The sequence below is a fragment of the Nocardiopsis chromatogenes YIM 90109 genome, assembly GCF_000341185.1.
GTDB lineage: Bacteria > Actinomycetota > Actinomycetes > Streptosporangiales > Streptosporangiaceae > Nocardiopsis_A > Nocardiopsis_A chromatogenes.
This window is the reverse complement of sequence record NZ_ANBH01000118.1, coordinates 4,016-60,108: the sequence shown is the minus strand read 5'-3', so window position 1 is coordinate 60,108 and position 56,093 is coordinate 4,016. Positions and strand designations below refer to the sequence as shown.

51 protein-coding genes, 3 tRNA genes and 1 pseudogene (1 of these 55 cut by a window edge) are annotated in these 56,093 nt (G+C 74.0%); 26 read left to right on the top strand and 29 right to left on the bottom strand.

The genetic code is table 11. The annotated features are described in order from the left end of the window. Window positions 1-398: 398 nt before the first annotated feature. The 6 genes from D476_RS0112350 to D476_RS0112325 form a co-directional block, all read right to left on the bottom strand. Window positions 399-1,652, bottom strand: coding sequence for a styrene monooxygenase/indole monooxygenase family protein (locus D476_RS0112350; RefSeq protein ID WP_017624250.1), 1,254 nt, complete (start codon window positions 1,650-1,652; stop codon window positions 399-401). A gap of 41 nt (window positions 1,653-1,693) precedes the next feature. Beyond that, window positions 1,694-2,251, bottom strand: coding sequence for a GTP-binding protein (locus D476_RS0112345; protein ID WP_017624249.1), 558 nt, complete (start codon window positions 2,249-2,251; stop codon window positions 1,694-1,696). A gap of 13 nt (window positions 2,252-2,264) precedes the next feature. Then, window positions 2,265-2,627, bottom strand: a complete 363-nt coding sequence (locus D476_RS33085; RefSeq protein ID WP_017624248.1) for a DUF742 domain-containing protein — start codon at window positions 2,625-2,627, stop codon at window positions 2,265-2,267. Between the two features lie 45 nt (window positions 2,628-2,672). Then, on the bottom strand, window positions 2,673-3,098 hold the full coding sequence (locus D476_RS0112335; RefSeq protein ID WP_017624247.1) for a roadblock/LC7 domain-containing protein: 426 nt from the start codon (window positions 3,096-3,098) through the stop codon (window positions 2,673-2,675). A 76-nt stretch (window positions 3,099-3,174) separates the two neighbouring features. Further along, complete coding sequence (locus tag D476_RS33080; protein ID WP_051061727.1) at window positions 3,175-4,713, bottom strand: sensor histidine kinase; 1,539 nt, start codon at window positions 4,711-4,713, stop codon at window positions 3,175-3,177. Between the two features lie 581 nt (window positions 4,714-5,294). Then, window positions 5,295-6,797 carry a choice-of-anchor A family protein gene (locus D476_RS0112325; RefSeq protein ID WP_239648686.1) on the bottom strand — a complete coding sequence of 501 codons (1,503 nt, stop codon included), beginning with the start codon at window positions 6,795-6,797 and terminating at the stop codon, window positions 5,295-5,297. A 14-nt stretch (window positions 6,798-6,811) separates the two neighbouring features. Here D476_RS0112325 and D476_RS40090 point away from each other — a divergent pair, with 14 nt between their 5' ends. From D476_RS40090 to D476_RS0112305, 4 genes are all read left to right on the top strand, one after another. After that, window positions 6,812-7,306, top strand: coding sequence for an ATP-binding cassette domain-containing protein (locus tag D476_RS40090; protein WP_394296932.1), 495 nt, complete (start codon window positions 6,812-6,814; stop codon window positions 7,304-7,306). After that, window positions 7,291-7,518 (top strand): hypothetical protein, encoded by a 228-nt coding sequence (locus D476_RS38490; protein ID WP_026123443.1) that lies wholly within the window; start codon window positions 7,291-7,293, stop codon window positions 7,516-7,518. Before D476_RS40090 ends, D476_RS38490 begins: the two co-directional genes overlap by 16 nt. A gap of 159 nt (window positions 7,519-7,677) precedes the next feature. Next, window positions 7,678-8,319: a hypothetical protein gene (locus tag D476_RS0112310; protein ID WP_026123442.1), complete on the top strand. Its 642-nt coding sequence runs from the start codon at window positions 7,678-7,680 to the stop codon at window positions 8,317-8,319. 67 nt (window positions 8,320-8,386) lie between these two features. Continuing rightward, window positions 8,387-9,652, top strand: a complete 1,266-nt coding sequence (locus D476_RS0112305; RefSeq protein WP_017624245.1) for a hypothetical protein — start codon at window positions 8,387-8,389, stop codon at window positions 9,650-9,652. Here the strand turns inward: D476_RS0112305 and D476_RS0112300 are convergent. The 3 genes from D476_RS0112300 to D476_RS0112280 form a co-directional block, all read right to left on the bottom strand. Next, window positions 9,580-10,065, bottom strand: a complete 486-nt coding sequence (locus D476_RS0112300; protein ID WP_152529330.1) for a hypothetical protein — start codon at window positions 10,063-10,065, stop codon at window positions 9,580-9,582. The two genes, D476_RS0112305 and D476_RS0112300, sit on opposite strands and share 73 nt — an antisense overlap. Before the next feature lie 692 nt (window positions 10,066-10,757). Beyond that, window positions 10,758-11,507, bottom strand: coding sequence for an LPXTG cell wall anchor domain-containing protein (locus tag D476_RS35625; protein ID WP_051061724.1), 750 nt, complete (start codon window positions 11,505-11,507; stop codon window positions 10,758-10,760). Between the two features lie 614 nt (window positions 11,508-12,121). Further along, on the bottom strand, window positions 12,122-12,787 hold the full coding sequence (locus D476_RS0112280) for a TetR/AcrR family transcriptional regulator (protein ID WP_017624244.1): 666 nt from the start codon (window positions 12,785-12,787) through the stop codon (window positions 12,122-12,124). Between the two features lie 206 nt (window positions 12,788-12,993). Here D476_RS0112280 and D476_RS0112275 point away from each other — a divergent pair, with 206 nt between their 5' ends. Next, the gene (locus D476_RS0112275) at window positions 12,994-14,169 is read left to right on the top strand and encodes an acyl-CoA dehydrogenase family protein (RefSeq protein WP_017624243.1); all 1,176 of its coding nucleotides are present in this window, start codon (window positions 12,994-12,996) and stop codon (window positions 14,167-14,169) included. Between the two features lie 64 nt (window positions 14,170-14,233). Here the strand turns inward: D476_RS0112275 and D476_RS33070 are convergent. Continuing rightward, a pseudogene (locus D476_RS33070) lies at window positions 14,234-14,604 on the bottom strand (FKBP-type peptidyl-prolyl cis-trans isomerase). Window positions 14,605-14,894: 290 nt separating this feature from the next. Here D476_RS33070 and D476_RS0112265 point away from each other — a divergent pair. From D476_RS0112265 to D476_RS0112245, 5 genes are all read left to right on the top strand, one after another. Beyond that, complete coding sequence (locus D476_RS0112265) at window positions 14,895-16,118, top strand: hypothetical protein (RefSeq protein ID WP_017624242.1); 1,224 nt, start codon at window positions 14,895-14,897, stop codon at window positions 16,116-16,118. A gap of 201 nt (window positions 16,119-16,319) precedes the next feature. Further along, window positions 16,320-17,492: a toxic anion resistance protein gene (locus D476_RS0112260; RefSeq protein WP_017624241.1), complete on the top strand. Its 1,173-nt coding sequence runs from the start codon at window positions 16,320-16,322 to the stop codon at window positions 17,490-17,492. Next, on the top strand, window positions 17,492-19,105 hold the full coding sequence (locus D476_RS0112255) for a VWA domain-containing protein (RefSeq protein WP_017624240.1): 1,614 nt from the start codon (window positions 17,492-17,494) through the stop codon (window positions 19,103-19,105). Before D476_RS0112260 ends, D476_RS0112255 begins: the two co-directional genes overlap by 1 nt. Beyond that, window positions 19,092-19,784 (top strand): hypothetical protein, encoded by a 693-nt coding sequence (locus D476_RS37015; RefSeq protein ID WP_239648684.1) that lies wholly within the window; start codon window positions 19,092-19,094, stop codon window positions 19,782-19,784. The genes D476_RS0112255 and D476_RS37015 overlap by 14 nt, the downstream gene beginning before the upstream one ends. A 142-nt stretch (window positions 19,785-19,926) precedes the next feature. Further along, entirely contained in the window at window positions 19,927-21,312 is a 1,386-nt protein-coding gene (locus tag D476_RS0112245; protein ID WP_017624238.1) for an HNH endonuclease signature motif containing protein, read from the top strand. A gap of 346 nt (window positions 21,313-21,658) precedes the next feature. On the opposite strand, the gene manA is transcribed toward D476_RS0112245, so the two are convergent. Beyond that, complete coding sequence (gene manA, locus D476_RS0112240) at window positions 21,659-22,837, bottom strand: mannose-6-phosphate isomerase, class I (RefSeq protein ID WP_017624237.1); 1,179 nt, start codon at window positions 22,835-22,837, stop codon at window positions 21,659-21,661. 656 nt (window positions 22,838-23,493) lie between these two features. On the opposite strand from manA, the gene D476_RS0112235 reads away from it, so the two are divergent. After that, window positions 23,494-24,915 carry a GntP family permease gene (locus D476_RS0112235; RefSeq protein WP_017624236.1) on the top strand — a complete coding sequence of 474 codons (1,422 nt, stop codon included), beginning with the start codon at window positions 23,494-23,496 and terminating at the stop codon, window positions 24,913-24,915. On the opposite strand, the gene D476_RS0112230 is transcribed toward D476_RS0112235, so the two are convergent. Next, on the bottom strand, window positions 24,899-25,684 hold the full coding sequence (locus D476_RS0112230) for a FadR/GntR family transcriptional regulator (RefSeq protein ID WP_017624235.1): 786 nt from the start codon (window positions 25,682-25,684) through the stop codon (window positions 24,899-24,901). The two genes, D476_RS0112235 and D476_RS0112230, sit on opposite strands and share 17 nt — an antisense overlap. 155 nt (window positions 25,685-25,839) lie before the next feature. Here D476_RS0112230 and D476_RS0112225 point away from each other — a divergent pair, with 155 nt between their 5' ends. After that, complete coding sequence (locus D476_RS0112225; RefSeq protein WP_017624234.1) at window positions 25,840-26,376, top strand: gluconokinase; 537 nt, start codon at window positions 25,840-25,842, stop codon at window positions 26,374-26,376. Between the two features lie 415 nt (window positions 26,377-26,791). Here the strand turns inward: D476_RS0112225 and D476_RS0112215 are convergent, their stop codons facing one another. The 8 genes from D476_RS0112215 to D476_RS0112180 all read right to left on the bottom strand — a co-directional run bounded on the left by D476_RS0112215 (window position 26,792) and on the right by D476_RS0112180 (window position 37,082). Then, window positions 26,792-27,544: an IclR family transcriptional regulator gene (locus tag D476_RS0112215; protein WP_017624232.1), complete on the bottom strand. Its 753-nt coding sequence runs from the start codon at window positions 27,542-27,544 to the stop codon at window positions 26,792-26,794. 284 nt (window positions 27,545-27,828) lie between these two features. Further along, window positions 27,829-28,452: a sarcosine oxidase subunit gamma gene (locus D476_RS0112210; protein WP_017624231.1), complete on the bottom strand. Its 624-nt coding sequence runs from the start codon at window positions 28,450-28,452 to the stop codon at window positions 27,829-27,831. Beyond that, window positions 28,445-31,381 (bottom strand): glycine cleavage T C-terminal barrel domain-containing protein, encoded by a 2,937-nt coding sequence (locus tag D476_RS0112205; protein WP_017624230.1) that lies wholly within the window; start codon window positions 31,379-31,381, stop codon window positions 28,445-28,447. Before D476_RS0112205 ends, D476_RS0112210 begins: the two co-directional genes overlap by 8 nt. Beyond that, window positions 31,378-31,587, bottom strand: a complete 210-nt coding sequence (locus D476_RS0112200) for a hypothetical protein (RefSeq protein ID WP_017624229.1) — start codon at window positions 31,585-31,587, stop codon at window positions 31,378-31,380. Before D476_RS0112200 ends, D476_RS0112205 begins: the two co-directional genes overlap by 4 nt. Beyond that, a complete protein-coding gene (locus tag D476_RS0112195) occupies window positions 31,584-31,928 on the bottom strand; it encodes a sarcosine oxidase subunit delta (protein WP_017624228.1) in 345 nt (114 codons plus the stop codon). Before D476_RS0112195 ends, D476_RS0112200 begins: the two co-directional genes overlap by 4 nt. Window positions 31,929-31,971: 43 nt before the next feature. Continuing rightward, window positions 31,972-33,207: a sarcosine oxidase subunit beta family protein gene (locus tag D476_RS0112190; protein WP_017624227.1), complete on the bottom strand. Its 1,236-nt coding sequence runs from the start codon at window positions 33,205-33,207 to the stop codon at window positions 31,972-31,974. Beyond that, window positions 33,207-35,702 (bottom strand): GcvT family protein, encoded by a 2,496-nt coding sequence (locus tag D476_RS0112185; RefSeq protein ID WP_017624226.1) that lies wholly within the window; start codon window positions 35,700-35,702, stop codon window positions 33,207-33,209. Before D476_RS0112185 ends, D476_RS0112190 begins: the two co-directional genes overlap by 1 nt. A gap of 168 nt (window positions 35,703-35,870) precedes the next feature. Further along, window positions 35,871-37,082, bottom strand: a complete 1,212-nt coding sequence (locus D476_RS0112180; protein ID WP_017624225.1) for a glycine cleavage T C-terminal barrel domain-containing protein — start codon at window positions 37,080-37,082, stop codon at window positions 35,871-35,873. Between the two features lie 292 nt (window positions 37,083-37,374). Here D476_RS0112180 and D476_RS0112175 point away from each other — a divergent pair, with 292 nt between their 5' ends. The 4 genes from D476_RS0112175 (at window position 37,375) to D476_RS33065 (ending at window position 39,731) form a co-directional block, all read left to right on the top strand. Next, window positions 37,375-37,797, top strand: a complete 423-nt coding sequence (locus tag D476_RS0112175; protein WP_017624224.1) for a methylenetetrahydrofolate reductase C-terminal domain-containing protein — start codon at window positions 37,375-37,377, stop codon at window positions 37,795-37,797. Further along, entirely contained in the window at window positions 37,794-38,729 is a 936-nt protein-coding gene (locus tag D476_RS0112170) for a methylenetetrahydrofolate reductase (RefSeq protein ID WP_017624223.1), read from the top strand. Before D476_RS0112175 ends, D476_RS0112170 begins: the two co-directional genes overlap by 4 nt. Before the next feature lie 59 nt (window positions 38,730-38,788). Continuing rightward, complete coding sequence (locus tag D476_RS0112165; protein ID WP_017624222.1) at window positions 38,789-39,190, top strand: hypothetical protein; 402 nt, start codon at window positions 38,789-38,791, stop codon at window positions 39,188-39,190. Between the two features lie 88 nt (window positions 39,191-39,278). Continuing rightward, complete coding sequence (locus tag D476_RS33065; RefSeq protein ID WP_204366986.1) at window positions 39,279-39,731, top strand: PPOX class F420-dependent oxidoreductase; 453 nt, start codon at window positions 39,279-39,281, stop codon at window positions 39,729-39,731. Here the strand turns inward: D476_RS33065 and D476_RS0112155 are convergent. Then, complete coding sequence (locus tag D476_RS0112155) at window positions 39,716-40,783, bottom strand: type II CAAX endopeptidase family protein (protein ID WP_017624220.1); 1,068 nt, start codon at window positions 40,781-40,783, stop codon at window positions 39,716-39,718. The genes D476_RS33065 and D476_RS0112155 overlap by 16 nt on opposite strands. A gap of 170 nt (window positions 40,784-40,953) precedes the next feature. Between D476_RS0112155 and D476_RS0112150 the strand changes: the two genes are divergently transcribed. From D476_RS0112150 to D476_RS0112140, 3 genes are read left to right on the top strand one after another with little or no spacing between them, the layout of a single operon-like run. Beyond that, window positions 40,954-42,285 (top strand): sensor histidine kinase, encoded by a 1,332-nt coding sequence (locus D476_RS0112150; protein ID WP_017624219.1) that lies wholly within the window; start codon window positions 40,954-40,956, stop codon window positions 42,283-42,285. 56 nt (window positions 42,286-42,341) lie between these two features. Beyond that, on the top strand, window positions 42,342-43,001 hold the full coding sequence (locus D476_RS0112145) for a response regulator (protein ID WP_051061729.1): 660 nt from the start codon (window positions 42,342-42,344) through the stop codon (window positions 42,999-43,001). 54 nt (window positions 43,002-43,055) lie between these two features. Next, window positions 43,056-43,283 (top strand): hypothetical protein, encoded by a 228-nt coding sequence (locus D476_RS0112140; RefSeq protein WP_152529328.1) that lies wholly within the window; start codon window positions 43,056-43,058, stop codon window positions 43,281-43,283. Between the two features lie 262 nt (window positions 43,284-43,545). Here the strand turns inward: D476_RS0112140 and D476_RS0112135 are convergent, their stop codons facing one another. Both D476_RS0112135 and D476_RS33060 read right to left on the bottom strand, forming a co-directional pair. After that, window positions 43,546-44,037 carry a nitroreductase/quinone reductase family protein gene (locus D476_RS0112135; protein ID WP_017624216.1) on the bottom strand — a complete coding sequence of 164 codons (492 nt, stop codon included), beginning with the start codon at window positions 44,035-44,037 and terminating at the stop codon, window positions 43,546-43,548. Between the two features lie 119 nt (window positions 44,038-44,156). After that, window positions 44,157-44,750, bottom strand: a complete 594-nt coding sequence (locus D476_RS33060) for a TetR/AcrR family transcriptional regulator (protein WP_017624215.1) — start codon at window positions 44,748-44,750, stop codon at window positions 44,157-44,159. Window positions 44,751-44,976: 226 nt separating this feature from the next. On the opposite strand from D476_RS33060, the gene D476_RS0112120 reads away from it, so the two are divergent. Then, window positions 44,977-46,569, top strand: coding sequence for an MFS transporter (locus D476_RS0112120; RefSeq protein ID WP_017624214.1), 1,593 nt, complete (start codon window positions 44,977-44,979; stop codon window positions 46,567-46,569). Here the strand turns inward: D476_RS0112120 and D476_RS0112115 are convergent. The 3 genes from D476_RS0112115 to D476_RS0112105 all read right to left on the bottom strand — a co-directional run bounded on the left by D476_RS0112115 (window position 46,491) and on the right by D476_RS0112105 (window position 50,545). Continuing rightward, entirely contained in the window at window positions 46,491-47,549 is a 1,059-nt protein-coding gene (locus D476_RS0112115; protein ID WP_017624213.1) for a LysR family transcriptional regulator, read from the bottom strand. The two genes, D476_RS0112120 and D476_RS0112115, sit on opposite strands and share 79 nt — an antisense overlap. Before the next feature lie 863 nt (window positions 47,550-48,412). Next, complete coding sequence (locus tag D476_RS0112110) at window positions 48,413-49,126, bottom strand: GntR family transcriptional regulator (protein ID WP_017624212.1); 714 nt, start codon at window positions 49,124-49,126, stop codon at window positions 48,413-48,415. A 162-nt stretch (window positions 49,127-49,288) separates the two neighbouring features. Next, the gene (locus D476_RS0112105; protein ID WP_152529327.1) at window positions 49,289-50,545 is read right to left on the bottom strand and encodes a molybdopterin molybdotransferase MoeA; all 1,257 of its coding nucleotides are present in this window, start codon (window positions 50,543-50,545) and stop codon (window positions 49,289-49,291) included. A 336-nt stretch (window positions 50,546-50,881) separates the two neighbouring features. Here D476_RS0112105 and D476_RS0112100 point away from each other — a divergent pair. The 3 genes from D476_RS0112100 to D476_RS0112090 all read left to right on the top strand — a co-directional run bounded on the left by D476_RS0112100 (window position 50,882) and on the right by D476_RS0112090 (window position 51,149). Continuing rightward, window positions 50,882-50,954, top strand: a tRNA-Gly gene (locus D476_RS0112100). 35 nt (window positions 50,955-50,989) lie between these two features. Then, window positions 50,990-51,060 (top strand) — tRNA-Cys (locus D476_RS0112095). Between the two features lie 15 nt (window positions 51,061-51,075). Continuing rightward, window positions 51,076-51,149 (top strand) — tRNA-Val (locus tag D476_RS0112090). A 99-nt stretch (window positions 51,150-51,248) separates the two neighbouring features. Here the strand turns inward: D476_RS0112090 and D476_RS37930 are convergent. From D476_RS37930 to D476_RS33055, 3 genes are all read right to left on the bottom strand, one after another. Beyond that, window positions 51,249-51,395, bottom strand: a complete 147-nt coding sequence (locus D476_RS37930; RefSeq protein ID WP_017624210.1) for a hypothetical protein — start codon at window positions 51,393-51,395, stop codon at window positions 51,249-51,251. A gap of 107 nt (window positions 51,396-51,502) precedes the next feature. Continuing rightward, window positions 51,503-53,179, bottom strand: a complete 1,677-nt coding sequence (locus D476_RS0112080; RefSeq protein ID WP_017624209.1) for a sodium:solute symporter family protein — start codon at window positions 53,177-53,179, stop codon at window positions 51,503-51,505. Then, window positions 53,176-53,511, bottom strand: a complete 336-nt coding sequence (locus D476_RS33055) for a DUF4212 domain-containing protein (RefSeq protein WP_051061722.1) — start codon at window positions 53,509-53,511, stop codon at window positions 53,176-53,178. Before D476_RS33055 ends, D476_RS0112080 begins: the two co-directional genes overlap by 4 nt. A 233-nt stretch (window positions 53,512-53,744) precedes the next feature. On the opposite strand from D476_RS33055, the gene D476_RS0112070 reads away from it, so the two are divergent. The 3 genes in view from D476_RS0112070 to D476_RS38485 are tightly spaced (at most 3 nt apart) and all read left to right on the top strand, a layout consistent with a single transcriptional unit that may run on beyond the window. Beyond that, window positions 53,745-54,161 carry a hypothetical protein gene (locus D476_RS0112070; protein ID WP_017624207.1) on the top strand — a complete coding sequence of 139 codons (417 nt, stop codon included), beginning with the start codon at window positions 53,745-53,747 and terminating at the stop codon, window positions 54,159-54,161. A gap of 3 nt (window positions 54,162-54,164) precedes the next feature. Further along, window positions 54,165-54,509, top strand: coding sequence for a hypothetical protein (locus D476_RS0112065; protein WP_017624206.1), 345 nt, complete (start codon window positions 54,165-54,167; stop codon window positions 54,507-54,509). Continuing rightward, window positions 54,509-56,093: the 5' portion of a sodium:solute symporter family transporter gene (locus D476_RS38485; RefSeq protein WP_017624205.1), read on the top strand. Its footprint extends 1,391 nt past the window's final position; 1,585 of the gene's 2,976 nt are visible here — the first part of the coding sequence; it begins with the start codon at window positions 54,509-54,511; the stop codon falls past the right edge of the window. The genes D476_RS0112065 and D476_RS38485 overlap by 1 nt, the downstream gene beginning before the upstream one ends.

Here is a 56,093-nt window from a genome sequence, read left to right as displayed (position 1 = left end):
GTCGAAGCGGCGCGGCTCTCTCCCAGGGGGCGGCGGCCGAAGTGCGGAGCTCGTACCGGGCCATGGCGATCCTCACGGTTGAGCGGCCGGGCGGACAAGCGTCTTCGGGAACGACCCGAAAACCGTCAAAATATGCGTTCCCCACAGACGGGCATAGGTGTCCCCTTCTCCTGACAATGGGGTGATCATAACTCCCGTGCATAAGCACGGCAATATGCAAGCTCATTTCGGACATGGGGCTCAGGAGGCGGAGATGCCCTCCGAACAGAGGGGACGAAAGTGGCACATGTGCCACAAGCGACAAAAAGCCCGGACGCCGATCTCATCGGCGTCCGGGCCCTGTTCCGCTCCCGGCGGCCCCGCCCGCGGCACCCGCCGCACCACGGGGCAGCCCGGCTCTACATCCGTGCGCGCATCGCGCGGATCTCCTCCAGCCATTTGCGGCCGCCCCGCTCGTCGTAGAGCCAGGTGAAGAAGTCCGGCGGGTAGTTCCACCCTTTGAGCAGCCTGTCGCCCACCCCGGGCACCTCCGCCATCGCACCGAAGATCTCCTGTACCCAGTCGGGCAGGTCCTGGTCCCACATCGTCGACACCCATTCGGACCAGTGCTGGGCGGTGTGCCCGTACTCCCAGAACGTCTCGAACGTCTGCTCCAGGAACGGCCGGTCGAACGGCTTGTCACCGTGCGCGATGATGCTGTCCAGATAGCTCTTGGCACACCGGGCCGAATGGTTCCAGCCCTGCAGCACGTATGGGTCCATGGAGATGACCACGTCGGATATGCCCAGAACCAGGCCGCCGGAGGGCAGCACCCCCACGGGGTTGCGCACCTGCGGGCGGATGACCCCCGCGGTGGTGCTGTTGCCGTCGATCAGCTCGGCGTCGCGGACCCGCTCGTAGTACGGGGCCGCGTGCATGCGCAGGTTCTCCTTCATCCACGCCAGCTGCTCGTGCGGGCGGGGGCGCACCGGCCACTGGCTGCCCCCCTCACTGGGGCGCTCGCTCATGAACAGCGCGTGGCAGTGCCCCTCCCGGGTGAGGAAGGGCACCAGGAAGAAGCAGCCCAGCGCGGGCGCGGTCCCGGCCCAGCCGATGCTCTCCTTCTCCCCCTGCTCGGGTTCGACGTCGTAGAGCAGCGCCTGGGCCGTGCCCCGCTTGCGGGCCCCGCTGAACCGGGAGGAGTCGTGGTCGAACAGCGCCCCCAGCTCACCGTGGCCCACCGCGACCACGATCAGGTCGAACATGCGGGAGAAGTAGTCGAGGTCGCTCACGGTGACCCCGTGGATGACCACCTTCCCGCCGCAGTCCTCGAAGTACTCCAGCCAGTCGGCGATCTTGACCCGCCGGTCCACCGCGATGGCGTAGCCCTGCTCGAAGTGGCTGGGCATGACCGTCGGCGGCGCCCCCGGCGGGAAGAGGCCGATGTTGAACTTGTCGATCTGGGGGGACTGCGCGCTCCAGAAGTCCAGGTGCAGCTCGCGCTCCAGTTCGAGCGCGGTCGGCATGGTCAGCTGCGTGATCGCCGGCCGCCCGGTGCGGATCTCGATCGAGGTCTGCCCGGTGATCACGGTGACGTCGTAGCCGTTGTTCAGCAGCCCGTGGGCGAGCTGGAGACCCGAGTGCCCCGCCCCCACGATGAGGATCTTGCGCATTGACGTGTTTCCTTCTCCACGAGAGGCGGCCTGCCGGAGGGTCAGCCGACCGGCTCCGCCGCGGGGTTGGACTGCAGCGCGTACCGGAGCAGGGTCTTGAGCACCGCGCCTCCGGAGGTGCGGTCCCGGGCGTCGAAGTCGACGATGGGCACGTCCGGGCTCACCTCCAGCGCCTCGCGCACCTGGTCGGCGCTGAAGTCGAGGCGGCCGTCGAACTTGTTCAGCGCCACGATGTAGGGGATGCGCCGGTTGGTCTCGAAGTAGTCGACGGCGTCGAAGCTGTCGGCGAGCCTGCGGCAGTCCACCACCACGACCGCACCCACCGCGCCGCGGATCAGGTCGTCCCACATGAACCAGAACCGGGACTGGCCGGGCGTGCCGAACATGTACATGATGAGTTGCTGGTCGACGGTGATCCGGCCGAAGTCCATCGCGACGGTGGTGGTGACCTTGGTCGGCGTCGCGGACAGGTCGTCGTGGTCGACGCTGGCCTCGGTCATGACCGCCTCGGTGGTCACCGGCGGGATCTCGCTGACGGAGCCGACGAGCGTGGTCTTTCCGGCGCCGAATCCCCCGGCGACCACGATCTTCGTCGACATCTTCGTCCGGGCGTCACTGGAAAAGTCGTTCGAGACCACGGAGAGCCCTCTCGAGAACCTGGTTTTCCGACGGGCTGGAGCCCGTGATGGTGGGGTGGATGTACACGAGGCCCAGCTCGGCGAGGTCGCTGAGCAGAACCTGGGCGACCCCCAGCGGGATCTTCAGCTCGGCCGACACCTCGGCGACCGACCGCGTCTCCCGGCAGAGCAGGTAGATCTCCTGGGACTCGGGCATCAGGTTCTCGGGCGGGTCGTGGCCCGGGTCGCCGGTGGACACGAGCGTCTGCACCATGAGCGGATGCCGCGACCGGGTCCGCCCACCGGTGAAGGTGTAGGAGCGGATCCGTGTGCCGCCCCCGCGCCTGCGGTTGCTCATAACAGTGGCATCCTCTTCATTCTCCGTGCCGTCCGTGCCACCGGGTCACTTCCCGACGACCTCGCGCAGCTCCGTGCGGAGCTGCGGGGTGAGCACGTGCGCGACGCGCTCGACCAGGCGTGTCATCTCGTAGGCGACGACGTTCATCTGCGCGCGCCGGTCGCTCAGCACGGCCAGGCAGGACCCGTCGCTGATGGCCATCACGATCAGGTGCCCCTCGCGCATCCGCACGATGAGCGACTGGCACTCGCCCTTGTCGAAGAGCTTGGATCCGCCCAGGGCCAGGCTCTGCAGGCCGCTGGCGATGGCGGCGAGCTGCTCGGCGTGCTCCCCGGGGAAGTCCCGGGAGGCGGTCAGCAGCAGGCCGTCCGAGGAGACGACGATCGCGTGCTCGGCGCCGTGGGTGTCGCGGACGAAGTTGGAGACGAGGAAGGAGAAATCCTCGGCGCTCACGGTCAACTGCTCGTTCATGGGTGTATCCGCCTCTTGTCAGCAGTGGTCTGGGGTCCGTGCGGCGCGGGGCCGCCGTCGGCGGCCGGGTGCCCGTTCACTCCTTCTCCCGGAACGCCGCCTGCTCGCCCTCCAGGAAGCCGCCGAGCTCGTCGCGGATCCGGGCGGCGCGGTCCTCGACCGACCCCTCCTCGGAGCGGCCGTGGTGCCGTCCGCCGGGGGCGGCGCCGTCCTCGGCCGCCAGGTCCTGGGCGATCTGCTGGAGCATCGCGGCCTTGGCCGGGTCGCGGTGGGCGCTGCGCCGGGGCAGGCCCGCCTCGGTGACCGCGGACTGCGGCGCCTCGCCGGGCGGCGGCGCCGGGCGCGCCGGGGGGTACTGCGGCGGGCGGGGCGGCAGCGACGGGGTGTTGCGGCTGGCCGTCATGCCCTTGCCGCGCTCGGGGCGGGGCCCCTTGTCGGTGAGCAGGCTCGCCGGGACGACCGCGTAGGCGCTGACGCCGCGGAAGGCGCGCGCCTCCAGCTGGACGGTGAGGCCGTGCCGGTAGGCGATGCGGCTGGCGACGTACAGGCCCATGTGGCGCAGGGCGCGCTGGTCGAGCCGGGGCGGGCCGGTGAGCCGGGAGTTGAGGTCGGCGACCTCCTCGCGCGGCAGGCCGACGCCCTCGTCCTCGACGATGTAGAGCAGGCCGCCGTCGGCCATGGGCTGGGCGCTGATCACGACCTGGGCGTGCTCGGGCGAGTGCTGGGTGGCGTTGTCCAGCAGCTCGGCCAGCAGGTGGCTGATGTCGTCGGCGGCGGTGCCCACCACGTACCCGTTGGGCAGGCGGCCCACCTGGACCCGCGGGTAGTCCTTGATCTCGGAGATGGCGGCGCGGGCGACGTCCAGGACCGAGACCGGCTCCTCGTCGGGCTCGACGGTGGTCTGGTCGGTCAGCAGCAGCAGGTTCTCGCTGTGCCGCCGCATCCGGGTGGCGAGGTTGTCGATCTCGAACAGCCGGTCCATCAGGCTGGGGTCGTCGGCGGTGTCCTCCAGCTCCTCGACCGTGGCCAGCAGCGCGTCGACCAGGTTGAGGTCGCGCATCGCCATCCCGGCCATGAAGTCGGTCATGCGCACCGTGTCCTGGCGCACCGCCGTGGCCGTCCCCCCTCCGTTGAACGTGCTCCCGTGGAGGTGGCCGCCGGGGGCGCTGCCGCCGAAGGCGGCACCGGGCGGGGGGCCCTGCGCGGCGGGGACGTTGCGCCCCTGCGAGGGGCGGAGGCCGCCGCCGGGGGGCGTCTGCGGGCGCGCGTAGCCGCCGGTCCCCGGGGCGGAGCCCATGAAGGGCTGCCCTCCGGGCGGTCCACCGGCCGGGGGGTGCGCCTGCGGCGCCGGGTCGGGGACCGCGTAGGGCGAGGGCGCGGCCGGCCGCTGCGCGGGGTCGGCGGGACGGTCGCTCGGGGGGACGGCCGGGTACTCGGCCGTCCCGTCGGAGGGATAGGGGGCGGGACGCTCGGCGGCGTCGGCCCCGGTCCGCTCGGCGGCGGGGGCGGCGGAATCGGCCACCGGGTCCGGATCCCTGCGGGCCAGGCCCATGCGGGCCATGAGCCGGCGGAACCGCCCGGGCTGCCTGTGGCGTGCGTTGTCGTTCGTCATCATGTGCGCTAACGGGTTGCCATCGCGACCTGGCGGTGACGGCGCGTGTGCCACAACACGTCTCCTCTAACAGGTGGGGCGAGCTAGGGCCGCGGGACCGCCCGCCGCGCTCAACGGGGCGGGCGCCGCGGCTCCACGGGTGGAACCGTCGGGGGTGGGAATGGGGGTGTCGGCCATTCCGCCCCGCTGGGAAAGCGGCCTCCGATCACAGGGAATATTTCGCACACCGAAGTCGGGGTTTCGGTCGAACCGTCGGTGTTCGACCGAGTTCGATGGCCAACGATAGCAAGCACGACACGCCCGCAGCAGGAAAACGAAGAGAATCCCGAGAACTCGCAAACCCCCAGGCCACAGGGGATCCGAACGCAAACCGGGACCCCGTCGCCCCACTTCACACCTTTCACCGGGAACGCCCCCCTTGCATTCCCCTCAATCCCGCCTTCTACTAAGCGAATTAGCAATTCACAGACCGGTCGCACGACACGAAACCGCCATCATCCGGACAGAAAAACCCGCCCCGACCGGAGATTCCGGTCAGGGCGGGCGGTGCGATCACAGACGGGGCGTCGGCCCCTTTCGACGTTCTAGCCGGCCCACTCCTCCCCGGCCCGCCTCTTCCAGGACGCGTAGACGGCCAGCCCGCCGAGGGCGAGCAGGACCAGCGCCGCCGCGACGAGCCCGGCGAGCGCGGGCCCGGTCAGCGGAAGCCCGCCGCGATCCGGGGCCCGGGCGTCGTCGCCACCGCCACCGTCGTAGCCGCCCCCGTCGTAGCCGTCCCCGTCCGGCTCGGGACCGGGCCCGGGGTCGTCAGAGCTCGTCGGCTCCGGGGTCGGCGTCGGCTCGGGAGTGGGGTCATCCGGGTCCGTCGGACTCGGAGACGGTTCCGGTTCCGGCGTCGGTTCCGGAGAAGGTGTCGGCTCCGGGCTCGGAGACGGTTCCGGAGAAGGTGTCGGAGACGGCGTCGGCTCCGGTGTCGGCGTCGGTTCCGGAGACGGCTCCGGACTCGGATCCGGAGAGGGACTGACGCTAGGACTCGGGCTCGGAGACGGACTGGGCTCCGCACACTCCGGCAAGTCGCCGTTGAACGGATAGGCGTGCAGCTCCTGCCCGCCGCCGCCCCCGTCGGACTCGTGCACGAGCGTCCCCGTCGTGAAGAAGCGGCCGTTGGTCCCCGGCATGGACAGGTGCGTCGTACTGGCCGGGTCGCCGACGAGCACACTGCCCTGGAACTGGTCGGTCCCCTTCATGTTCACCGTGGTGGCGTCGGGGAAGTTCCACAGGAGCCGTTCCCGGAGGCCGTCGGGGACGAAGCTCTGGTTGATGTTCAGGGTCGGCTCGTCACCGATGACATTGATCAGGACGGTGGCGTCGTCCGGGATTCCGGCGAACGAGACGGCCTGCATGCCGCCGCCGGTATTGGCCAGGTCGAAGTCGACGTTGAACACCTGCAACGCCGAGGACCCGTCCCCGGTGAACACGGTGGTATGCCCCTGGTTGTCGGCCGTGCCCGTGGCCTCCCTCAGCTCACCTTCGGGGTAGGCGTAGCAGTTGCTCGCCTCCTCCAGTTGCGAACGGAGGTCGGTGTACGGTGCCGCTGCGTCGGGGTCCTGCACCTCGGTCGGCCTGACCGTGCCCCCGCCCTGGCGGTCGCCGCCGTAGCGCACGACCCCGTGGACACTGCCCTCCTCGGCCAGGAGGCGCTGGCCGTCGGCCACGGAGAGGTCTCCGCCGACCGTGAGGAAGTCGGTCCCGTCGTCGGGCGGCACGCGTGATCCGACGCCGACGACGCCGACGTTGTAGACGCTCGACGCCCCCGCGCTCTTGTCCTGGTCGAAGCCGCCGAGAACGACGACCTTCCCCTCAGCCTCGGCGGCACCCTCCCGGACGAGCATGTCGCCGCCGACGAAGATGTTGATCGCGTTGTCCCGGCCTTCGATGGGCCCGGAGTGCGGATCGGGGTACTCGTCGGGGCAGTCACCCGGCAGGCACGGCCCGAGCCCGCCGGGCAGGGTGGCGGCGACACTGGTGAGCGCGAGGGCCCCCGCCAGCACCGCCGCCCCGGCGACCCCCGCCCCCAGGATCCCCACGGCCCGCCACCTCGTTGACCGCCGATGCTGGTCACTCTCGACGTCGACGTTGGTTCCCATACTTTAAGCGTCACATCAAACACGAAGAGTGGTCACGATCCACGGGGTGGTACGGAGTAAATACTTCCCCATCACTCAGACGGGCCTCACCCCAGGACGAACCACGCGACCAGAGCACCGAGGGCCTGATGCGCCAGCTCGCTCTGGTGTTTCAGGACGTTTACCTGTTCGACGACACTCTCAGGGCCAACGTCGTCCTCGGCCGGCCCGACGCGGATGAGGAGGACGTCGTCCGGGCGGCCGAGGCCGCGGGGGTCACCGAGATCGTCGACCGGCTGCCGGAGGGCTGGCACACACGCGTGGGGGAAGGGGGCGCCGCCCTGTCCGGAGGGGAACGCCAGCGCGTGGCCCTGGCACGGGCATTGCTCAAACAGGCCCCGGTACTCCTGCTCGACGAGGCGACGGCCCCCTGGACCCCGAGAACGAGCGGCGCGTGTCCGCGAGCCTGAACGCGTTGCGCGGGCGCACCACGATCCTGGTGATCGCCCACTGTCTGCACACCACCCTCGACGCCGACCACGTGGTCCTGCTGTCCTCCGACGGCCGCGTCGTCGACCAGGGCCCGTACTCGGAACTGATCGGCCGCTGCCCGGCCTACCGGGAGTTCTGGAACAGCCGCAGGAAGGCCGAGAACTGGCGCCGGCCCTCCACGGCCGTGTAGCGGCGGAGGAGGGAGGGGCGGGAGGACGGTCGGCGGGTTCGGGGCCAGCGGGCTCGGGGGTCGGGAGCCGTCGTTTCTGACCTGGCCCACTTCCCGGCTCGGAGCGGTGGGGCGGTGGCCCTGTGGTCCGGGTGCGGTGAAGCTGGGAGGATTCCGGGCATGACGCGAACCCCTGTCATAGGCGACGATGTCGAACGGGCGGTGCGCCTCGCCGTGGAGGCGTTGCGGGCGGCACCGGCCCACATGTGGGACCGGCAGGCCGGTCCCATGGACGAGAGCTGCTGGGACGCGCTCGACCACCTGAACACCGCCCTCTTCTCGTATGCGGTGCGGCTCGCCCCCGCCCATCCCTCCCCCGATCGTGTGCCCCGCGTCCAGTACGAGCGGCAGGGCGTCGACGGCCCGATGAAGGCGATCAGCTCCGAGCGCGCGCACGGTCCCGGCGCGCGGCTGGACCTGCTCGACGCCATGGGCGGGCTCGTCGCCGCGACCGTGCGGACGAAACCGGATACGGTGCGCGCCTCGCACGTGTGGGGTGTGGCGGACCCGGAAGGCTTCGCGGCGATGGGGGTGGTCGAAACGGTCGTCCACGCCTCCGACATCGCCGAAGGGCTGGGCGTGGAGTGGGATCCGCCGGCCGACCTGGTCGCGCCCGCGCTGGCGCGGCTGTTCCCCGAGGCGCCGACCGGCACCGCCCCCTGGCCGACCCTCCTGTGGGCCACCGGCAGAGGCGCCCTGGACGGCCGCGAACGGCGCGGCCCGGACTGGAGCTGGCACTCCGCGCCGCTCGGGAGCGGCTGACCGGCCGACCGCCCCCTCCCCGCCACCGCCCTTCCCCGCTACCGTCCCTCCACCTTGTTGAGGCCCGATGGTCGACGAGGATCCCCCCTCCCACCGCAACGAGGCGCACGGCGTCAAGGGGACCGTGCTCCAGTTCAGGGACGCCTTCGGGCCGATCACCGTGGTCCAGCGTCCCGGGCGCTGGGCGGCCGTCGTGGCCGCGCTGGTGCTCGGCGCCACGCTCGTCCACGGGATCGTGCTCGCGCGTTATGCCGAGTTCTACCGGACGCTCGGCGTCGGGCTCGGTGAGGTGCCGGTCGGGTACGGCGAATACGTCGCCGCCACGGCGGAGACCGTGGTCGTGGCGGCGACCGTGGTGGTCGTGCTCGTCGCCGCCTACGCCGCCGGGGCGGCGCTCATCGCCCCGGCCCCCTCGTCCGCGCTCGTGGCACCGACGGCGGCCCTGACAACGCTGGTCTACCTGATCGGCATGGTCGCCATCGTCTACGGCGCCGCCTATGCCGCACTGCTCACCCGGCTCCCCCAAGGGGCGGTCGACCTGGCGGCGACGCTCGCGGCCGCGGTGCTCGGGCTGGGGTGGTTGGGCAGCGCGGCCCGGCTGATCAGCCGGGACAGCACCTATGCGTACCTGTCCGGATGCGCGATCGGGGGCTCCGCGGCGGTCGGTGCGGCCGCCCCCGCGGTGGCGCTGCGCGTGTGGCTCCTCCCCCAGCCGTGGCCGCTGCTGCTGTTCTTCGCCGGGGCCGCCGCGGCCTTCGCCGTCGTACGCCGGTGGGGCCGCCACAGGGGTGCCGTGGAGTCGGGCGGGGACGACGGCTCCGCGACGGCCCGCCCACGCGACCTGCTGACGCGCCTGCTGCACGACCTGGTCCCCTTCTCCGATCCGCGGGACCTGACGTCGCGCGTCCCCGGGGCCCAGGCGCGCCGGACGGTCGTCGCGCTCCTGGTCGGCGTGGGGCTGCTGGGGGTCCTCGGCCTCGGCGGGTACATCCTGGCGGCCGGGAGCGCGGTCAGCGCGGGGATGGCGGTGCGCGAGTACGGCTACCTGCCGCCGGAGCGGTCGGCCTTGGCTCTGCCCCGGACCCTCCGGCCGGTCCAGGTGTCCCCCGTCGGGGCGGGCACCGACCCGGCGGGGATCTGCGCGGCGCCCGAGCGGGCGGCGACCCTGCTCGGCCGTGAGGACGGCGCCGCGTGGCTACTGCTGCGCCCGGTGGAGGACGACACGTTCCCGCCCGAGGTGGTGCCGGTGTCCACGGCCGACTACGTGATCCGCCTGCACCCGGACAGCGGGCTCGGCTCCGACCCGTGGACGGAACCGGTCTGCGGGGCGTAGCGGAACACGTCGGGCGGACTCCTGGGGCGGGGGCCGAGCGTCGGCCTTCGGCTCCGGATGCCGTCCCGTGCCGTGCCTCCGCCGCTCCCCGCCACGGGCGCGATGGGCCTCTCGGTCGGTGCCGGCCGCCCTTCCCTGCTGTCGGGGTCGTACGCCTCCGGGTGGGCCGGACTCTCCTGCTCCTCGTTGGAGAAGCGGCCCGTGACGCCCGTATCGACCGAGTTCAGCGGGCTCGCCCCCGCCTCCGGCACCATGGTCGCCTCCATGAAGGCCACCGGGTGGATGCGGGTGACCCGGTTCCCGTCCCTCGCGAACGCGTCCGCGACGGCGAAGGTGTGGGCCACGAGGGACCACTTGCTGTGCGGGTGCGCCTCCCTGCCCTCGTATCCCCTGGTGAGCTGCGGGTCGTCCATATCGGGGCTCTGGCCGGAAGGCCCGACGTTCAGCACCTGGGCCCCGCCGCGGCACGGAGCGGCGCCCGCGGTTTCCTCGTCGGCACAACCGGCGCGAGGTCGCCGTGAGGTCGGCGCGAGGTCGGCGAGGTCGTACGGCGAGTCGCAGCTCGTAGCCGTCCTCGCCGAGCTCATGCCGGGTGCGATCGGCGCCGAACCCGACACCGGCGTAGTTCACGAGGAGCCCGGGGGCGGATGGTCCGAGGCGACTTTCCGGCCGAGTTCGCCGTTCGGCCACCTGCCGCAGGGAGGCCAGGTCGACGAGGTACGGAGCGGCGGAGCCTCCCGCCGCGCGCCGCTCTGCCGCGACCTTGATGCAGCGTTCCTCGTCCCTCGTCGCATCCGTGCGCGAGTACGGTTCACCCGGGCTCCGCGAGCACACGGGCGGGAGAGCGCTCCATCCTTGAGACGGCCCCGGCGACCAGGGCCGGGCGCGCGTGAGGAGCCGTGTTCCCACTCGTCATCGACGGGCCCCTCCGGAGTGGTCCGGTTCAGGCGCGGCGGCGCCGTCCCGCCTCGTCCTCTGAACGGCCGACACACCGTCCGATCGTGGGCAAGGCACTGCCCCCTCACCGACATGGACCCGCCCCGGCCGGGAGAACCGGCCGGGGCGGGTGCAGCCTCACATCGGATCCCTATCGCAGCGACGAGCGTTAGTCCGTCGCCTCCGGGCGCCGCCGCGAAACGTAGATCGCAGCGCCACCGATACCGGCCAGGAGCAGCCCCGCCGCCGTGAAGAGGCCGGTTTCGGGCCCCGTCACAGGCAGACTCTCGGCCCCAGCGGCGTCGCCGTCACCGTCATCGGCACCGTTGCCGTCGTCAGCGCCGTCCTCACCATCGCAGTCGTCGGCACCGTCGTCGCCATTGGCAGCGCCGTCGTCGGCATCGCAGTCGTCAGCACCGTTATCGCCGTCGTCGCCGTTATCGCCGTCGTCGCCGTTGCCGCCGTCGTCGCCGTTATCGCCGTCGTCGCCGTTATCGCCGTCGTCGCCGTTATCGCCGTCGTCGCCGTAGCCGCTATCACCGTTATTACCGGACCCGCCGCCGTCAGACCCGCCGCCGTCAGACCCGCCGCCGTCAGACCCGCCGCCGTCAGACCCGCCGCCGTCGGAGCCACCATCGTCGGACCCGCCGCCGTTGGAGCCGCCGCCGTCGTAGTCGTAATCGCTCGACTGCGGAGCCTGCTTCGCCGCCGACGCCTCGGGTGCACTCTGGACGTCGGGCACCGGCATGGAGGGCACCGCCACCTGCGGAACCTGCGGCTCCGGAAGCCGGACCCCCTCCGGCAGGACGTCCTCGACCTGCTCCGGGACCGGCGACCGGGCCGACGCCTGCCGATCATCCACGGCAGGGGCGTCCGCTCCGACGGTCGACGCCTCGCTCGGCATGGCCAGAGCCGTCATCAGGATGGCCGCCCCGGCGGCCCCCGTCCCTCTGGCGAGGGCCAGACGCCATACGGATCGCTCGTTGGGAATATTCGCACCGTCACCATTCCTGGACATAGCGTAAGCATTGCATCAGTCAACGGACATAGACGGGCACTGACCAGGCGTTGCGCGGTAAACATTTCGTCAGATTCGCCTCCCGAAGCACGCCCCGGATGCGCTCGCCCGTCGCTCCCACCGCACCCGCGGTGCAGATGACGGCGCCTTCCCGGAAGCCGTCGACCGCCCGTCTCAGCGCGCCCGCCTTCGGCCACTCCACCACCTGGCCGCAGACCCGTCGTCGACCGGTCCGGCTCGGTCGAGGGTCCTCCACAGGTCGGCCACGGGGCGGCCCCATGTCCCCCTCGTTTCCCCACCGAAGTACAGGACTCCGGTGTCAGTGGTCGGACACAGCGCTGAGACCTCCGCCCACCAGAGGAGAGGCCCCATCCCACCGCCACCCCGGGGGCCGAACCCATCGCCGGGCAGCACCCCCGGGAACACGGCGGCCGCCCACTCGAACCTCAGCACTCCGATGACGGCGCCGACCAGGGGAGCGGTGCAGCCCCCACCCCATGGGCCCGTCAAGGGCCTCAGGCCCGGGGGCCGCGGTCCTCGCCGGACGCGGTCGGCACCCTCACCTTCTCGTACAGCCCTTCCAGCCCCGCCAGGAACGCCTCCAGGGCCAGCTCGAAGCTGTCCTCGTCGATCTCGGCGGCGTGCTCGGCCAGCTTGTGGGCCTGGAACAGGTTGGGGTACCGGTCCCGGTAGACCTGGACGTCGTCGTCGAACCCGCGCGCGAAGGAGTTGATCGCGCCGCCCACCACCAGGTATTTCGTCGAGGCGCCGATCATCGTGGCGTGCCGGGGCGGCCACCCGGCCGCCACCAGGCCGCCGTGGATCGCGTCCGCGCGGCGCAGGGCCTCCTCCCGGCGGCCCGGCCCCACGGCGATCACCGGGACCAGGTTGGGGTGGGCCGCCAGGGCCCGGCGGTAGGTGCGGGCCCACACCGTCAGCCCGTGCCGCCAGTCGCCGCCGTCGAAGCCGGACACGTCGACGCCCGCCATGATGCCGTTGGCGATGTCGGCGAGCAGCTCGTCCTTGGTCCGGTAGTGGCTGTAGAGGGAGGCCGCCTGCACGTCGAGCTCCTGGGCCAGCTTGCGCATGGACAGCCCTTCGAGGCCGTCGCGGTCCACCAGCCCGAGAGCGGCGTCCCGGATGCCCTGTCGGGTCAGCAGCGGGGTCTTCGGGCGGGCCACTCCTCGTCCTCTCGGTCGCCGCGCGGGTCCGCGCCCGCGGTGTTCGGGTACCGCACGATCCTGCCATGTCCGGAGCCGTCCCGGTGGACGGCTCCGCCGGTGGGCCCCTCGACGGGACCGTCCGGCCCTCCCCCCCTTGCGGTGCGCGGGGAGGAGGTCTACGGTCAAGTAACCGAACAGTGTTAGGTTCAGAAGGGAGCACGGGCATGGTGGACTTCGCCCTGACCGACGAGCAGAAGGGCGTCCGCGACTGGGTCCGCACCTTCGTCGAGCGCGAGCTCATCCCCCGGGAGAACGAGGTGCTGCGCCGGGAGCGGGCCGGGGCCGCCCCCGGGCTCACCGCCGACGAGTCCGACGAGCTGCGCGCGCTGGCCCGCAAGTCCGACTTCTGGGGCGTGCAGACCCCCGTGGAGTACGGCGGCATGGGCCTGGACGCCGTCAGCGCCGCGATCATCGAGTGCGAACTCGGCCGCACCTTCCTGACCTTCAAGTTCGGGGGCGAGGCCGACAACATCCTCTTCCACGCCAACCCGCTGCAGCGCGAGCGCTACCTGCTGCCCACCATCGAGGGCGAGCGCAGGTCCTGCTTCGCCATCACCGAGCCGGGCGCCGGGTCCGACGCCAAGGCCATCCGCACGCGCGCGGTGCGCGACGGCGACTCCTGGGTGATCAACGGCGAGAAGACCTTCATCACCGGCGGCCACGAGGCCGACTTCGCGCTCGTCTTCGCGGTCACCGACCCCGACAAGGGCGCCGACGGCGGCGTCACCTGCTTCATCGTCGACCGCGACATGGGCTGGACGTCCGAGCCGATCGACACCATGGGCGAGCGCCGCCCCGCCTCCCTCGTCTTCGACGACGTGCGCGTCCCGCACGCCAACATCCTCGGCGAGGAGGGCAACGGGTTCCGCCTGGCCATGCAGTGGATCGGCAAGGGGCGCTACCTGCTGCCCGCGCGTGCGGTCGGGGCCTGCGAGCGCCTGCTGGGGATGGCGCTGCGCTACGCCAAGGAGCGCTCCACCTTCGGCGCCCCCATCTCCGACCGGCAGGCGATCCAGTGGATGATCGCCGACTCCCAGGTGGAGACCGAGGCGCTGCGCCTGCTGGTCCTGCAGGCCGCCTGGCAGGTCGATGCGGGCGCCGACTCCCGGCACGCCCAGTCCATCGCCAAGCTGTACGGCGGCCAGAAGGCCAATGAGATCGTCGACCGGGTCATGCAGATCCACGGCGGCATGGGCTACACGCGCGAGCTGCCCATCGAGCGCTGGTACCGCGACCTGCGGCTGCTGCGGATCTACGAGGGCACCGACGAGATCCAGCGCCGCACCATCGCCCGCGACCTGCTCACGGGCCGCGTGAAGGTCGGCTCCTCACTGGGGTGAGGCGGCCCGTGCACGGCGGAGGGGGCCCCTCGTCCGAGGGGCCCCCTCCGCGCACGCTCGCCGACTAGCCGACCTCGACCAGGTCGATCACGAAGACCAGGGTCTCGTTCGGCTTGATGACGCNCCGCCGCGCCTGCCGTAGGCCAGGTGCGGCGGGATGACCAGCTTGCGGCGGCCGCCGACCCGCATGCCCAGCACGCCCTGGTCCCAGCCGGGGATGACCTGCCCGGCGCCGAGGGTGAAGCGCAGCGGCTCCCCGCGGTTCCAGGAGGCGTCGAACTCCTCCCCGCTGGAGTGGGAGACGCCCACGTAGTGCATGGCGAGCTTGGAGCCGTGGCCGGCCTGCGCCCCCTCGCCGATGGTGACGTCCTCCACCTGCAGGTCGGCGGGCGGCGGGCCGTCGATGAAGTCGATCTCGGGACGCTCCAGCGCCATGGTTCCTCCCCCTGTGTTCCGGGCAACGGACCCCCAGCGTAGTGGCGGTGGGGAACACGATGCGCCAGGGGCGCCGGGGAGCGCCCGCCCCGGCCCCGGGACGGGCGGGGCGGACCCGCGGATCCCCGGCGCAGCCCCGCCTCTCGGGCGTTTGGACACGCCCCCGTCACCGCCGCGCCAACGGGGCGCCATCCCCGTGACAGGGCCCGGTCCCAGACTCGGCGTACGGGGAGCGCGGGTCCCCCGGGCCGCCGGGGCGGCGGCCCACGCGCCCCCTCGACGGGAGGGGCATGCGCCGGATCACCGCACTCGTGGTGTCGGGCCTGCTCGTGGCAGGCGTCCTCGCCGCGGTCGCGTGGAACCTCGCCGGGCCCGGGCCCCAGCGCGTCACCGGCGTCATCGGCTCGGAGAAGGCCCCCTACTTCGCCGACCCCGAGGTCGTGGACCGCCTGGCCGACCTCGGGTACGAGGTGGAGGTGCGCACCCGCGGGTCGCGCTCCATCGCCCGCGCCGACCTCGACGGCGCCGACTTCGGGTTCCCCGGCAGCGACCCGTCCGCCGAGGCCTTCCAGCGCGAGCACGGCACCGAGCGCGAGTACCGCCCCTTCTACTCGCCCATGGTCGTGCTCAGCCACCGCCCCGTCGCCGAGGCCCTGCGCGGGGCCGGTCTCGCCGCCGAGGAGGACGACGGCACCTGGACCCTCGACATGGCCGCCTACCTCGACCTCACCGCCGACCGCACCCGCTGGCGCGACCTGCCCGGCGGCGGCTACGAGGGCGCCGGGCGCAGCGAGGTCCTGGTCCGCACCACCGACCCGCGCACCTCCAACTCCGCGGCCATGTACCTGTCCGTCGTCGCCTACCTCCTCAACGGCGAACAGGTGCCGCAGGAGGCGCCCGACGCGGAGGACGCCGAGCGCATCGCGCGCCTCTTCCTGGCCCAGGGCGCCCCGCCGGAGAGCTCCAAGCAGCCCTTCGACCAGTACGCCGCCCTGGGAGCGGGCCACACCCCGCTGCTGTGGGCCTACGAGGCCCAGTACGCCGGGACCCGCGGGTCGGGCACCGGCCTGCCCGAGGGCGCCGTCGTCATGTACCCCGCGCCCACGACCGTCTCCAACCACACGCTGCTGCCGCTGACCGACGCCGGGGACGAGGTCGGCCGCCTGCTCACCGAGGCCCCCGAGCTGCAGCGGCTCGCCGCCGAGCACGGGTTCCGCACCGCCGACGCCGAGCTGTTCGCCACCGCCGCCGAGGAGGCCGACCGCCCCGTGCGCGCCCAGGTGTCCGACGTGGTGAACGCGCCCGCCTACGAAGTGGTCGAGGCCGTGCTCTCCGGGCTGGAGGACGCCTACGCCGACGGCGGCATGCCCGCGCCCGCCGAGGAGGCGTCGGACACCGGCGGGGACGGGGCCGACGGCCGCGACACCGGCAACCCGCGCGACGGGTCGGCCGCCCCCGCCCGCCCGCCGGGCGCGCCCCCGTCGCGCCCCGCCCCGAGTACGGAGCCCGCTTGACCTCTCCCCCAGTTCACACGGAGGGGTCCCCCCTCGCCGGTCGACCTTCCCTGTCTCCCAGCCCCTCGCCGCCCCGGACGAACGGCGCGGGACGGCGGTGGGCCCGGCCGGAGCCCGGTTCTCGCACCGGCCGGACGCATCGACGGCACAGAGCCCTCCACGCCCCCACGTCAACGCGGGAGTCTCCGCAAAGGTGAACCAATGAACGAGGAACCCACCACCCCCCTCACCCCGCCCGAGCCGGTCGAGCCCGTGCGCCCCGAGCGCGCCGGGGCGCTGGTACCCGTCGACGACGCCAAGCGCGCCGAGCTGCGTGACCGCGCCGAGGCCTACGTCAGCGGCCTGGCCGGGCTCGACCCCCGCTCCCCCGAGTTCGCCTCCCGCGCCTCCGACATCGCCGCCCTCGGCGAGGACGAGCTGCGCTCGTCGGCGCAGGCCGCCAACCGCATGCTCAAGCGCTCGGTGACCGCGCTGGCCGACGCCAAGGGCGAGGGCGCCGACGCGCAGAAACGGGTCGGACGCGGTCTTCTGGAGCTGCGCCGGACCGTGGAGGACCTCGACCCCAAGGACGCGGCGCGGCCCACCGGCCGGAGACTGCTGTCGTTCCTGCCGTTCGGCTCGCCGGTGCGCGACTTCGTCAACAAGTACAAGAGCGCCGACACGCACATCAACCGCATCGTCACGGCCTTGCGGTCCGGCCAGGACGAGCTGCGCAGGGACAACGCCGCCCTGCAGAACGAGCGGCAGCGGCTCTGGGAGACGATGGGGCGCCTGCAGGAGTACGCGGTGCTGGCCGAGGCGTTGGACGAGGCCGCGTCCGCGCGCATCGAGGAGGCCGCGGCGGCCGATCCCGACGCCGCCTCCCGGCTCCGCTCCGACGTGCTGTTCCCCATCCGGCAGCGCCACCAGGACCTGCTCACCCAGCTCGCCGTGTGCGTGCAGGGGTACCTGGCCCTGGACACGGTCCGGCGCGGCAACGACGAGCTCATCAAGGGCGTGGACCGGGCGGCGAACACCACCGTCTCCGCGCTGCGGGTGGCCGTCACCGCGGCACAGGCGCTCTCGGCGCAGAAGCGGGTCGTCGAGCAGGTGGACGCGCTGCGCGGCACCACCGAGGACATCATCGCCGCCAACGCCGAGATGCTGTCCGCGCAGAGCCAGGACATCCAGCGCATCGCCGCCGACCCGGCGGTCGGGGTGGAGACGCTGCGCTCGTCGTTCCGCAGCATCTACGCCTCCATCGACAGCATCGACACGTTCAAGGAGCGGGCGGTGGAGAACATGGCCGCCACCGTCGACGCGCTGCGAGGGGAACTGGAGCACGCCGCCGGGTACGTGGAGCGCTCGCGCACGCGCGAGGGGGGTGAGGGCTGATGGCCGCGGNGCGGCCCGCCGTCGTGCTGGCCGCCGCCGGGTGCTGGAACGGCGGGGGCACGGGCGGCTCCGGCGAGCTGCGGGTCCTGGCCGGGAGCGAGCTGGCCGACATGGAGCCGCTGCTGGAGCGGGCAGCCGAGGAGACCGGCGTGACCGTGACCATGGAGTACACCGGCACCCTCGACGGGGTCGAGCAGGTGGTCGGCGGCGAGACGGACGGGCGCTACGACGCGGTCTGGTTCTCCTCCAACCGCTACCTGAACCTGTACCCGGAGGGGCGCGACGCGCTCCGCCAGGAGACGCCGGTCATGGCCTCGCCGGTCGTGCTCGGCGTGGGCGCGGACAAGGCCGGGGAGCTGGGCTGGGAGGTGTCGGACGGCGCCGTCACGGGCGTGTCCTGGTCCGACATCGCCGCGGCCGTGGACGAGGGGGACCTCGACTACGCCATGACCGGCCCCGCCGCCTCCAACTCCGGCTTCTCCGCCCTGGTCGGGGTGGCGGCGGCGCTCGCCGACACGGGAGCGGCGCTGGAGCCCTCCGACATCGACGGCGTGACCGGGGAGCTGCGGGGGTTCTTCGCCGGGCAGACCCTCACCGCCGGGTCCTCGGGGTGGCTGGCCGAGGAGTACGCGGACCGGGTGCGCGACCCGGGCGACCGCCCCGCCCCGGACGCGATGATCAACTACGAGTCGGTGCTGATGTCGCTGGAGGACGACGGGGTCCCCGGCGGCCTGCTGCCGGTCCACCCCGCCGACGGCGCGGTCACCGCCGACTACCCGCTGTCCCTGCTGGAGTCCGCCTCCGACGGGGCGGCCGCGGACTACGACGCCCTGGTGGAACACCTGCTGTCGCCGCAGGTGCAGCGGGAGATCGCGGCCGACACCCACCGCAGGCCCATGGAGCGCGACGCCCTGCCCGAGGACGCGCGCGGCGCCTTCCCCGAGCTGCCGGAGCTGCCCTTCCCGGCCACCGCCGAATCCGCGGACGCGCTGATCGCCGCCTACTACGACCGCATCCGCAAGCCCGCACGCACCGTGTACGTACTGGACGTGTCGTCGTCGATGGCCGGGGAGCGCATCGAGGGCCTGCGGTCGGCCGTGCACACCCTGACCGGCGGCGACGCCGACTCGATCTCCGGGCGCTTCCAGCGGTTCTACGGACGTGAGCGGGTGACGGTGCTGCCGTTCTCCTCGTCGGTCCACGACCCGGAATCATTCGAGGTGCCGGAGGAGGAGCCGGACGGCGTGCTCACGTCGATCCGCGACCACGTCGACGGCCTGCGCCCGGAGGGCGGGACGGCCGGGTACAACGCCCTCGCCGACGCCTACGCGCTGCTGGAGGACGAGGACGCGGAGGACGGCTTCACCTCGATCGTCCTGTTGACCGACGGGGAGATCAACTCGGGCATGTCCTATGAAGGCTTCGCCGAGGCCCACGCCGGCCTGCCCGGCCGGCTGCGGGGCGTGCCGGTCTTCCCGGTGGTGTTCGGCGAGTCCGACCCCCAGGAGATGGAGGACCTGGCCGCCCTCACCGGCGGTCGGGCCTTCGACGCCCACGGGGACGACGAGGCCTCTCTCGACGAGGCCTTCCGGGAGATCCGTGGGTACCAGTGACGTGCGCGGCGCCGGGGAGGGCGGCCGCCCGCCGGGCCGTGTGACGGACTACCTGGCGTCGACGCGGAACCTGGTCGGCGCGGGGGCCGGGCTCGTCGGCGTGGCGCTGGCGTTCACCGGGGTGCTCGGCCCGTTCTGGCCGCTCGCGGTGGTGGCGCTGTACGTGGCGGGGGCGCTGGCCGCGCCGCCGGAGCGGGTGCGCCTGGCCGCCGAGGCCGTCGGCCGCACGCCCCGGGAACTGCGCCGGGACCTGGAGGGGCTGGCGCAGAAGGTGGGGCGGAGCCGGGCACGCCTGCCCAGAGACGCGGCCGAGGCCTTCGAGCGCCTGCAGAGCAGGCTCGCGGACCTGCTGGAGCTGGAATCCGACGTGGAGGCCGACCCGGAGACCGCCTACGAGCTGGAGCGCGTGGTGTGCACGGACCTGCCGGAAGCGGTGGAGGCGTACCTGAACCTGCCGTGGTGGTTCGACGCGGGCCGCAGGGCGGGAGGAGGCAGCGGTGCCGCCGAGGAGCTGCGGGCGCAGCTGGCGCTGCTGGAGGCCTCCGTCGACACGGCGGCCGAACGCCTGCTGGAGGCGCGCACCCGCCGCCAGCGCGATCACACGACCTACCTGCGCGAACGGGAGCGGTCGATATCGTCGGACGAGCCGGGTGGGTCGGGTGGCGACCCGCCCCCTTGAGGCCCGCCCCTCCCCCGTCGGGCTCCTGCCCGACCCCCGCCCCAAAAACGATCTTGACGCCTCTGACCTGGGGTTACACAGTTTTCCCACAGGCTCCAGATCCGCCTCCGTTCTGTCGTACCCCTGTTCTAATGTTGGTGGTATGGCAAGCCAGCAGCACACCAGCGGGCCTCCGCCCGGATCGCGCGCCGCGCGCATCCAGGCCGGGCTCACCGGCGTGCTCGCCGACGCCCGAGAGGGCCTTGCCGAGGACTTCCCCGCAGGTGCCCAGCACCTGCTCTGCGACCTGCTCGCCGTCCTGGCCGCCGGGCTCGGGGCACTCGACCTGGCCCTGGCACGCCTGGCCGCGCGCATCCGCGCCACCGGCGCCCTGGCCGGGTCCGGGCACACCACCGTGGCGGGCCTGCTGCGCGAGCACGGCCGCTCGGCCTCCCAGGCCGCCGCGATCATGACGGTCGCCGACCACCTCGAGGACTACCCCGGCGCCGTCGCGGCGGCCGAGGAGGGGCGGATCGGCTTCGCCCAGCTCGCCCTGACCATGGAGATGACGGAGAAGGCCGTCGCAGGGCGGTGCACAGAGCGCCACCCCGACGCGGCCGACTACCGGTCCAAGGCCGAGCACATCATGGTCACCGCCGCCGAGAAGGGGGTGGCCGACCGCGCCCTCAAGCGCATCGGCAACCAGCTCCCCCAACGCATCGACCCCCGGGAGCACGAGCAGCGCCACCAGGACGCCTACGCCGACCGGGGCGCCGAGTTCACCACCAACACCTTCGGATTCACCCTCCAGGCCTGGGGCGATGCGGCCTCCGAGGAGATCATCCGCACCGCCCTCGACCACCACACGGCCCCTCCCGGCGACGGGCGCACCACCAAGCAGCGCCGCTTCGACGCCCTGGTCCAGCTCTGCGAGAACCGCCTGGTCGCCGAAGGCCTGCCCGTCCCCGCACCCGCGGAGGGCTCGGACGCGGCCGCGGCCCTGGCCGCACCCCGCCCCGACGAGGGGGAGGCCGTTGGGAAGCGGCGGCGGGGGCTGTCCCGCCCCCAGGTGAACCTGGTGGTCCCCCTGGAGGCGCTGCTGCTGCAGGACGGGGCCGAGCCCGCCACCACCGACCGGGGCCGCCTGCTGCCCCCGTCGGCCGCCCGCGCCTTCACCTCGGACTGCGTGCTGCGCCGGGTGGTCACCGACCCGGTCAAAGGGCTGGTGGACATCGGCCGGGCGCGGCGCACCTTCCCCGCCCCGCTCCTGCAGGCCCTCGGCGCCACCGCCGGAACCTGCCAGTGGGAGGGCGGGTGCTCGGTTCCGGCCCGCTGGTGCCAGGGCGACCACCGCACCGAATGGTGGGAAGGCGGCACCACCACCCCCGCCAACGCCCAGCTCCTCTGCGGGCGGCACAACCGCGAGAAGCACATGCGCCGCCTGGAGGCCCACTACCGGGCCCGCCGCCACCAGGCCCGCACCGGCAAGGCCCCGGACGAGGGCTCGGGCGGGGACGACGGAGACGCCTCCCTACCCGGAGCCGCCTAGCCCACCCGCCCGGGCCCATCGAGGGTGGCGGCTCTGCCACCCCCATCGCTCCAACGTGTCCTTTTCACAGCGCCGGACCGCCACATACCCGCCCGTGTCCGGTATGCCCGGATCCCGGCGGGCGCCATGACCGCGAACGACCACCCGCCCCTCGCCTGGCCGGCCCCTGCCCCGAGGAGCCCGCCACCCGGAGAACAGCACCCGGGAACCGCCCCGCTTCTGCCGTCGCCGCCCAACACGGCGACCCCCCACACGCCCGGCACCCGACAGCGCTACCGGAAAGACCGCCGCCCTTCCTCGTCGCCGCCCTCCCCGCTCACACTCCGGCGGCCGCCGGGCGTCCGGGTCAGAACCCCACCGTCGCCGCCACCAGGTGGCCGTCGCCCTCGACCTGGACCGCGCCGCTGCTCGCGGGGACGAACACCGACTGGCCCCGCTCCAGCTTCGCCTGCGCCCCGCATTCCGAGCGCAGCTCCGCCCCTCCGTCCAGGGCGAGCACGATCGACGGGGACCCCCCGGGCATCTCGGTGCCGATCTCCCCCGGTCCCAGCACGGTCAGGGAGAACTCGTCGACGCCCGGCCGGAACTCGCTGCGCCCCTCCACCGCCACCGGGCGGGAGTAGGGGATCGGCAGCACCGAGAAGTCCACCACCGCCAGCAGCTCCGGCACGTCGACGTGCTTGGCGGTGAGCCCGGCCCGCAGCACGTTGTCGGAGCTGGCCATGATCTCCACGGCGGTGCCGCGCAGGTAGGCGTGGACGTTCCCGGCCGGCAGGAACAGCGCCTCCCCCGGCCTCAGGGTGATCCGGTTGAGCAGCAGCGCCGCCACCGCGCCCGGGTCGCCCGGGTAGCGGCGCACCAGGTCCAGCACGGTGGAGTGGTGGGTGCCCCCTCCTCGGTGGGTCCACTCCTCGACGAACTCGGCCAGGCCCTGGTCGAGGTCGCGGCTGTCCAGGGTGAGGATGCGCGTCATGGCGGTGCGCAGGGCGATGTGCGGGTCGGGGGCGGCGAGGTCGGCGCGCAGGCGCCGGGCCAGCTCGCAGCGGATGCCCGCGAGGTCTCCGAGCGCCGCCACGGGGTCGCGGAACCCGCACAGCGCCTCGAACGGCTCCAGGGCCAGGACCAGCTCGGGCTTGTGGAAGGGGTCGCGGTAGTTGCGGTCCGCGGCGTCCACGGGGATGCCCTCGGCCTCCTCGGCGGCGAACCCCGCCCGCGCCCGGGACTCGTCGGGGTGGGCCTGGAGGGACAGGGGCGAGTCGGCCGCCAGCACCTTGAGGAGGAAGGGCAGGCGCTCGCCGAAACGCGCGACGGTGTCCTCCCCGAGGACCTCTTTGGGGGCGTCGGCGATGAACGCGTCGAAGGTGCGCTCGCCGCCGCCGGTGAGCAGGGTGCTGGGGGCGGCGGGGGGGGCGCCCATCCACAGTTCGGCCTGGGGGCTGCCGTCGGGCTCGGTGCCGAGCAGCCGGGGTATGGCCTCGTGCGCTCCCCAGGCATAGGGGCGTACCTGGTTGATCAGCCTGTGCATCCGCGCTGCTTCTTCCCGTTCCCGTCGCTTCGCTGCCGCCGTCGGACCGGCCGCGGATCCCGCCGCCCTGCCGGGGAGGGGGATCCGGAGCCAGTCTCGCGGAGGCGGCCCGGCCTGTCTGCACGACAGGCTCTACCTGTGCCGGTGGTGCTGGCCCCACCCGCCAGGCGGACACGAAGTTACCGATTGGTTTACCTTTTGCGCTGCCCGATGTCCACCCCGGCCGCACCGCCGGATGCGCCCCTGCCTCGCGGAACCCGGAGGATCCCGGCGGGCGCCCCGGCGCGCCCTTGGCAATGCCGGCACGGGCCCCCTGCCCTTCCCCGGCCCCCTGGCACCGACGGCCGGAGCGCGGACAAGGCTCCGTCGGGCACGCCACACGCCCGGATCCGGCGGATCCGTCCGGCCGGGTCGCACCGGCGCTACGGCTCCGGGCCGGGCCCGGCCCGCCTCCGCCGCGCGTGTTCCCCCGCCTCGCCCCGTCGCCCGGCCCCGCCCGCCAGTTCGCACCGGGACACCGGGGCCGGAAACACCCTGGTCACATTTCCTTACGCCGGTGGTCACACAGGCTCACAATTGGTATTACCATTGGCCGACGACGCGACCCGGGTCACACCCGGACGTGCCGCGCACCCCTCTTCCGTCCGGAGGAACCTGTGGAAACAACCGCTCCCACCCTCGGCACGGCGCCGCTGCTGCTCATCGCGGCCGCCGCCATCGCCGTCCTGCTCTTCCTGGTCATCAAGGTCCGGCTGCACGCCTTCGTCTCGCTCACCCTGGTCAGCCTGCTCGTCGCACTGGCCACCCGGATCCCGCTCGCCGACATCGTGCCGACCATGCTCGACGGCTTCGGCGGCACCCTGGCCAGCGTGGCCATGCTCGTGGGCCTCGGCGTGATGATCGGCCGGATGCTGGAGGTCACCGGCGGCGCCGCCGTCCTGGCCCAGAGCCTGATCCGGCTGTTCGGCGAGAGGCGCGCCCCGCTCGCCCTGGGCGTGGCCTCGCTGCTGTTCGGCTTCCCGATCTTCTTCGACGCCGGGCTGATCGTCATGCTGCCGATCGTCTTCAGCGTCGCCCGCCGCCTCGGCGGCTCCGTGCTGCTCTACGCCCTGCCCACGGCCGGGGCGTTCGCCGTCATGCACGCCTTCGTGCCCCCGCACCCGGGCCCGGTCACCGCCACCGACCAGCTCGGCGCCCACATGGGCGTCACCCTGCTGGTGGGCACCGTGCTCGCGGTCCCGACCTGGTACATCGGCAGCTACCTGTACTCCCTGTACGCCGGGCGCCGCTTCGAGCTTCCGGTGCCCGCCGACGTCACCGCCGACACCGGCACCGCCGGGGGCGCCTCCGGGGACAGCTCCCCCGGCACCTCCGGCACCGGACACGGCCACCCGCCGCACGTGGGCACCGTGCTCGGCATCCTGCTGCTGCCGATGGTGCTGATCTTCTTCAACACCGGCGTGGACACCCTGGCCACCGCCGGTGTGGTGGACGGGGACGCCACCTGGGCCACGGCCATGGTCCTCATCGGCCAGACCCCGGTGGCGCTGCTCATCACCGCCATCGTGGCGATGTTCGTCCTGGGCCGCGGCCGCTACCCGCGCGACCGGGTGGAGCAGATCGTCAACGCCGCCCTGGGCCCGGTCTGCTCGATCATCCTGATCACCGGCGCCGGCGGCATGTTCGGCGGCGTGCTGCGCGCCAGCGGCATCGGCGAGGCGCTCGCCTCCAGCCTGGAGTCGACCGGGCTTCCGGTGATCGTGGCGGCGTTCGTGGTGGCCACCGCGCTGCGGGTGGCCCAGGGCTCGGCGACCGTCGCGCTCACCACCACCGCCGCCCTGGTCGCCCCGGCCGTGCAGGCGGCCTCGGGCCTGAGCACGATCGACCTGTCGCTGATCGTCATCGCCATCGCCTGCGGCTCCACCGTGCTCTCCCACGTCAACGACTCCGGGTTCTGGCTGGTGGGCCGGTTCCTGGGGATGGACGTGGCGACCACTCTGCGCACCTGGACCGTGATGGAGACCCTGATCGGCGTGGTGGGCTTCGCCTTCGCCCTGGTCCTCAGCCTGCTGCTGTAGGGCCGCCCGGCCCCTGGGCCCCGGGGTCCGTCCCTCCGGGGCCCAGGTCCCGCCCGCCGTCCGCGCCTCCGCCCCCCTCCAGCGCCTCGACCACCTCGTCGACGATCGCGCGCATCGCCGCCTCGGCGACCTGGGGCAGGCCCCCGTCGATCGCCGAGGCCACGTGCCGGTGCAGGCACAGCGCCTCGGGGCGGGGGGTGGGCGGCATCAGGCTGTGCTCGGTGCGCCCGGCCAGCACCTCGGCCACCACCCCGGACAGCCCGGCGAACATGTCGTTGCCGGACAGCTCCAGGATCCGCCGGTGGAAGGCGATGTCGAGCTCGAGGAAGCCCTCCAGGTCCCCGCGGCGGCCCGTGGCGGCCATCCGCCGCTCCAGGTCGACCAGGGCGGCCCGCTCCTCGGCGGAGGCGAGCCGGGCGGCGGCGGCCGCGGCCGGGGGCTCGACCGCGGCGCGCAGCCCGTTCAGCGAGCGGAGCTGCTCCAGGCGTCCGGGCCCGGCCAGCCGCCAGCGGATGAGCTGGGGGTCGAAGACGCTCCACTCCGAGCGCGGGCGCACCCGCACCCCGGTGCGGGGGCGGCTGACCACCAGGCGCATCGACTCCAGCACCCGCACCGCCTCGCGGGCCACGGTGCGCGAGACGCCGAACTCGCGGACCAGCCCGTCCAGGGTGAACACGTGGTCGGGGCCGTAGCGGCCGGCCGCGATCGCCGGGCCCAGCTCCGCGAGCACGCGGTTGTGCAGGGTGCGGTGGTCGGACTCGCGGCTCATCGGGCTCCTCGGCTCGGTGGGCCCGCCCTGTGCGGGCCGGGGGCGGGGCGTGTCGCACACGGCACCGCCCTATTGATAACACTATTGAAGCGGGGCGTTCGGGATCCCGCGACCGAACGGGCGTCCGAACGCCGCCTCACGGGGAGGGACAGTACATGCACTTCGTCTTCATGGGCGTGTCGGGGAGCGGCAAGAGCACGGTGGCGCTGCGCGCGGCCGAGCGGCTCGGCCTGCCCTTCGCCGAGGCCGACGCGTTCCATCCCGAGGCGAACATCGCGAAGATGTCGCGGGGCGTGGCCCTCGCCGACGCCGACCGGCTCCCCTGGCTGCGGTCGCTGGCCGCCTGGATCGGCGAGCGCGAGACGGAGGGCACCAGCAGCATGATGGCGTGCTCGGCGCTGAAGCGCTCCTACCGGGACGTGCTGCGCTCGGGCGCCCCCGACGTGCGGTTCGTGCACCTGGACGGCCCCGTCGCGCTGATCCGCGAGCGCCTGTCCGAGCGGGCGGGCCACTTCATGCCGACGGGCCTGCTCGACTCCCAGCAGGCCACCCTGGAGCCGCTGGAGGCGGACGAGAAGGGGACGGTGCTCGGCATCGCCCCGCCGCCCGAGGAGATCGTGGAGGCGGCGGTCGCCGCGGTCCGCGCGGCCCTGGCGGAGAACGGGGACGCCGCGGCGCACAGCGCCGGGTGAGGACCGGCTCCGGCGTTCCGGCACCCGGATGCGGGAGCCCGCCCGTTGATTCGTTCCCTCGAAAGAAATGCACCCTGCGGGGCGCCCGCCGCCCCGCCCGGAAACGGCGAAGGAGACGCCCGTCGGGCGTCTCCTTCGCCGTTCGCTGTTCCGGTCGTGCACCGTGCCGCCCGCCGGGCGCGCGGAGAACGGGGAATCCGCGGCGCGGCGCCGCACGGCTCGTGTGGAGGGACCGGCGCGCCCCGGGGCCGCATCGGCTCCGTTCCCTCCGGGGCGCCCGCCGGTCCGGGCACGCCCTAGGTGTCGGGAGGGTCCGCGGGGTCGGAATCGGGGTCGGGGGCGGCCGCGGCCGCGGTCCGCAGGGGCTCGGGGGATTCGGGCGGGGTCGAGGGCGGGGAGGGGACCGTGCGGGCCGTCACCCGGCGGTCTCCATGTGGCCCATCCGGGTGGAGATCTCCATGCCCGCCTTGGCCACCGTCTCGCCGATCGCGTCGAGCTTGTCCTCCTCCATCCGGTAGGAGGGGCCGGACGCGCTGATGGCGGCGATCACCTCGCCGGTCAGGCCGCGGATCGGAGCGGCCACGGCGTTCAGGCCGACCTCCAGCTCCTCGGTCGCGGTGGCGAAGCCGCGCTCGACGATCTCCTCGAACTCGGCGCGCAGCTCCTCGGGGTCGGTCACGGTCTGCGGGGTCAGCTCCTCCAGCCGTCCGCGCAGCACGCGGCGCTGGTCGCTCGGGCGCATGTGGGCCAGCAGCACCTTGCCGCTGGACGTGGAGTGCAGCGGGTTCTGCCGCCCGATCCAGTTCTGGCTGACCACCGCCGAGGAGCCGCGGACCTGGTCGATGTTGACCACCATGTCCCCGCTCGGTATTGCGATGTTGACCGTCTCCCCCAGGTCGGAGGCCAGGTCCTCGCAGACCCGGCGGCTCTGCTGGGTCAGGTCCAGCCCGGCCGCCATGGTGCCGGCCAGGCGGATGATCCCGAACCCCAGCTGGTATTTGCCGCGCAGCCCGGGCTGCTCCACCAGTCCGCGCCGCTCCAACGCTCCGACCAGTCGGAATGCGGTGGACTTGTGTACGCCCAGCTCTGCCGCGATCTCGGTCACTCCGGCCTCGCGGTGCTGGGCGAGAATCTCCAGCACCGTGATGGCGCGATCCACCGACTGCACGGGAGCACCGTCCTTCCCGGCCGCGGTCCTGGCCGGTTCCGCCTCACCGCCCGACCCCCGCCCGAACCGTGCCGTGTCCGTCGTCGTCTGACTCTTTCCTGCGCGGTGGTCGTTGGAAGCCATGCCCACCACGATAACGCCGTGCCCTCGAACTTCCCGGAACAGGCGCCCTGGCCAGGGCGTCATACCTGGTCAGAAGGTTCTGCACGGGCTTCACACGCCCCCTCTGCCTCCCCACGGCACCCGTCTCCCCAACGCCTCCCAAGGCTGCCCACGCCCCCCTTTCACACCACCGCCCCCTCCCGCGCGCTCCGGACGCCGGCGGCCGCGTCGGTGAGGAGACGGGCCAGGTAGTCCGCGAACGAGGCGCGCACGAGGATGCGGAAGGCGGTGGCGTCCCCGCCCGACGGGCCGGGCCCGCCGGTGCGGTGCAGGCCCACCGCCGCCTTGCCGATGACCGTCTGGGCGTAGGAGCCGGCGCCGAACTCGCGCGGGTGCAGGTCCATCGGGCAGCCGCGGGCCAGCACCTCCTCGGCGTCCGGGCCGGACAGCTCCAGCACGGTGCGCTGGGCCGACAGGTCGGCCACGGCCGCGCACAGCCGCCCGTACTCGCCGCCCAGCGCCGCGCTGAGCCCCGCGCACAGTCCGCGCCCCGTGGCCTCGGAGTCCACGACCAGGTACCGTCCGGGGCCGCTCCACAGCACGTAGGGAGCGCCGTTCCCGGTGGCGCGCCCGGGGCCGGGGAGCGGGCAGCCGAGGAACTGCTCGGCCATGCGGGAGGCCGCGTCGGCCTCCTCGGCGTCCACGCGCAGCTCGGCCTGGGCGAGGAACGACAGCTCGCTCAGGTGCGAGCCCTCCAGGAGGCCCTCGGCCGGACTGCGCCGGCGCGGGACAGCGGGTTCAGCCATCCTTGCGGCTCCCTTCCCTGTCGTAGAACACCGGGTCGGCGACCCGGACGGGTACTGCGGTGTCGAGGTGCACGGCGTGCACCACCTCGCCGTGGCGCGCGCGGCCCGAGCGCAGCAGCCCGAGCGCGAACGAGCGCCCCAGCGCGGCGCTGTCGTAGGAGGAGGTCACCCACCCCTGGGAGCGCGCGCGGGGCGCGCCGGGCCCGGGGGCCCCGCCGATGAGCTGCGCCCCTTCGGCCAGGACGGTCCCGGGGTCCTCGGGCAGGAGGCCGACGAGCTGGGGCCGGTCCCCGCGGGCGGTGTCGGGGCGGCGCAGGGAGCGCTTGCCGACGAAGTCCTTGGTGCGCGAGAGGGCCCAGTCCATGCCCAGGTCCAGGGGGGTGACGCTGCCGTCGGTCTCGTGTCCGACGACGATGAAGCCCTTCTCGGCCCGGAGCACGTGCATGGTCTCGGTGCCGTAGGGGGTGATGCCGAGGTCGGCGCCCGCGTCCATGGCCGCCTCCCACACCGCGAGCCCGTACCAGGAGGGCACGTTGACCTCGAAGGTCAGCTCGCCGGTGAAGCTCACCCGCAGCACGCGCGCGCGGACCCCGGCGACCTCGCCCTCCCTGAGGTCCATGAAGCGGAAGGCCTCCTGGGAGACGTCCATTCCGGGGGCCAGGCGCCGCATGACGTCCCGGGAGCGCGGCCCGACCAGGCTCACTACGGCCCAGGCGTCGGTGGCGTTGAAGACGTGCACGCACAGCTCCGGCCACTCGGTCTGGGACCACTCCTCCATGTGGTCCAGGACGGTCTCGGCGTTGCCGCTGGTGGTGCTCACCAGGTACGCCCCGTCGGGCAGGCGGGCGATGACGCCGTCGTCGAGGACCATGCCGTCGGCGGTGCACAGCAGCCCGTAACGGCACCGCCCCGGCTTGAGGGTCGAGAGGTTGCCGGTGTAGAGGCGGTCGAGGAAGGTGCCCGCGTCGCGCCCGGCGACGACGATCTTGCCGAGGGTGGAGGCGTCCAGGGCGGCGACCCCGGTCCGGGCGGCGGTGCACTCGCGCAGCACGGCCGCGTGCATGTCCTCCCGGCCCCGCGGGTAGTACCGTGCGCGGCGCCATTGCCCGACGTCCTCGTACACGGCGCCGTGCGCCTCGTGCCAGGGCTGCATGGGCGTCCGGCGCAGCGGGTCGATGAGGTCCCCGCGCGCGCGTCCGGCCAGGGCGGTGAAGGGGACGGGCGCGTACGGGGGGCGGGGCGTGGTCCCGCCGACCTCGTCCATGGTGCGCCCGAGCAGGTGCGCCGTGATGCCGGAGGCGACGGTGCCGCAGGTTCGCCCCTGGTCGGGGCCGGTGCCGATGGTGGTGTGGCGCTTGATGAGCTCGATGGAGTCCATTCCGGCGGCGATCGCGGCGCGGATGTCGGACAGTGCGGCGTCGCGCTGGAGGTCCACGTAGACCCGCGCCGCGTCGGTGCCGGGGCCGGTGACGCAGAACAGAGCCATGGCCGGTGCGTCGGCCTCGGAGCCGGAGGAGGCCGCCGGGGTGGCGGGGGCGGCGGGGCCGCCGACCCCCTCGCCGCCGTGCCCCTGGGCCGACGCGCCGCGCGAGCGCATGACGTCGGGCAGCCCGCCGACGGGCGCTCCCGCCAGGGGGCCCAGCGGCCCGGTGTGCACCGGGTCGGGCGGCGCGACGGGCGGGCCGAGCGCTGCCCTGGCCGCGGCCGCGCCCGCCGCCCTCCCCTCCTCCTCGGCGGCCCCGGCGTCCCGGGTGCCCGCCGCCGCGCCGACGCACACGGTGGTCGGCGGAAGGCCCTCGGGCAGGAAGGCCGCGTGCGGGGCGGACCAGCGCAGGCGGGCGCCCGCCTGGACGGCGAGCGGCGCGGCCGGGTCGTGCCCGCCGGAGACGGCGAGCAGGTCGCAGGGAACGCGGACGGGCTCGCCGCGGGCGGCGCCGTCCGGGCCGACGGGCGCCAGCAGCGCGGCCGCGACGCCGCCGTCGGCCCCGGCCTCGGCGCGGAGCACCGAGGTCGCGGTGCGCACCTCGACGCCCCGCCGCCGGAGGGCCTCGCGGGCGGCCGACCCGGTCCGGGGGCGGGCGTCGGCGACCGCCGCGATCCGGGCGCCGCCGTCGTGCAGGGCGGCGGCGGCCCACAGCGCCTCGTCGTGGCACCCGGCGACGACGGCCCGCTCCCCCGGCAGGACGCCGTGGCGGCGCACGTAGGCGGCGGCCGCCCCGGCGAGCATGACCCCGGGCAGGTCGTCGTCCTGGAAGGCGAAGGGGCGCTCGGTGGAGCCCGTGGCCAGCACGGTGCGCCGGGCGCGGATGCGCCAGAGCAGGTCGTCGCGGCCCCGCCGCTCCAGGGCGGCGTGCTCGCCGTGGTCGTAGTGGCCGGTGACGGTGGTGCGCGCGAGGGCGCGGACGTCGGGGGCCCGGGCCAGGGCCCGCCAGGTGGCGGCGGCCCAGGCGTCGCGGCCGCCGCCGCGGGCGTCGCCGCCGGGCTCGGGGGCCTCGTCGGCGATGATGACGCGCGCCCCTTCGGCGCGGGCGGCGTCGGCGGCGGCGATACCGGCGGGGCCCGCGCCGACGACGAGGACGTCGCAGTGGGCCCATCGGGCGTCGCCGCCCCGGGCGGGCGCCTGCTCGGGCAGGCGGCCGTACCCGGCGAGGCCGGACACGCGCAGGCCCTCGCGGGCCTCCACGCGGGTGGCGGGGGCCATCGGGCGCGGGTCGGGCCCCTCGGTGCGGACCTGGGCGCCGGGCTCCCCGGTGCCGATGCCCACGACGCCGCGCGGGCGCCCGGTGCGGATCCCGCGGCAGACGGTGCGCACCCCGGCCGCCAGCAGGGCGGCGGAGACGGGCTCCCCGGCGACGGCGGGGACCTCCCCGCCGTCGAAGAGGATCCAGGTGTCGGGGACCGGCCCGGCCCCGGTCCGGCGGCCGGTCATCGCCGGTCCTCCTCCGCGCCGCGGCGCCTGCGGCGGTCGCGGATGCGCTGGGCGGGGCCTCCGCTCTCGGCGGCCCTGTCCGTGCCCGGCCGCCTCTTCCCCAGGATCGCCTCGGGCGGGTTCTCCTCCAGGTCCGGGATTCCGCACCACTCGCGGCGCGCAAGGTATCCCGCGGCGGCCTCGGCCCCTGTCCCGCACCAGCTCATCGTGTGCCTCCTGTGCTGGGGACGGCCCTGCGCACGCAGTACGGCGACACGCACGGCCCCTCGTCCGGTCCGGCCGCCGGGTGCGCGCCGGTCGGGCACGAACCGGTGACCGTGTAGTCGACGGTGTCACGCTCCACGTCGCACCAGCTTCGACAGCCCGAGGCGTGGAACCAGCGCTCGGCGTAGGGCCCCGCCGGGTTGTCGCGCACGAACAGGTAGTCGGCCCAGGCCCCGTCGTCGAGCGCCTCCGGGTCGGCCGGGTAGGCGATGTGCGCCTGCCCGCCGTACCGGAACTCGCGCTCGTCGCGCGGTCCGCACCACGGGCACGGGATGAGGAGCATCGCGGTCGGCCTCCCTGCCGTCTCGGGTCGAAGAGCGGTCCGGTCAGTGGGCCACGGCGGCGGCCCCGTGCTCGTCCACGAGCGCCCCGCTGGTGAAGCGCTCCAGGCCGAAGGGTTCGGCCAGCGGGTGCGGGCGCCCGTTGGCCACGGTGTCGGCGAGGACGTGCCCCACGCCTGGCGTCGCCTTGTACCCCCCGGTGCCCCACCCGCAGTTGATGTACAGGCCCTCGAAGGGGGCCGGCCCGATGACCGGCGAGGCGTCCGGCGCCACGTCGACGGTGCCCGCCCAGGTGCGCAGTACCTCGGCGTGCGCGAACACCGGGTACAGCTCGACCGCGGCGGCGATCTGGTCCTCGACGGTGCGCGGCGATCCGCGCTGCCCGTAGCCGTTGTAGCCGTCGATGCCCGCCCCCAGCACCAGTTCGCCCTTGGGGGCCTGGCTGACGTAGACGTGCACCGCGTTCGACATGACCACGGTGTCCAGCACCGGCTCCAGCAGCGGGGTGACCAGTGCCTGCAGGGGGTGGCTCTGCAGCGGCAGGCGCAGCCCCAGCATCTCGGTGAGCACGCTGGTGCGCCCGGCCGCGCACAGGGCCACCGCCCCGGCGGCGATGTCGCCGCGGGTGGTGCGCACCCCCCGCACCTTCTCGCCGGAGCGCAGGAATCCGGTCACCTCGCACCCCTGCACCAGGTCCACCCCGAGCCGGTCGGCCTCGGCGGCGAACCCCCAGGCGACCAGGTCGTGGTCGGCGATGCCCGCGCGTGGCTGGTAGGTGGCGCCGAGCACGGGGTGGCGGGTGTGCGGGCCGGTGTCCAGGATGGGGACGAGCTTGGCGACCTCCTCGGGGCCCAGCCATTCGGCGTCGATCCCGTTGAGGCGGTTGGCGTTCACCCGGCGCACCGACTCGCGCACGTCGTGGGTGGAGTGCGCCAGGTTGAGCACGCCGCGCTGGCTGAAGTGCAGGTCGCGGCCGAGAGTGTCCTCCAGGTGCTCCCACAGCCCGAGGGCGTGCTCGTAGATCCCGGCGCTGGCGTCCCACAGGTAGTTGGAGCGGATGATGGCGGTGTTGCGGGCCATGTTGCCGCCGGCCAGCCAGCCGCGCTCCAGCACCGCCGCGTTGGTGAGGCCGTGCTCGGCGGCCAGGTAGTAGGCGGTGGCCAGGCCGTGCCCGCCGGAGCCGACGACCAGCACGTCGTAGGCGGGGCGGGGCTCGGGCGAGCGCCACAGGCGCCCGTGCGGCGGGGGCGCGGGGGGCTCGGCGGCGGGGAGCGCGGGCATCAGGCCCTCACCCTCTCCATCCCGGGGTCGTACAGGGGCTCGGCGGCGGCCTCGGCGGGGATGCGCCGCCCGAAGTAGTCGATCTCCAGGCGGGTGCCGGGTTCGGCGAGCTCGGCGGGCAGCCAGGCGTAGGCGATCCCGTGGCCCAGCGTGTACCCGTAGGCGGCGCTGGTCACGTACCCCGAGGCGGTCGGCGCGCCGGGCAGGTGCACCGGTTCGGAGCCCATCACCGTGTTCTCCGGCGGGCCGGTGTCCAGGCAGGCCAGCCGCCGGGCCGGGGACTCGGGGTCCAGGCGCTCCACGGCGGCGCGGCCGACGAAGTCGCCCTTGGTCTTGAGGCGGAGCGCGAAGCCGACCCCGGCCTCGTAGGGGTCGTGCTCGTCGGTCATGTCGGCGCCGAAGGCGCGGTAGCCCTTCTCCAGGCGCAGGGCGTCGAAGGCGCCGCGCCCGGCGGCGGCCAGGCCGTGCCCGCGCCCGGCCTCCCGCAGCGTGTCCCACAGCCGCAGCCCCAGGTCGGGGGTGGTGTACAGCTCCCAGCCGAGTTCGCCGACGTAGGAGACGCGCATCGCCGTCACCGGCACCTCGCCCACGTGCATGCGGGCGCAGTGGAAGTAGCGCAGCCCGTCGTTGGACAGGTCGTGGTCGGCCAGGGGCTGGACGAGGTCCCGTGCGCGCGGCCCCCACACCCCGATACAGGCGGTCTCGGAGGTGAGGTCGCGGACGGCGACCCCGGCGGGTGCGTGCCGGGCGAGGCGGGCCAGGTCCAGGCGGCTGTTCACGCCGAGCTGGAAGAGGTCCTCCTCGATGCGGGCGACGGTGATGTCGCCGAGCAGGTGCCCGCGCTCGTCGAGCATGAGGCAGTAGCTCACCGCCCCGGGATCGCGGTGGGCGCGGCAGGTGGTCATCCGGTCGAGGTAGTCGGCGGCGCCGGACCCGGAGACCTCCAGGCGCATCAGGGACGACATGTCGTACAGCGCGACGCGTTCGCGGGTGGCGCGCGCTTCGGCGGCGATGGCGGGCGACCAGTAGCGCGCGGCCCATGGACCGGGGCGGGGCGCGTGCTCGGCGCCTTCCAGCGCGGTGTTGTCCTCGTAGTAGTAGGGGCGCTCCCACCCGTTGGCCTCCAGGAAGAAGGCGCCGAGTTCGCGCTCGCGCTCGTAGAAGGGGGCGACGCGCAGCGGCCGGGGGCGCTCCATGGGCTGCTGCGGGTGGAGGGCGTCGTAGACCTCGATGAAGTTCCGGCAGCCCCGCTCGCGGACGTAGGAGGGGGCCAGGTGGTGCCGCTGGAACCGGTTGATGTCGCAGGCGTGCAGGTCGAAGGTGGAGGCGCCGTCGGCGATGAGCTCGGCGACGGCGCGCGCCACCCCGGCCGAGTGGGTGATCCACACCGCCTCGGCCGACCACAGCCCGGCGGTGCGGGCGAACTCCCCGATCAGCGGCATGGTGTCGGGGGTGAAGGAGAACAGGCCGTTGAACCCCTCCTCCACCTTGGTGTCGGCCAGGGCGGGCAGCAGGCCGAGGGTGTCGTTCCAGGCGGGGGCGAAGTCCTCCGGGGTGAAGGGGTGCATGGAGGGCATCGGCAGGTCCGGCGTGGTGGCGGGGGTGCCGATGGCGTCGGGGGCGACCGGCATGGGCCGGTGCCCGTAGTAGCCCACCCCGACCCGGTCGCCGCGCTCGCGGTAGTACAGGTCCCGCTCCTGGTAGCGGAGGATGGGGTGGGGCGCGGCGTCGCCGCCTCCGTTGGCGGCGAGCGCGGCGGTGGGCCCGGTCCAGCCGAACTGGTGGGCCAGCGGGGTCAGCGGCAGCGCCTCCCCGGCCATGGCCGCCACCCGCGGGCCCCACATCCCGGCGCACAGCACGACCGCGTCGGCGGGCAGGCGCCCCTGGTCGGTCAGTACGGCGGCGACCCGGCGGCCGGAGGGGGCGCCGTCGCCGCGGGTCTCGATCCCGGTGACCTCGTGGCGGGGCAGGAAGCGGGCGCCGCGCAGCACCGCCGCCTCGGCCTGGGCGCGGGCGGCGCCCAGCGCGTCGGCCAGGCCGTCGTCGGGGGTGAGCAGGCCGCCGAGCACCCGGTCGGCCTCGACCAGCGGATGGGCCTGGGCGCAGTCCTGCGGCCCGACGACGGCGGCGCGCAGGCCCCAGGAGCGGGCCCAGCCGCACCGTCGGTGCAGCTCGTCGAGGCGTTCGGGGGTGGCGGCCAGTTCCAGGCCCCCGACCGGGGAGAAGCAGGGGCGCCCGTCCACGCGCAGCCCGCGGTACTTGTCGGCGGTGTAGCGGGCGAAGTCGGTCATGGCCTTGGCGCCGTTGGTCTGGAAGACCAGGCCGGGGGCGTGCGAGGTCGACCCGCCGGTGCGGTACAGGTCGCCCTGGTCGACGACGGTGACGTCGGTGCACCCGCGTGCGGTGAGCTCGTCGGCCACGGCGCAGCCGACGATCCCGGCGCCGACGACGACGATCCTGGGAACGGTTCGCTGGGTGTGCGGGAGAGCGGGCATGGCGGCCTGCCTTCGCCATCGGTGTTCGCGTGTGCGCCCGGCTCGACGGGTTTCCGTGTGCGCAACCAAGTGCGGTCTACGCAACAGCCTTGATCGTGCGGCCGGCGGTGTCAAGGGGGCGGCGCCGGGGGTGCCGGGAGGTGCCCGGCGCCCCCGCGCCGCCCCGCCTCAGGACGTCGCCGCCAGGCTCCGCAGGTCCTGCTTGGGCAGCATCTTCTTGGGGTCGACGAAGGGCTTCTCCACCACCACGGCGGGGACCTGCCCGCCGGGCCGGTGCACCGTCAGCTCGGTGCCCAGGGCGGCCAGGTGGATGGGGACCATGGCGAAGCCGATGTTGCGCTCCAGCCGCGGCGAGTGGCAGGCCGAGGTCACCTTGCCGACCGGCGCGCCCGAGGACCCGGGCTCGTGCACCGGGAAGACGTCGATCATCGACCCGTCGTTGTAGGTGCCCAGCGGCTCGCCGCCGATCTCCACGCCGACCAGCTTGCGGGAGATGCCGTTGTCGCGGACGCGGGTGAGCGCCTCCTTGCCGACGAAGTCGGCCTCCTGGTCCAGGTCGACCATCCAGCTCACCTCGTAGCCGTAGCCGACCTCGAAGGGGTTGGTGTCCAGGCCGATGTCGCTGCCCCAGGCGAGGATGCCGCCCTCGATGCGGCGGAGGTGGCAGGGGCCGATGACCTGGATGCCGTGCGGCTCCCCGGCCTGGAGCACGGTGTCCCACAGCCGGACGCCGTCGCGGGAGGCCTCCTTGAGGTAGATCTCGAAGCCCAGCTCGGAGGTGTAACCGGTGCGCGAGACCACCACCTGCATGCCGTCCAGCTCGTACTCGCGGCAGAAGTAGTAGGGGACGTCCATGACGTCCTGGCCGAACAGGTCGACCATGACCTCGCGCGACTTGGGCCCCTGCACCTGCACCGGCCCCACGTCGGCCTCGCGGATCCGCACGTCCATCCCGGAGTTGTAGGCCAGGCCCTGCGCCCACAGCAGCACGTCGCTGTCGGCCAGGGAGAGCCAGAAGTGGTTCTCGCCCAGGCGCAGCAGCACCGGGTCGTTGATGATCCCGCCGTCGGGCGCGGTGATGAAGACGTACTTGCACTGGCCCACGGCGCACTTGGTCAGGTCGCGCGGGACGAGCATGTTGGTGAACGCGAAGGCGTCGGGGCCGGTGATCTCGATCTGGCGCTCCACGCCGACGTCCCACAGGGTCACGCCGTTGACCAGGTGCCAGTACTCGGCGACGGGGTCGCCGTAGTGGCGCGGGTGGTAGGTGTGGTTGTACACGCTGTACTTGGCGACGCCGTGCCTGCGTGAGGCGTAGAAGAACGGCGACTTCCTGATCCGCGGGTACAGCAGGATCTCCGGGTTCTCGTTCACGGCCATTCAGGGCCTCCAACCACTCCGATGCGCAACGAGGATCACCATGCGCAACTCACAGTCGCCTGTGAGCGATGCCACTGTCAAGCACCGCAGCGCCAGGTAAGTTCCGTCTACCGCAACGGCAATCCATTGACGCAACGAATCGCCGGATCTTACGCTGTAACCAACCGATCACGTTGCCTCATATGAGAATAGTTGCACATAGAGCAACAGCCACGCCAGTGGCGTCGCCCGCGGTCGGAACCCCCCGCACGGAGCCCATGGGCCCCGTGCGGCGCACGGAACGAGGCGGACCATGGCCCCACTTCTCGCCACCATCGAGCACGCCGTGAAGAAGCCGGTGTGGGACTGCCGGATGTGCGGCCAGTGCGTGCTGCACTCCACCGGATTCACCTGTCCGATGACCTGCCCCAAGACGCTGCGCAACGGCCCCTGCGGGGGCGTGCGCGAGGACGGGTCGTGCGAGGTCGACCCGTCGATGACCTGCGTCTGGCTCAAGGCCTACGGGCGGGCGCGCCGCCTGCCCGGCCACCTGGGCGACGGCGTCGACGAGCTGCGCCCGCCCGTCGACAACCGGCTCCAGGGCACCTCGTCCTGGGCCAACCTGGCCACCGGCCGCGACCGCGCGCTCCCCGAGGGGTGGCGCGCGGCGGCCGGGGCCGACGAGGCCCACGAGGCCGCCCCGACCGGACCCACCGCAGTGGAGGTGCCCCGTTGAGCCTGGTCGAGCTGCTGACCGCGCCGGATCCGTACCGGCCGGTCGTCACCGCCGAGTTCCCGGCGGTCGACGGGGGCGGCCTGGAGGCCGTCGCCGCGCACGCCGCCCGCCTGGCGCCCTACGTGGACGCCGTCAACGTCACCGACAACCCGGCCGCGCACGCCCACGCCTCCAACGTGGCCGTCGCGATCGCGGTGCGCCGACTGGGCCTGGAGCCCGTGCTCCAGGTCGCCTGCCGGGACAAGAACCGGCTGGCCGTCCAGGCCGACATCGCCGGGGCCGCCCTGCACGGCATCACCGCCGTGTGCTGCATGACCGGCGACGACACCACGGCCGGGGACGAGCCCGAGGCCCGCAGGGTGTTCGACCTGGACGGGCCGCAGCTGGTGCGCACGGCGGCGGTCATGGCGGGCGGCAGCTACCTGTCCGGACGGGCCCTGACCCCCGCTCCCCAGCTGTTCATCGGGGCGGTGGAGAACCCCGGGGCGCCGCCGTTCCACGAGCGCGCCGTGCGCGCGCTGAAGAAGGTCGAGGCCGGGGCGCGGTTCCTGCAGCTGCAGATCTGCTACCGGCCCGAGCGGCTCAGCGCCTTCTGCGAGCGGGCCGAGGCCGAGGGGGTCACCCCGGCGGCGGCCCTGCTCCCCACGGTCGCGCTGGTGAAGGGGGCACGCGCGCTGCGGTTCATGGACACCAGGGTTCCGGGGATCAGCATCCCCCAGGACGTGATCGAACGCGTGGAGAAGGCCCCCGACGAGCGGGAGGCCTCCTACGAGGTGTCGCTCGAACTGGCCCGCACCGCCCTCGCCCAGCCCGGGGTGCGGGGCATCCACATCACCGACTTCCGGCACGACGAGGCGCTCGGACGGCTGTGCTCGGACTTGGGCTTGCCGACGATGCGCAGCGCCGCGGGTGAGGACGCCGTCGCGGTCTGAACCCGGATGTGGTCGGATTCCTTCCGCCGCCCCGCGCGGGGCGGCGGAAGGAGGTGCCCATGCGGATCAGGAAGGGCGGACCCGACGACATCCCGTCGGTGCTCGCCATGCTCGACGGCGCCGTCGAATGGCTCGCCGCCCGCGGGCGGGAGGGCCAGTGGGGGGCGCGGCCCTGGTCGGAGTCGCCCGAGCGGGTGCGCCGGATCGAGGACAAGGCCGAGGCGCTGTGGATGGCCGAGGCCGGCGGGGAGCCCGCCGGGGCGATGGCCCTGTCCCCGGTGCCCGAGCCCTACGTCGCCCCCGCGCCCGAGCCCGAGCTGTACGTGGGCCTGCTGCGGGTGGACTGCTGGGCCGGGGGCGACGGCGCCCTCATCGCCTACTACGAGCGGCAGGGCTTCACCCCCGCCGAACGGGTCCCGGTCGGCGCGACCTCGGTCCAGGTCTTCGAGATGCGGGTCTGACGGCCCCGGTATTCCGGCCGGGCCCGGTGATCTTGAGCTCCGCGCCCCGGGGTTCCGGCACACCGAGCCCCGCCGCGATGATCGGGGCATGTCGCGATCGATGACCCCCGAGGAGCGCAGGGCGTTCCTGTCCGAAGGCACCCGCACGGCGAAGGTGTCCGTCACGTTGAAGAGCGGGGAACCGCACGTGAGCCCGGTGTGGTTCCTCCTCGACGGTGACGACCTGCTGTTCACCACCCCCGCCGACTCGGTCAAGGCGCGCGTCCTGCGCCGCGACCCGCGGGCGGCGGTCTGCGTCGACCTCCAGGAGCAGCCCTTCGCCTTCGTCGCGGTGCGCGGCACCGCCGAGCTGGACGAGGAACCGGAGGCGGTGCGGAGCTGGACCGAACGGATCGAGGCCCGGTACGCGGCGAGGACGGAGCGGTCCGGGGCGGGCACCGGCGACGGGCCCGCCCCGGACGACGCCTACCACCGCCCGCCCGGCGTGCTGGTGCGGGTCCGCCCGCACCGGACGACCGCGGTCGGCTACGACGACGAGTGACCCGGCGCGGCGCGGTCCGCGGCCTCCCGGGCCTCACCGCGCCGCAGCCACCACCACGCCAGCGGAACCAGCACCACGAGCACGCCCGTCGCGGGCAGCCCCTCGAACAGCCCGGCGAAGCCGACCCCGCCCGTGTACAGGCTCGGCTCGGGCAGGTACACGACGATCGCGCCGGCGGCCTGGTCCAGCGGGAACCAGGCGGACGTGCCCTCCCCGCCGGGCGGCACCGCCACGGTGAACAGGGCCGAGGGCAGGATCAGCGCGGCGGCGTGGAAGCCGGTCGCCGCCCACAGGTTCCCGGTGCGCAGGGTGACCAGCGCGGCCAGGACCGCCCACAGGAAGATGTTGAGCATCAGCACCCAGTGCGCCCGGTGGGGGTCGCCGCCCGCCAGGTAGAAGCCGATGAAGGTGAAGTGGAACAGGGAGAAGAAGACCGACGAGAGCAGCACGCCCGCGGTCCTCCCCCAGCGCAGGGCGACGGCCTGGAGCATCCACCCGCGGAAGAGCTGCTCCTCGACGCCGATCATGACGATGCGGACCAGCAGCATGGCGAGGGCCACGAGCCCGACGAGCACCGGCCCGTCCGGCCCGAACGACCACACCTCCTCCAGGCGCGCCGTACCCGCCGCCAGGGCGGTCCCGATCCACCCAGCGATGTAGGCGACGGCCAGGGCGGTTCCCCCGAGCAGGCCGGTGAGCGCCTTCCAGCCGAACCCGAGCCCGGTCGAGGCGAAGAAGGACCGCCGCTCGTAGTAGCGCAGCCACAGCCACAGCGCCGCGTAGGGGCCGACGAGCGTGAGGACCTGGAGGACGATGCCCAGGGCGACCGTCGCGCCCTGCCCCGCGTCCTCGGCCGCGCGCATGACGGCGGGGACCCCGAGGAGGAGTGCGGGCCCGATCCCCGCCAGGTAGAGGAGTTGGGTCAACGGGATCGTGGCGAGCGGGTGCGTGGCGCGCGCCCCGGAGGCGCCTGCGCGGACGAACGCCTCGCCCGTCGTCCGCGGTGGTGTGCCGTCGGGCGTCGGGCGCATGGATTCGGTGATGGAGGACATGGCCGGGACGCTAGGCCCGGCGGCCGCCCCGGCACATCGGGCGCGGGACCGATGACGGTCCCCTCCTCCACCCGCCCTCCGGGCATGACCATGGTCATGGTGCAGGAGGTGACCCGGGCATGACCCCCGCGGAACCGCCCACGGGAGGGGCCCGCTGCTAGCTTCGAGCCATGAGCACGGCCACGGACACTGCGCACCCGGCGAAGCGGTGGGGCGGACGGGACATCGCGCGCTGGGTGTCGCTGTCCGGTTCGCACGCTCCCCTGCTGCTGCACGTCGCGTTCTGGGGCGCCTACGCCGGGACCGTCGCGGCGGCGGCGGTCCTCTACTCCATGCCGCTCCCCCCGCAGCGCCCCGCGAACGAGGCGCTGGCCCTGGCCTTCACCGCGGCCCTCCTGCCGACGGCTCTGCTCTGGCCCTTCCTGAGCTGGACCCCGGGGGCACCGGGGCGGCGCCCCAAGGTGCTGTCCCTGCTCTTCTTCGCCTGCACCGCGGTCCTCATGGCCGGATCGGGCGGACTCCTGGTGCAGATCATGGTGTTCGCGGCCATCGGCAACGTCGTCACCGTCCTGGGCCCCCGGGCGGCCCTCGCCTGCACGGCGCTGCTGAGCGCCGGGGCCCTCGGGGTGTTCGCCCTGCCTCCGTCCCGCATCGCCACCGGCCTGTTCGAGGGCTCCCTCATCTTCTTCTTCGGGCTGCTGAGCATCATGGCCTTCACCGCCCTCATCGCCGCGCAGCAGCGCACGCGGGAGACCCGGCAGGTGCTCGCCGAGCTCGAAGAGGCGCACTCCGAACTCCGCCGCTACGCCGACAGGGTCAGGGAGCTCACCATCGCCGAGGAGCGTGCGCGGATGGCGCGCGAGATGCACGACTCCGTGGGGCACTACCTGACGGTGCTCAACATCGGCCTGTCCAACGCCGAACGCTTCCGCACCGCCAAGCCCGAGGCGGCCTGGCAGGAGGTGGGCGACGCCAAGCGGCTGGCGCAGGAGGCCCTGGCCGACACGCGCCGCTGGGTGCGTGCGCTGCGCCCGCTGCAACTGGAGGGACGGGCGGGCCCCGAGGCGGTGGGGGCGCTGGCCGAAGCCTTCTCCGGGGGCGGCGGGGAGGTCGGCTCCGAGGGCGCGCGGGTGCGCTTCACCTGCGACGGCGACTGGCCCGAGCTGGGCGAGGAGGCCGAGCTGGTCTGCTACCGCGTGGTGCAGGAAGGGCTGACCAACGCGGTGCGGCACTCCGGGGCGCACACCATCGACGTGGCGCTGGAGTGCGGCCCGGAGGGGGTCGCGGCGTCGGTGGTCGACGACGGGCGCGGGGCCGCGGGCGGAACACCGGCGGGGGCGGGCGGCTTCGGGATCGACGGGCTGCGCGAGCGGGTCGAGGCCGTCGGCGGGACCCTGGAGGCCGGTGCGCGCGACGAGGGCGGGTTCGCCCTGCGGGCGGTGCTGCCCGCCCGGCGGCGGGCGGCGGAACCGGTGGGAGCCGGGGCGGAGGCCCCGGCGTGACCGGGGCCCGCGGCGGCCGCCCGGTCCGCGTCCTGCTCGTCGACGACCAGGTGCTCATGCGCCGGGGTCTGGCCAAGCTGCTGGAGATCGAGGACGCCGTGGACGTCGTCGGCGGCGCGGCGGACGGTGTGGAGGCCCTGGAGGTGCTGGCGGGCGCGGCCGGCACCGGCGCCTACCCGGACGTCGCGCTGGTGGACGCCCGCATGCCGCGCATGGACGGGGTGGAGCTGATCGCCCGGATGGCGCGCGAGCACCCGGCGGTGGCGCCGGTGGTGCTGACCACCTTCGACGACGACGCGTTCATCTTCGGCGGGCTGCGCGCCGGGGCCAAGGGCTACCTGCTCAAGGACACGCCCCCGGACGAGCTGGTGTCGGCGGTGCTGCGGGCCGCGCGCGGGGAGACCGTGCTGGGCGGAGCGGCCGCCGACCGCCTGGTGGCCGGGCTGCGGGCCGCCCCGCCGGAGGCCGGGGCCGCCGCGGCCCCCGGCGGCGGGACGGCCGAGGAGGGCCGCGCGGCGCGGGAGGGCCTGTCCGAGCGCGAGGCCGAGGTGGCCCGCCTGGTCGGCGGCGGCGCGACCAATCGGCAGATCGCCCGGCGCCTGTTCATCACCGAGGGGACGGTGAAGAACCACGTGTCGAGCATCCTGCGCAAACTCGGCCTGCGGGACCGGACACAGCTGGCGGTGTGGGTGGGCCGGTCGGGCCTGGAGTCCTGACCGGCCGGGGGTGCGGGTCCGCCCGCGGCGCCGCCGGAGGTGGTCCGCGGCGCGGTGCGGATGCGGGAGGCGGTCGAACGGCACACGGTGCGGGTACACACCGCCGACCTGGACGAGTCGGCGGTGCCCGCCCACGAGCGGGAGCGGCCGGTACCGCCACCGGGACACGGCCCTGAACCGGTTGGGGAGGCTCGGCGCGCTGACCGGCAACAGCCGACGGTGCCGGAGGAGGCGGCGGTGGTGCTGTCGGCCCTGCACTGCGACGCGCGGCCGCGGGCGTGAGCGCGGTGCGTTCGGCGGCGGGGCCTCTGATTGTCGGTGGGGAATTCTGTATCGGCTGCGGGTACGGCGAGGGGCGTCCGTGGAGTGTGTGCGGGCCGGGTGCGCCGCCGGGGGCCACGGGCCGGGGTGTGCCGGAGGGTCCGCGCGCTCTACGCCGTGGTCCGGCACGACCGGCTGGTCGGTGCCCCTGTCGAGGCCCCTGCCCGGCGGCCGCTGGTGGCCCGCGGCCAATGGCCGGGGCACACGATGCCCATCAACGATCTCAGGTCGGCGGGACCGCCACCGGCTCCAGGACCACGACGGCGGTCGCCCCGGGGCGGCGGGACGCGTGGCCGTCGAGGCCCTTGTCGACCGCGCGCCAGCGGTCCCAGAGGCGCTCCCTCTCCTCGCCGGTGGCCGCGCGCGCCCGGACGCGGTGGCGCAGGACGCGGCCGCGACCGCCGGACAGCTCGACCGCGGCCCCGGGGTGGGCCTGCAGGTTCAGCCACCATGCGGGCTCGGGGGCGCCCCAGCCGTTCATCGCGAGCGTCACCAGGTCGGAGCCGTCGACGAGGTAGGCGAGCATGACGCTCCGCCGCCGCCCGGTGCGGCGCCCGACCGCGGTGAGGCGCAGGACGCCGTAGGAGTCGGGGCCGGGGGACCACAGGCCGGTCCGGCCGCGGGTGAGCCGGTACAGGGCGCGGTGGCCCCTCCAGAAGAGGTGGATGAACCACCGCGGCGGGAGCCATGGCGGTCGCTCGCGTCGGTCGGACACGGTGCCTCCTCATCGCGGGTGGACCGACCCTACGGCCGGTGCGGCGCGAGGGGTAGTGCCGCCGGTCCCGAACCGCGCCCCCTGAGGGTCCCGATACCGAGGGCGCCGCCGGCCGCAGGTCACCGGTCGCCCGTGTCCGGCCCTCCCGCCTCCGGCGCGTTCGGGGCGGCGCGCCTCGCCCGGTCGGCCTGGGCGATGAGGCGGTCCATCACCTGGCGGAGCGTGTCCGGGTCGGGCTGGGCCAGTCCGGCGATGGAGGACAGGTACAGCCCGTCGCCGACCAGGCGGATGGTCTCGGCCAGCACCGGGTCGTCCAGCTCCTCGTGGAGCAGCCGCGCCCACTCCTCGAAGAAGTAGCGGACCAGGTCGCGCGTCTCGTCGGTCATCGACTCCTTGCTGCGCAGCGCGGCGATGATCGACCAGTACAGCTCCGCCTCGTGCTTGGAGGCGGGCAGCGAGGTGCGCAGGAAGGTCCGGACCACCCCCTCGCCGCTCTCCTCCGCCTCGCGGAACTCCTCCTCGGCCCGGTCGGCCAGGCGCCGGATCAGCCCGGCCATCATCTCGGCCTTGGAGGGGAAGTGGTAGAGGAGCCCGCCCTTGGAGACGCCCGCGGCGGCGGCCACGGACTCCAGCGTCACGGTGGACACGCCCTCGTCGATCAGGATGCCTTCGAGCGCGTCCAGGATCCGGTCGCGCGTTGTGCCGGTACTCACCTTTGACACTGTACCGGCCGGACGGTACTGTACCGTCTGGACGGTTCATAGAATCCGGGACCGCCGCGCACCGACCGCCCCCGCCCCACCGGGGACGCGGAGACGGACAGGGTGCGACGGTCGGCCGGAATACATAGGATGATCGGCCCGTTCCAGTGGCGCCGCCCCGCCGAGCAGGCCCCGGCGGCGCCGCCCACGACGCCGACGCAGACCAAGTAGAGGGACCATGACTTCCGCCGTTGCCGGGCCCGACGACAGGCCCGACGACACCCCGGCCGCGCGCCCCGCCAAGGCCGGCCCCCGCCAATGGGCCGGGCTGGCCGTGCTCGTGCTGCCGGTCCTGCTCATCGCCGTCGACATGACGGTGCTCGGCTTCGCCGTGCCCTACCTCACCGAGGACCTGCGCCCCACCGGCGGCCAGCTCCTCTGGATCGTCGACATCTACGGCTTCGTGCTGGCCGGGCTCCTCATCACCATGGGGTCGCTGGGCGACCGCATCGGCCGGCGGCGCCTGCTCATGATCGGCGCCCTGGGCTTCGGCCTCGCCTCGCTCGCCGCGGCCTTCGCGCCCACGCCCGAGGTGCTGATCGCGGCCCGCGCCCTGCTCGGCATGGCCGGGGCCACGCTGATGCCCTCGACCCTGTCGCTGCTGCGCAACCTGTTCACCGACGACCGCCAGCGGCTCCTGGCCATCGCCATCTGGGCCTCGGGGTTCTCCGCCGGGAGCGCGCTCGGGCCGATCCTGGGCGGCTGGCTGCTGGAGCACTACCACTGGGGGTCGGTGTTCCTCATCAACCTGCCGGTGATGGCGGTCCTGCTGGTGGCGCTGCCGCTGCTGGTGGGCGAGTCGAAGGACCCGGACCCCGGGCGCCTCGACCCGGTGAGCGTGCTGCTGTCCATGGCGGCGATGCTGCCCGCGGTCTACGGGGTGAAGAAGCTCGCCGAGTACGGCTGGGCCCCGGTCCCGGCCGCCGCCCTGGCGGCGGGGCTGGTCCTGGGCGTGCTGTTCGTCCGGCGCCAGCTCCGGCTGCCGCACCCGCTGATCGACGTCCGCCTGTTCGCGGTGCGCCGGTTCAGCGTCGCGGTGGCCACCAACCTGATGATCGTGTTCTCGCTGGTCGCCTCGTTGTTCTTCCTCACCCAGTACCTCCAGCTCGTGCTCGGCATGAGCCCGGTCGCCGCCGGGCTGGTGCTGGTTCCGGGGCTGGCGGTGTCGGTGGCGGCGAGCTTCGCGGCGGTGTCGCTGGCCCGCCGGATGAGCCTGGGCGCGGTGCTGGTACTCGGCCTGGCGCTGATCGCCACCGGGTTCCTGCTGGTCACCCAGGCCCCGCTGGAGGGCGGCGCGGCGCTGATCGCGGTGGCGTTCCTGCTCATCGGCACCGGCATCGGCCTGGCCGAGACGCTGACCAACGACGCCATCCTGACCGCCGCTCCCCCGGCCCGCGCCGGTGCGGCCTCGGCGATCTCCGAGACCGCCTACGAGCTGGGCGGGGCGCTGGGCGTGGCGCTGCTGGGCAGCGTGCTCACCGCGGCCTACCGGATCCGGCTGGAGGACGTGGCCTCGGTGCCCGGGGAGGCGATGGACGCCGCCCGCGAGACGCTGGGCGGGGCGGTCAGCGCCGCCGACGGGCTGCCCGGCGACGCGGGGGCGGCGCTGCTCGGCGCCGCGCAGTCGGCCTTCCTCGACGGCATGCACCTGACCAGCGCGATCGCCACCGTCATCGTGGTCGCCGCGATGGTTCAGGCGGGGCTGCTGCTGCGCCGCGACCGCACCCCGGCGGCGGGGGCGGCGCCGGAGGCCGAGTCGGCCGACGCCTGATCCCACAGGCCGCGCGGCGCCCGGGGGCCGGAGCCCCCGGGCGCCGCGTGCATGGGGGCGCCGGGGCCGGGCGGGAGCGCGGCGTCCAGCACCTCCTGAAGCGGAACCGTGCGCGCGAATGCGGCGAACTCCCGGGCCAGCAGCGGCTCGGGCGCGCGCTCGGGGACGACGATCCCCACCTCGCGCACCCGCTCGGCGCCGGTCACCGGAAGCACGCGCACGCCCGGCGGGGGCGGCGCCGAGCACAGCCACGAGTGGGCCACCACGCCGCACCAGTCGCCTTCGGCGACGTGGGTGTACAGGGCGGGCAGGGCGTCGGTCTCCACCTGCACGCTGGGGCGGCCGCCGTTCTCGGCCAGCGCCGCCTCCATCGCGCGCAGGGCGCCGCCGTCGCAGGTCAGCCCGCACAGGGGGACCCCGGCCAGCTCCTCCCAGGCGACCCAGGCCCGGCCGGTGAACCGGCCGGGGCAGGCGAGCACCACACCGCGCTCGCCGTAGAGACGCACCGTCGACCCGAGGGTCCGCCCGGGGGCCGCGCCCAGGGGGGCGACCCCGCAGTCGAGGCTGCCGTCGGCGAGCCCGCGGGCGATCTCCTCGGCGGGCAGGGCCCACACGCTCAGCCGCACCCGCGGGTGGCGGGAGCCGAAGGGGGCGGTCAGGTGGGCCACGGCGGCCGCGGCGGAGGGCAGAACGCCGATGCGCAGCCGCCCGGTGCGGCCCTTGCGCATGGCGCCGACCTCGGCGTCGAGCAGGTCGCGCTCGGCGAGGATGCGGTAGGCCCAGCGCAGCACCCGCTCGCCTTCGGGGGTGAAGCCCTCGAAGCGGTGGCCGCGCCGCACGATGCGGATGTCGAGTTCGGCCTCGAGCTTGCGCAGGGCGGCGGACAGGGCGGGCTGGGAGACGTGACAGGCGCTCGCCGCACGGGCGAAGTGGCGCTCGCGGTCCAGGGCGGCCAGGTACTCGAGCTGGCGAATCAGCATCCGCGCTCCTCTAGGGGCGTGGCGCCGGAGCCGGACCCAGGGGTTGCCCGGCCCCGGCGCGGAACGGACGCGGGGTGGCCGACCGCAAGGGGTTCAGCGCGACGCGCCCGCCGGTCCCGAAAAAGAGAGACCGGTCACACATTCTGCTGTGCCGGGCCGGTCTACGCCAGACATTCCGGCCGATTCACATGCCTTTTCCGGCGGAGCGCGAGGCAGAGGCCGCGCGATGAGGAACGGGCCTCGGCCTTTGCGGCGGCGCTGACGGTTGCACGGAGTGTGTGCGTCGCCGTGATGGGCGGCGACGGTCGGAGCAGGGCGGTTCCCCGCCCCTGCCCGCCGACCGCCGGGCCGGTGCAGGGGTCCGGAGGAACCCCCGATGGAAGCATGCCGGGTATACCGGGCACCGCGGCCGGGGTCGGCGCGGCCCTGTCCGAGCACATCGGCGCCCTGCCCGGGGCGCTCAAGCGCTCCCAGGCCTGGGACCAGGGCATCGGGATGGCCCGCCACGCGGCCCCCACGGCGGCCACCGGGACTCCGGTGTCCTTCTGCGACCCGCACTCGCCCCGGCAGCGCGGCACCGACGAGAACAACGAGAACACCGACCGGCTGGTGCGCGACCACTTCCCCAAGGGCGTCACCGGCTTCGACACCGTGGACCAGGCGGAGCCGGACCGGGTCCAGGACCTGCCCAACACCCGGCCCCGCAATACCCAGGGCTACCGCACCCCGGCCGAGGCCCTCGACGACCACCTCGTCGCAACAACCGATGGACACCGCCGGGCCTTGGCGATCCTGCGCGGTGGAATCGACACCATTCGGGTGGCCAGGTGTCGGCTCCACCGCGCAGAACGCGCGACCGCGCCCTACTCCTGCTCCCCCGGGGCCTCTTCCGCGTCATCGGCCGCCGCCTGCTCGTGGTACATCCTGCGGGTCGCGTCCGTGTGCTCGCGCATCAGGCGGGCCGCCTCCTCGCCGTCACCGGCGGCGATGGCGTCGATGATCCGCGCGTGCTCCTCCCAGGAGTCGCCGCCGCGCTGCGCGGCCACCAGCCCGTGGTACCAGCGCACCCGCCGGGCGACCTGCCCCGCCAGGTCGGCCAGGACCTCGTTGCCCGACAGCTCGGTGATGCGCCGGTGCAGGTCGGCGTTGAGCGCCACCATCTCCTCGGTGTCACCGCGCTCCAGCCCCTTCTCCCCGGCCGCGCACAGCCTGCGGAGGTCGGCGAGGCCCTCCTCGCGGGCGTTCGCGGCGGCCAGCCGGGCCGACTCGCTCTCCAGCAGCCCGCGCACCGCCAGCAGCTGCTCGGCCTCGTCCCCGCTGGGCCGGTGCACGAACGCGCCGTACCCCGGGCGCAGGTCGACCCAGCCCTCGTTGCTGAGCCGCTGCAGGGCCTCCCGGATGGGCTGGCGCGACACGCCCAGCCGCTCGGCGAGCTCGTTCTCGACCAGGTGCTGGCCCGGCGGGAGCCGCCGCAGGGGGATCAGTTCGAGCAGCGTCTCGTACACGCTCTCGCGCAGCGGCACGGGGCGGCGCACCGGGGTGGGCAGCAGGTTCTTGTCGAGCGGGCGTGAGGCCATCGTCAATCGGTTTCCGTCTGTGGTCGAGGCGGTGGCGTGGCGGTCGGGCAGGACGGGGCGCGCTCCTCGGCGCCTCGCGCCCCGCAAGTCTAGTGTCGGACCGCCCCGCTCGCGGGCTCCGCGGGCCGATCCCTCCGCTCCCGCCGGAGCCCCCGCCAGGGATCAGCGCGGCAGCCGGACGATCTCGGCGACCGGCCCGGACCAGTCCGGGGGGATCACCGCGTAGCCGTCCGCGGCGGCCGGGGAGCGCAGGCTTCCTGGTCGGTCGTGCCCGACCGGCTCGGCGGCGGACCCGGTGAGGCGGACCGCGACCAGGCGCGTGTCCCTGGGATGCGGGCGGACCGGCGCCGACAGCTCGGCCCGGCCCGGCGCCGCGGCGGCCGGATCCGGCCGCCCGGCGAGCGCGGACAGCAGCGGCGCGAGCAGCGTCACCGCGGCGACGAGCGCCGCCCCCGGATTGCCGGGCAGCCCCACCACCGCGGGTCCGTCCGGCAGCCGGGCGAGGAGCTGGGGGTGGCCGGGGCGGCAGGCGACCCCGTCCACGACCGTCTCGGCGCCCAGGTCGTCCAGGGCCGAGCGCAGGTGGTCGGCCGGGCCCTTGGAGGAGGCGCCGCACACGGCGACCGCGTCGGCCCCGGCCCCGGCGGCCGAATGCAGCGCGTCGGCGAGCCCCGCGCGGACGTCGCCCAGGTGGGCGGGGGGTTCGGCGCGGGCGCCCGCCCAGGCGGCCAGGCCGGGCAGCATCGGCCCGATGGCGTCGCGCACCCGCCCGGGTCCGGGGACCCCGGAGCGCACCACCTCGTCACCGGTGACCAGGACGGCGAGGACGGGGCGGCGCACGGGCAGGGCGTCGTGGCCGAGCGAAGCCGCCAGGCCCAGGACGGCGGCGGTGACGGGGGCGCCCTGCTTGAGGACGACGTCTCCGGGCCGGGTGTCCTCGCCCGCACGCCGGACGTGCCGGTCGGGCTCGGTCTCCCCGGAGACGGTCGCTCCGGGCACCGTCCCGGGCGCCGTGCCGACGCCCTCGGCTCGGGCGTGCTCGTAGGGCAGGACCGAGGTGGTGCCGGGCGGGACGGGCGCGCCGGTGGCGATCTCGACGGCGGTCCCGGGGGTGAGGGCGTCGTCCGTGGGGGCTGCGCCCGCCAGGACGCGGCCGGTGACCCGCCACGGACCGGGGCCGCAGACCGCGTAGCCGTCCATGGCGGAGGTGTCGCAGTCGGGGATGCCCACGAGGGCGGGGAGGTCGGATGCGAGCGTAGCGCCGAGGGCTTCGGCCAGGGGCACCCGGCGGGCCGCGCTCGGGCCCGTCCGCTCGCCGAGCTCGCGTGCCGCAGCGCGCGCTCGGTCCCATGCCGCCGAAGCGCCTTCGCGCCGGGCCATCGCCACCCCTGTGCCGCCGCATCCGCTGTGTGTCCACACGCGTCCCTGTATATCCGCGCAGGGAGGCGCGCGGCGCGGCGACCCGCCCTGCGCGTCCCAGGCGTGACCGAGGAACCCGCGCCGGCCGGGCACCGGGGCCGCGAGGCGAACGGGACACCGCGTCACTGGCGAGGGTAACCGCCGACCGATCGGGACATAAGACCCGGCTCCCCCGTCACGGCCCGGTCGCCGCCGGACGGCGGCCCGGACTCCGCTGAAGGGCCCGGAAACCCTGTGCGGCCGCCGATTTGCCACCTGCGGAGATTCCGCTAAAGTTCTAACCGCAGCACGGCGGAGGGCCCACCGGGAAGCCGGGGGGAACGAAGCCGGAAGCGCGCGGACGTGGCTCAGCTGGTAGAGCATCACCTTGCCAAGGTGAGGGTCGCGGGTTCGAATCCCGTCGTCCGCTCGGAGACCGGGGGCTCCCATCCCCTGGAGGAATCCGGTGGAGTGGCCGAGAGGCGAGGCAGCGGCCTGCAAAGCCGTCGACACGGGTTCAAATCCCGTCTCCACCTCCCATGTGGATAGCGGGGCGGTTAGCTCAGTTGGTTAGAGCGCTACCTTGACACGGTAGAGGTCACAGGTTCGAATCCTGTATCGCCCACACGCATACCCGCAGGCCGGGACCGCCCAACGGTCCCGGCCTGCGGTCGTTTGGGCTCGGATATGGAGACGGCGAGGAGACGGTCTTCCTCCGGCACCGTTACGAGGCCCTTCTTGTATCCCGGGCACGGTAGTACTCACCGACCCGTGGAACCGTCTCCATGAGCCGCTCGCGCTCCCCGCGCAGCGCCTCCAGGACCTCGCGGACCAGAGCGGGGACGGACTCCTCCGCGGCGAAGGAGACCAAGACCGGCGAGTGATCGGCGGTCGCACACCGTAGGCCCCCTCGCCTGTGTGGCGAGGGGGCTACGGGCTATCGCGGAAGAGCGGCGGGTGCGGGGCCGCGGGCGCGGGTCAGCGCTCGCCCCCCTCCGCCGGGTCCAGGCGCTTGGCCGGGTAGCGGATTGCCTCCACCATCTCCGTGATGTACCGCGACGGGGGCGCGGTCATCTTGGACACCACGACTGCGACGAGGACGTTCACCACGGCACCCACGGCGCCGATCCCCTCGGGGCTGACCCCGAATACGTGGTCGTTCGCCTGGAGCCCGAAGACCTCCAGTGTGTAGAGCATGTACCCGACCGTCAGGACCAGGCCCGTGACCATCCCGGCCCCGGCCCCCACGGCGTTGCACCGCTTCCAGAAGATGCCCAGGACGATGGCGGGGAAGAAGCTCGCCGCCGCCATACCGAAGGCGAACGCGACCACCTGCGCGACGAACGCCGGGGGGTTGATGCCCGCGACCACCGCGACCGCGATCGCCGCCGCCATCGCGATCCGCCCCACCATCAGGCGTTCGCGGTCGCCTGCGGTCTTGCGGAAGTAGCGGAAGTACAGGTCGTGGGAGGCCGCCGAGGAGATGACCAGCAGCAGCCCCGCCGCCGTGGACATCGCGGCCGCCATCCCGCCCGCCGCGACCAGGCCGACGATGGGGGCCGGCAGACCGGCGATCTCCGGCGAGGCCAGCACCAGGATGTCGTTGTTGACCGTCAGATCGGCCCCGGCCGCGGGGTCGTTGCTGACCGAGTTGATGACGTCGGCGTTCCCGTTCACCGTCACCAGCCCGGTCGCCGCCCAGTTCTCCACCCAGGCCGGCAGGTTGTCCGTGGCGGTGCCGTTCACCCCTTCCAGGAGGTTGAACTTGGTGAAGGCGCCCACCGCCGGGGCGGTGGTGTACAGCAGGGCGATGAAGAACAGCGCCCAGAACGCCGAGTAGCGCGAGCCCCGCACCGTCCTGGTGGTGTAGAAGCGGATGATCACGTGCGGCAGGCCGGCGGTGCCGATCATCAGCGCCATCGTCACCAGGAAGATGTCGATCATGGGCCGGGAGGTGAAGGGGTCGGTGAAGACCTCCAGGCCCAGCTGGACCGAGAGCTCGTTCAGGCCGTTGAGGATCTGGCCGAACGACACCTGGGGGACGGGGATGCCGGTCATCACCTGGGCCACGGCCACGGCCGGGATCAGGTAGGCGGTGATGAGCACCGTGTACTGGGCGACCTGCGTCCAGGTGATGCTCTTCATCCCGCCCAGCACCGCGTACACGAAGATGATCACCGCCGCGATCATCACCCCGTAGGCGATGTCGATGTTGAGGAAGCGGCTGAAGACGATGCCGCCGCCGTTCATCTGCCCCACCACGTAGGTGAAGGAGATGAGGATCGCCGCGACCGCGGCGAGGCTGCGCACCGGCTCGGAGTACCGGTCGCCGACGAACTCCGGCACCGTGAACTTCCCCCACTTGCGCAGGTAGGGCGCGAGCAGCAGGGCGAGCAGGACGTAGCCGCCGGTCCAGCCCATGAGGTAGATGCTGCCGTCATAGCCCAGGAAGGCGATGAGCCCCGCCATCGAGATGAACGAGGCCGCCGACATCCAGTCGGCCCCGATCGCGGCGCCGTTGGCCACGGTGGGGACGCCGTGCCCGGCGACGTAGAACCCCTCGGTCTCCCGGACCCGGCTTCGCCAGGCGATGACCATGTAGACGCCGAAGGAGAGGACGATGAAGACGGTCGTCCACAGCTGGATCGCGCTCATGCCTCACCGCCCTCCTTGGTTCCCGCGCCGGCCTCGTCGTCGTACTCGTAGACGCCGAACTGCTTGTCCAAGCGGTCCATGTACAGGCAGTAGACGAGGATGAGCAGCAGGAACACGTAGATGGAGCCCTGCTGGGCGACCCAGAAGCCGAGGGGGAACCCGCCGACGGTGATCTGGTTGAGCTGTTCGACGAAGAGGATCCCGCAGCCGAACGACACCGCGAACCAGATGACGAGCAGGACCGCCACCAGCCGGATGTTCCTCTTCCAGTACTCGCGCCGCCAGCCGTTGCCGCCCGGGGGTTCCGGGCTGTTGACTTGCGAATCAGCCACGCTCGTTTCTCCTCTGTGTACGGGGCTCCGACACCAGCGCACCCGCGGCGGCGCGCACAAGACCGGGCCGGGTGAGCGGCCGATCCGCCTTTCGAGCGGTCGGTTCGCCGCCATGAGCGGCATATGTCGCACTCCGAACCGTTCGGTCCCCGCTGCCGACCGCTGGGAGCGCGTCTCGACCGTCCGCCCCGCACCCCCTCAACAGGGGCACCGCCTGTGGCTATGATTCGGCCATGTCGCCTTCGAACGGCTCCGCCGCCCCCCAGGCGGCCCGGCGCGTCCTCCACCCGGGAAGCATCGGGATGCTCAGCGGCGGGCTGATGCTCGTCATCGGCTCGTTCACGCCGTGGGTGTCGACCCCGTTGGGCAACCTGTCCGGCATGGGCGGACCCGGGCTGTGGGTCATGTGCGCCGGTGTCCTCGCCCTGGCCGGCGCCCTGCTGCCCTACCGGCGCATCGCCCTCGCGCACGCACTCCTGCCGGCGGCCCTGGCGGGCGTGCTGGTGCTGTGGCAGCTGGCACGCATCGCTCAGCTCAGCGGCGCCACGGACAGCTGGGGCAAGCTGCTCCCCGGTGTGGGCCTGGTGATCGTCGGCGCCGGCGTGGTCCTGCTGCTGTCGTCCGCGCGCCGCATGCACGCCGCGGGCTGAGCCGTGCACGACCGCCATGATCCCGGCCCGCCCGCCGAGGAGCACGACACCCCTGCCGAGGTCGACGCCGCGTTCCGCACGCTGCGCCGGGTCGCCCTGGGCCACGTGGCCGTGTTCACCGGCGTCCTCGCCGCCGTGCCGCTGCTCACCGGCGCGCTGGCCTGGTGGTCGCAGGGTCGGCTCTTCGGCGGGATGAGCCCCATGTTCGCCATGACGGCGTTCGGGCTCTACGCGTTCTTCTTCACGGTCTGCCTGGCCGCGGCGACCCTGTCCAACGCCGTCGAGGAGCGGATGCTCGGCGGCCCCGGCCGCGACGCCCCCCGCGGCGACGGGCCGCCCCCCGCCTGATGTCGAGCGGACTGCTGCTCGTCGTGCTGCTGGCGGCGGTCGGGGCGGTCGCGGTCCTGATCCGGCCGCAGCGCGCCTCCACTCTCGACTTCTACCTCGCCGGGCGCCGCGTCGGCGTCGCCACCAACGCCTGCGCGATCTGCGGCGACTACCTGTCGGCCGCCTCCTTCATGGGTGTGGCCGCGGCCGTGTACGCCTCCGGGCTGGACGGCATGTGGTACGCGGCCGGGTTCGCCGCCGGATTCGTGCCGGTCCTGCTGTTCGTCGCCGCGCCCCTGCGGCGCTTCGGCGAGTTCTCCATCCCCGACTTCCTCGGCAAGCGGCTGGAGTCGGACGGCGTGCGGCTCACCTCGGTGGCCATCGTGCAGCTGGTCATCCTGGCCTACCTGGTCCCCCAGGCGGTGGCCAGCGGGATCATCTGGGAACTGGCCGTGGGCCGAGGGCTGGGCGGGCTGTCCGCGTACACGACCGGCGTGCTGCTCTCGACCGCCGCCGTCATGCTCATGGTCGCCCTGGGCGGCATGCGGGGCACCACCTGGACCCAGGCCGTGCAGTTCCTCCTGCTATTGGCCATCTTCCTGTGGCTGGTCGCCGTCATCGCGGCGTCCGGGTTCAGCTACCCCGACGCGCTGCGGGAGCTGTCCTCCCGGCCGCTGGCCAACCCGGTGGAGGACGGCGGCGCCTGGCGGCTGGAACCGGTCCCCAACCGGCTGGACCCGGGGGCGCCCGCGTTCTTCGGCGAGCCGGGCGGCCAGTACAGCCAGCTCGGGCAGGTCGCCTTGATCGTGTCGCTGGCGATGGGGACCGCAGGCCTGCCGCACATCATGAACCGGTACTTCACCAGCCCCACGGGGACCGCGGCGCGTATGACGACCGTGTGGGTGGTGGGCCTGGCGGGACTGTTCTACGTCCTGGCGGGGCTGCTGGGCATCGCGGCGCGCTCCATCGTCCAGGACGCGTCCGCGGGCACGCCCTGGGTGGACCGGCTCACGACCGGCGGCGTGCTGCGGGTCCCCGAGCACGCGATGCCGGTGCTGGGTGAGGTCTTCGGCGGGCGGGCCGGCCTGGGGCTGGTGGCGGTGGGCGCCCTGCTGGCGGTGCTGTCGACCATCGGTGGCCTGCTGCTGGCCTCGGCCGCCTCCTGGGGGCACGACATCTATGAGCGCTACCTCAACCCGCGGGCCACGCAGCGCCAAGCGCTCCGGGCCGGCCGCGGCGCGGTCGTGCTCGTCGCCGCGCTGTCGGCGGCGCTGGCCCTGGCGGTGACGCCCGAGTCGCTCAGCGGCCAGTTCCCGTCGATCGTGGCGACCATGGTGACGTGGGCGTTCGTGCTGGCGGGCTCGGCCCTGACGCCGGTGTTCCTCCTCGCCATCTGGTGGCGCCGCACCACCGGGCCGGGCGCCGTGGCGGGCATGGCCACGGGGACGGCCGTGGCGGTGGCCATGGGCGCCGCGGGCCTGCTCCTCGGCGGTGCCGGGGCCGCGCAGGCGCTCTTGACGCCCACCCTCGTCTCGGCGCCCTGCGCCGCGGCCGTCGCGGTGGCCGTGTCGCTGGCGACCCGGCCGCCGGCGGACGTGGACGGCA

Bases quoted from the DNA above. Each gene is read 5' to 3' on its own strand.
- D476_RS0112070 (WP_017624207.1), top strand. From the start codon at position 53,745: ATGTCGCCTTCGAACGGCTCCGCCGCCCCCCAGGCGGCCCGGCGCGTC.
- D476_RS0112245 (WP_017624238.1), top strand. From the start codon at position 19,927: ATGGCAAGCCAGCAGCACACCAGCGGGCCTCCGCCCGGATCGCGCGCC.
- D476_RS0112260 (WP_017624241.1), top strand. From the start codon at position 16,320: ATGAACGAGGAACCCACCACCCCCCTCACCCCGCCCGAGCCGGTCGAG.
- D476_RS33085 (WP_017624248.1), bottom strand. From the start codon at position 2,627: ATGAGCAACCGCAGGCGCGGGGGCGGCACACGGATCCGCTCCTACACC.
- D476_RS33065 (WP_204366986.1), top strand. From the start codon at position 39,279: ATGTCGCGATCGATGACCCCCGAGGAGCGCAGGGCGTTCCTGTCCGAA.
- D476_RS0112310 (WP_026123442.1), top strand. From the start codon at position 7,678: ATGACGCGAACCCCTGTCATAGGCGACGATGTCGAACGGGCGGTGCGC.
- D476_RS0112120 (WP_017624214.1), top strand. From the start codon at position 44,977: ATGACTTCCGCCGTTGCCGGGCCCGACGACAGGCCCGACGACACCCCG.
- D476_RS0112265 (WP_017624242.1), top strand. From the start codon at position 14,895: ATGCGCCGGATCACCGCACTCGTGGTGTCGGGCCTGCTCGTGGCAGGC.
- D476_RS35625 (WP_051061724.1), bottom strand. From the start codon at position 11,507: ATGACGGCTCTGGCCATGCCGAGCGAGGCGTCGACCGTCGGAGCGGAC.
- D476_RS0112150 (WP_017624219.1), top strand. From the start codon at position 40,954: ATGAGCACGGCCACGGACACTGCGCACCCGGCGAAGCGGTGGGGCGGA.
- D476_RS0112275 (WP_017624243.1), top strand. From the start codon at position 12,994: ATGGTGGACTTCGCCCTGACCGACGAGCAGAAGGGCGTCCGCGACTGG.
- D476_RS0112345 (WP_017624249.1), bottom strand. From the start codon at position 2,251: ATGTCGACGAAGATCGTGGTCGCCGGGGGATTCGGCGCCGGAAAGACC.
- D476_RS0112080 (WP_017624209.1), bottom strand. From the start codon at position 53,179: ATGAGCGCGATCCAGCTGTGGACGACCGTCTTCATCGTCCTCTCCTTC.
- D476_RS0112350 (WP_017624250.1), bottom strand. From the start codon at position 1,652: ATGCGCAAGATCCTCATCGTGGGGGCGGGGCACTCGGGTCTCCAGCTC.
- D476_RS0112115 (WP_017624213.1), bottom strand. From the start codon at position 47,549: ATGCTGATTCGCCAGCTCGAGTACCTGGCCGCCCTGGACCGCGAGCGC.
- manA (WP_017624237.1), bottom strand. From the start codon at position 22,837: ATGCACAGGCTGATCAACCAGGTACGCCCCTATGCCTGGGGAGCGCAC.
- D476_RS0112165 (WP_017624222.1), top strand. From the start codon at position 38,789: ATGCGGATCAGGAAGGGCGGACCCGACGACATCCCGTCGGTGCTCGCC.
- D476_RS0112225 (WP_017624234.1), top strand. From the start codon at position 25,840: ATGCACTTCGTCTTCATGGGCGTGTCGGGGAGCGGCAAGAGCACGGTG.
- D476_RS0112180 (WP_017624225.1), bottom strand. From the start codon at position 37,082: ATGGCCGTGAACGAGAACCCGGAGATCCTGCTGTACCCGCGGATCAGG.
- D476_RS0112300 (WP_152529330.1), bottom strand. From the start codon at position 10,065: ATGGACGACCCGCAGCTCACCAGGGGATACGAGGGCAGGGAGGCGCAC.
- D476_RS0112210 (WP_017624231.1), bottom strand. From the start codon at position 28,452: ATGGCTGAACCCGCTGTCCCGCGCCGGCGCAGTCCGGCCGAGGGCCTC.
- D476_RS0112335 (WP_017624247.1), bottom strand. From the start codon at position 3,098: ATGAACGAGCAGTTGACCGTGAGCGCCGAGGATTTCTCCTTCCTCGTC.
- D476_RS0112230 (WP_017624235.1), bottom strand. From the start codon at position 25,684: ATGAGCCGCGAGTCCGACCACCGCACCCTGCACAACCGCGTGCTCGCG.
- D476_RS0112155 (WP_017624220.1), bottom strand. From the start codon at position 40,783: ATGTCCTCCATCACCGAATCCATGCGCCCGACGCCCGACGGCACACCA.
- D476_RS0112200 (WP_017624229.1), bottom strand. From the start codon at position 31,587: ATGAGCTGGTGCGGGACAGGGGCCGAGGCCGCCGCGGGATACCTTGCG.
- D476_RS0112205 (WP_017624230.1), bottom strand. From the start codon at position 31,381: ATGACCGGCCGCCGGACCGGGGCCGGGCCGGTCCCCGACACCTGGATC.
- D476_RS0112190 (WP_017624227.1), bottom strand. From the start codon at position 33,207: ATGCCCGCGCTCCCCGCCGCCGAGCCCCCCGCGCCCCCGCCGCACGGG.
- D476_RS0112305 (WP_017624245.1), top strand. From the start codon at position 8,387: ATGGTCGACGAGGATCCCCCCTCCCACCGCAACGAGGCGCACGGCGTC.
- D476_RS0112175 (WP_017624224.1), top strand. From the start codon at position 37,375: ATGGCCCCACTTCTCGCCACCATCGAGCACGCCGTGAAGAAGCCGGTG.
- D476_RS0112195 (WP_017624228.1), bottom strand. From the start codon at position 31,928: ATGCTCCTCATCCCGTGCCCGTGGTGCGGACCGCGCGACGAGCGCGAG.
- D476_RS0112185 (WP_017624226.1), bottom strand. From the start codon at position 35,702: ATGCCCGCTCTCCCGCACACCCAGCGAACCGTTCCCAGGATCGTCGTC.
- D476_RS0112145 (WP_051061729.1), top strand. From the start codon at position 42,342: ATGCGCCGGGGTCTGGCCAAGCTGCTGGAGATCGAGGACGCCGTGGAC.
- D476_RS0112110 (WP_017624212.1), bottom strand. From the start codon at position 49,126: ATGGCCTCACGCCCGCTCGACAAGAACCTGCTGCCCACCCCGGTGCGC.
- D476_RS33080 (WP_051061727.1), bottom strand. From the start codon at position 4,713: ATGATGACGAACGACAACGCACGCCACAGGCAGCCCGGGCGGTTCCGC.